The sequence below is a fragment of the Pseudomonas sp. HS6 genome, assembly GCF_023375815.1.
Classification (GTDB): Bacteria; Pseudomonadota; Gammaproteobacteria; order Pseudomonadales; family Pseudomonadaceae; genus Aquipseudomonas.
In genome coordinates this window covers 623,704-679,971 of the sequence record NZ_CP067412.1, presented here as the reverse complement: position 1 = coordinate 679,971, position 56,268 = coordinate 623,704, and the positions used below count along the sequence as shown (strand labels likewise).

General features: G+C 60.1%; 54 protein-coding genes (2 of these 54 cut by a window edge). 27 read left to right on the top strand and 27 right to left on the bottom strand.

Annotated elements, in window-relative coordinates; genetic code table 11:
* From JJN09_RS03275 to JJN09_RS03250, 6 genes are all read right to left on the bottom strand, one after another.
* Window positions 1-668, bottom strand: partial view of an ABC transporter permease subunit gene (locus JJN09_RS03275; protein WP_096818896.1) — the 5' portion only. It extends 343 nt beyond the left edge of the window; the window shows 668 of its 1,011 coding nt (coding positions 1-668); it begins with the start codon at window positions 666-668; its stop codon lies beyond the left edge, outside the window.
* A 73-nt stretch (window positions 669-741) separates the two neighbouring features.
* Window positions 742-2,337: an ABC transporter substrate-binding protein gene (locus JJN09_RS03270; protein WP_249485619.1), complete on the bottom strand. Its 1,596-nt coding sequence runs from the start codon at window positions 2,335-2,337 to the stop codon at window positions 742-744.
* A 78-nt stretch (window positions 2,338-2,415) separates the two neighbouring features.
* Entirely contained in the window at window positions 2,416-3,828 is a 1,413-nt protein-coding gene (locus JJN09_RS03265; RefSeq protein WP_249485617.1) for an OprD family porin, read from the bottom strand.
* A gap of 178 nt (window positions 3,829-4,006) precedes the next feature.
* Window positions 4,007-5,605, bottom strand: a complete 1,599-nt coding sequence (locus JJN09_RS03260; RefSeq protein WP_249485615.1) for an ABC transporter substrate-binding protein — start codon at window positions 5,603-5,605, stop codon at window positions 4,007-4,009.
* A gap of 294 nt (window positions 5,606-5,899) precedes the next feature.
* Window positions 5,900-7,522, bottom strand: coding sequence for an ABC transporter substrate-binding protein (locus tag JJN09_RS03255; protein ID WP_249485613.1), 1,623 nt, complete (start codon window positions 7,520-7,522; stop codon window positions 5,900-5,902).
* Between the two features lie 260 nt (window positions 7,523-7,782).
* Entirely contained in the window at window positions 7,783-9,384 is a 1,602-nt protein-coding gene (locus JJN09_RS03250; RefSeq protein ID WP_249485612.1) for an ABC transporter substrate-binding protein, read from the bottom strand.
* A gap of 437 nt (window positions 9,385-9,821) precedes the next feature.
* On the opposite strand from JJN09_RS03250, the gene JJN09_RS03245 reads away from it, so the two are divergent.
* Both JJN09_RS03245 and JJN09_RS03240 read left to right on the top strand, forming a co-directional pair.
* The gene (locus JJN09_RS03245) at window positions 9,822-10,046 is read left to right on the top strand and encodes a hypothetical protein (protein ID WP_249485610.1); all 225 of its coding nucleotides are present in this window, start codon (window positions 9,822-9,824) and stop codon (window positions 10,044-10,046) included.
* Between the two features lie 390 nt (window positions 10,047-10,436).
* Window positions 10,437-10,781, top strand: coding sequence for a DUF6124 family protein (locus tag JJN09_RS03240; protein WP_249485608.1), 345 nt, complete (start codon window positions 10,437-10,439; stop codon window positions 10,779-10,781).
* 72 nt (window positions 10,782-10,853) lie between these two features.
* Here JJN09_RS03240 and JJN09_RS03235 read toward each other — a convergent pair whose 3' ends face one another.
* Complete coding sequence (locus JJN09_RS03235) at window positions 10,854-11,570, bottom strand: SIMPL domain-containing protein (RefSeq protein ID WP_249485606.1); 717 nt, start codon at window positions 11,568-11,570, stop codon at window positions 10,854-10,856.
* Window positions 11,571-11,886: 316 nt separating this feature from the next.
* On the opposite strand from JJN09_RS03235, the gene JJN09_RS03230 reads away from it, so the two are divergent.
* The 4 genes from JJN09_RS03230 (at window position 11,887) to JJN09_RS03215 (ending at window position 16,378) form a co-directional block, all read left to right on the top strand.
* Window positions 11,887-13,149 carry an ATP-binding protein gene (locus JJN09_RS03230; RefSeq protein WP_249485604.1) on the top strand — a complete coding sequence of 421 codons (1,263 nt, stop codon included), beginning with the start codon at window positions 11,887-11,889 and terminating at the stop codon, window positions 13,147-13,149.
* Window positions 13,142-13,702, top strand: a complete 561-nt coding sequence (locus JJN09_RS03225) for a response regulator transcription factor (protein ID WP_003221630.1) — start codon at window positions 13,142-13,144, stop codon at window positions 13,700-13,702. Before JJN09_RS03230 ends, JJN09_RS03225 begins: the two co-directional genes overlap by 8 nt.
* 96 nt (window positions 13,703-13,798) lie before the next feature.
* Window positions 13,799-15,526 carry an ABC transporter ATP-binding protein/permease gene (locus JJN09_RS03220; RefSeq protein WP_249485602.1) on the top strand — a complete coding sequence of 576 codons (1,728 nt, stop codon included), beginning with the start codon at window positions 13,799-13,801 and terminating at the stop codon, window positions 15,524-15,526.
* 105 nt (window positions 15,527-15,631) lie between these two features.
* The gene (locus JJN09_RS03215) at window positions 15,632-16,378 is read left to right on the top strand and encodes a FadR/GntR family transcriptional regulator (protein ID WP_249485600.1); all 747 of its coding nucleotides are present in this window, start codon (window positions 15,632-15,634) and stop codon (window positions 16,376-16,378) included.
* A 4-nt stretch (window positions 16,379-16,382) separates the two neighbouring features.
* On the opposite strand, the gene JJN09_RS03210 is transcribed toward JJN09_RS03215, so the two are convergent.
* The 3 genes from JJN09_RS03210 to JJN09_RS03200 all read right to left on the bottom strand — a co-directional run bounded on the left by JJN09_RS03210 (window position 16,383) and on the right by JJN09_RS03200 (window position 18,361).
* On the bottom strand, window positions 16,383-16,757 hold the full coding sequence (locus JJN09_RS03210) for a hypothetical protein (RefSeq protein ID WP_249485598.1): 375 nt from the start codon (window positions 16,755-16,757) through the stop codon (window positions 16,383-16,385).
* A 102-nt stretch (window positions 16,758-16,859) separates the two neighbouring features.
* Window positions 16,860-17,051 carry a hypothetical protein gene (locus JJN09_RS03205; RefSeq protein WP_249485596.1) on the bottom strand — a complete coding sequence of 64 codons (192 nt, stop codon included), beginning with the start codon at window positions 17,049-17,051 and terminating at the stop codon, window positions 16,860-16,862.
* A gap of 11 nt (window positions 17,052-17,062) precedes the next feature.
* The gene (locus JJN09_RS03200) at window positions 17,063-18,361 is read right to left on the bottom strand and encodes a phospholipase (protein ID WP_249485595.1); all 1,299 of its coding nucleotides are present in this window, start codon (window positions 18,359-18,361) and stop codon (window positions 17,063-17,065) included.
* A 237-nt stretch (window positions 18,362-18,598) separates the two neighbouring features.
* On the opposite strand from JJN09_RS03200, the gene kdgD reads away from it, so the two are divergent.
* From kdgD to JJN09_RS03175, 5 genes are all read left to right on the top strand, one after another.
* The gene (gene kdgD, locus JJN09_RS03195) at window positions 18,599-19,510 is read left to right on the top strand and encodes a 5-dehydro-4-deoxyglucarate dehydratase (RefSeq protein ID WP_007953624.1); all 912 of its coding nucleotides are present in this window, start codon (window positions 18,599-18,601) and stop codon (window positions 19,508-19,510) included.
* Between the two features lie 61 nt (window positions 19,511-19,571).
* Complete coding sequence (locus tag JJN09_RS03190) at window positions 19,572-21,011, top strand: aldehyde dehydrogenase family protein (RefSeq protein ID WP_249485593.1); 1,440 nt, start codon at window positions 19,572-19,574, stop codon at window positions 21,009-21,011.
* A 169-nt stretch (window positions 21,012-21,180) separates the two neighbouring features.
* Window positions 21,181-22,545, top strand: coding sequence for an MFS transporter (locus JJN09_RS03185; protein WP_249485592.1), 1,365 nt, complete (start codon window positions 21,181-21,183; stop codon window positions 22,543-22,545).
* A gap of 11 nt (window positions 22,546-22,556) precedes the next feature.
* Complete coding sequence (gene garD, locus JJN09_RS03180; RefSeq protein ID WP_249485588.1) at window positions 22,557-24,110, top strand: galactarate dehydratase; 1,554 nt, start codon at window positions 22,557-22,559, stop codon at window positions 24,108-24,110.
* Between the two features lie 405 nt (window positions 24,111-24,515).
* The gene (locus JJN09_RS03175; RefSeq protein WP_096818922.1) at window positions 24,516-25,457 is read left to right on the top strand and encodes an AEC family transporter; all 942 of its coding nucleotides are present in this window, start codon (window positions 24,516-24,518) and stop codon (window positions 25,455-25,457) included.
* 10 nt (window positions 25,458-25,467) lie between these two features.
* Here the strand turns inward: JJN09_RS03175 and JJN09_RS03170 are convergent, their stop codons facing one another.
* The 6 genes from JJN09_RS03170 to gatC form a co-directional block, all read right to left on the bottom strand.
* Window positions 25,468-25,848 carry a carboxymuconolactone decarboxylase family protein gene (locus tag JJN09_RS03170; protein WP_085685699.1) on the bottom strand — a complete coding sequence of 127 codons (381 nt, stop codon included), beginning with the start codon at window positions 25,846-25,848 and terminating at the stop codon, window positions 25,468-25,470.
* A complete protein-coding gene (locus JJN09_RS03165; protein WP_249485586.1) occupies window positions 25,845-26,906 on the bottom strand; it encodes a calcium/sodium antiporter in 1,062 nt (353 codons plus the stop codon). Before JJN09_RS03165 ends, JJN09_RS03170 begins: the two co-directional genes overlap by 4 nt.
* A 46-nt stretch (window positions 26,907-26,952) precedes the next feature.
* Window positions 26,953-27,327, bottom strand: a complete 375-nt coding sequence (locus tag JJN09_RS03160) for a septal ring lytic transglycosylase RlpA family protein (protein WP_249485584.1) — start codon at window positions 27,325-27,327, stop codon at window positions 26,953-26,955.
* A gap of 163 nt (window positions 27,328-27,490) precedes the next feature.
* Complete coding sequence (gene gatB / locus JJN09_RS03155) at window positions 27,491-28,936, bottom strand: Asp-tRNA(Asn)/Glu-tRNA(Gln) amidotransferase subunit GatB (RefSeq protein WP_192559781.1); 1,446 nt, start codon at window positions 28,934-28,936, stop codon at window positions 27,491-27,493.
* 10 nt (window positions 28,937-28,946) lie between these two features.
* Window positions 28,947-30,398, bottom strand: a complete 1,452-nt coding sequence (gene gatA, locus JJN09_RS03150) for an Asp-tRNA(Asn)/Glu-tRNA(Gln) amidotransferase subunit GatA (RefSeq protein WP_249485582.1) — start codon at window positions 30,396-30,398, stop codon at window positions 28,947-28,949.
* Between the two features lie 16 nt (window positions 30,399-30,414).
* Window positions 30,415-30,702, bottom strand: coding sequence for an Asp-tRNA(Asn)/Glu-tRNA(Gln) amidotransferase subunit GatC (gene gatC / locus JJN09_RS03145; RefSeq protein WP_096818932.1), 288 nt, complete (start codon window positions 30,700-30,702; stop codon window positions 30,415-30,417).
* Between the two features lie 211 nt (window positions 30,703-30,913).
* Here gatC and mreB point away from each other — a divergent pair, with 211 nt between their 5' ends.
* The 8 genes from mreB to tldD all read left to right on the top strand — a co-directional run bounded on the left by mreB (window position 30,914) and on the right by tldD (window position 42,145).
* Window positions 30,914-31,951 carry a rod shape-determining protein MreB gene (gene mreB / locus JJN09_RS03140; protein WP_002555108.1) on the top strand — a complete coding sequence of 346 codons (1,038 nt, stop codon included), beginning with the start codon at window positions 30,914-30,916 and terminating at the stop codon, window positions 31,949-31,951.
* A gap of 141 nt (window positions 31,952-32,092) precedes the next feature.
* Entirely contained in the window at window positions 32,093-33,232 is a 1,140-nt protein-coding gene (mreC, locus tag JJN09_RS03135) for a rod shape-determining protein MreC (protein WP_302852073.1), read from the top strand.
* Window positions 33,232-33,723 (top strand): rod shape-determining protein MreD, encoded by a 492-nt coding sequence (mreD, locus tag JJN09_RS03130; RefSeq protein WP_085711798.1) that lies wholly within the window; start codon window positions 33,232-33,234, stop codon window positions 33,721-33,723. The genes mreC and mreD overlap by 1 nt, the downstream gene beginning before the upstream one ends.
* Window positions 33,724-33,786: 63 nt before the next feature.
* Window positions 33,787-34,383 carry a nucleoside triphosphate pyrophosphatase gene (locus JJN09_RS03125; RefSeq protein WP_249485578.1) on the top strand — a complete coding sequence of 199 codons (597 nt, stop codon included), beginning with the start codon at window positions 33,787-33,789 and terminating at the stop codon, window positions 34,381-34,383.
* 58 nt (window positions 34,384-34,441) lie between these two features.
* On the top strand, window positions 34,442-35,899 hold the full coding sequence (gene rng, locus JJN09_RS03120; RefSeq protein ID WP_065260839.1) for a ribonuclease G: 1,458 nt from the start codon (window positions 34,442-34,444) through the stop codon (window positions 35,897-35,899).
* 75 nt (window positions 35,900-35,974) lie between these two features.
* Window positions 35,975-39,778 (top strand): YhdP family protein, encoded by a 3,804-nt coding sequence (locus tag JJN09_RS03115; RefSeq protein ID WP_249485576.1) that lies wholly within the window; start codon window positions 35,975-35,977, stop codon window positions 39,776-39,778.
* 58 nt (window positions 39,779-39,836) lie between these two features.
* Window positions 39,837-40,697: a carbon-nitrogen hydrolase family protein gene (locus JJN09_RS03110; RefSeq protein WP_249485575.1), complete on the top strand. Its 861-nt coding sequence runs from the start codon at window positions 39,837-39,839 to the stop codon at window positions 40,695-40,697.
* A gap of 5 nt (window positions 40,698-40,702) precedes the next feature.
* Entirely contained in the window at window positions 40,703-42,145 is a 1,443-nt protein-coding gene (gene tldD / locus JJN09_RS03105) for a metalloprotease TldD (protein WP_085711794.1), read from the top strand.
* Window positions 42,146-42,196: 51 nt separating this feature from the next.
* Here the strand turns inward: tldD and yjgA are convergent, their stop codons facing one another.
* Window positions 42,197-42,721 (bottom strand): ribosome biogenesis factor YjgA, encoded by a 525-nt coding sequence (gene yjgA, locus JJN09_RS03100; RefSeq protein ID WP_249485573.1) that lies wholly within the window; start codon window positions 42,719-42,721, stop codon window positions 42,197-42,199.
* 102 nt (window positions 42,722-42,823) lie between these two features.
* On the opposite strand from yjgA, the gene pmbA reads away from it, so the two are divergent.
* The 6 genes from pmbA to JJN09_RS03070 all read left to right on the top strand — a co-directional run bounded on the left by pmbA (window position 42,824) and on the right by JJN09_RS03070 (window position 48,107).
* Complete coding sequence (pmbA, locus tag JJN09_RS03095; protein WP_249485571.1) at window positions 42,824-44,176, top strand: metalloprotease PmbA; 1,353 nt, start codon at window positions 42,824-42,826, stop codon at window positions 44,174-44,176.
* A 161-nt stretch (window positions 44,177-44,337) separates the two neighbouring features.
* Window positions 44,338-44,745, top strand: a complete 408-nt coding sequence (locus tag JJN09_RS03090) for a FagA protein (RefSeq protein WP_249485569.1) — start codon at window positions 44,338-44,340, stop codon at window positions 44,743-44,745.
* The gene (locus JJN09_RS03085) at window positions 44,726-46,102 is read left to right on the top strand and encodes a lyase family protein (protein ID WP_249485567.1); all 1,377 of its coding nucleotides are present in this window, start codon (window positions 44,726-44,728) and stop codon (window positions 46,100-46,102) included. Before JJN09_RS03090 ends, JJN09_RS03085 begins: the two co-directional genes overlap by 20 nt.
* 27 nt (window positions 46,103-46,129) lie before the next feature.
* Complete coding sequence (locus tag JJN09_RS03080) at window positions 46,130-46,570, top strand: hypothetical protein (protein WP_085711789.1); 441 nt, start codon at window positions 46,130-46,132, stop codon at window positions 46,568-46,570.
* A gap of 1 nt (window position 46,571) precedes the next feature.
* Entirely contained in the window at window positions 46,572-47,183 is a 612-nt protein-coding gene (locus JJN09_RS03075) for a superoxide dismutase (protein WP_249490884.1), read from the top strand.
* A 30-nt stretch (window positions 47,184-47,213) separates the two neighbouring features.
* Complete coding sequence (locus tag JJN09_RS03070; RefSeq protein WP_249485565.1) at window positions 47,214-48,107, top strand: ZIP family metal transporter; 894 nt, start codon at window positions 47,214-47,216, stop codon at window positions 48,105-48,107.
* A gap of 40 nt (window positions 48,108-48,147) precedes the next feature.
* Here the strand turns inward: JJN09_RS03070 and JJN09_RS03065 are convergent, their stop codons facing one another.
* The 10 genes from JJN09_RS03065 to JJN09_RS03020 all read right to left on the bottom strand — a co-directional run bounded on the left by JJN09_RS03065 (window position 48,148) and on the right by JJN09_RS03020 (window position 55,174).
* Window positions 48,148-48,423: an HPr family phosphocarrier protein gene (locus JJN09_RS03065; protein ID WP_096818959.1), complete on the bottom strand. Its 276-nt coding sequence runs from the start codon at window positions 48,421-48,423 to the stop codon at window positions 48,148-48,150.
* A 15-nt stretch (window positions 48,424-48,438) separates the two neighbouring features.
* Window positions 48,439-49,296, bottom strand: a complete 858-nt coding sequence (rapZ, locus tag JJN09_RS03060; RefSeq protein WP_096818961.1) for an RNase adapter RapZ — start codon at window positions 49,294-49,296, stop codon at window positions 48,439-48,441.
* Window positions 49,297-49,298: 2 nt separating this feature from the next.
* Entirely contained in the window at window positions 49,299-49,763 is a 465-nt protein-coding gene (gene ptsN / locus JJN09_RS03055; protein WP_169428869.1) for a PTS IIA-like nitrogen regulatory protein PtsN, read from the bottom strand.
* 11 nt (window positions 49,764-49,774) lie between these two features.
* Window positions 49,775-50,083, bottom strand: coding sequence for a ribosome-associated translation inhibitor RaiA (gene raiA, locus JJN09_RS03050; RefSeq protein WP_007953578.1), 309 nt, complete (start codon window positions 50,081-50,083; stop codon window positions 49,775-49,777).
* A gap of 73 nt (window positions 50,084-50,156) precedes the next feature.
* Complete coding sequence (locus tag JJN09_RS03045; RefSeq protein WP_249485563.1) at window positions 50,157-51,650, bottom strand: RNA polymerase factor sigma-54; 1,494 nt, start codon at window positions 51,648-51,650, stop codon at window positions 50,157-50,159.
* A 186-nt stretch (window positions 51,651-51,836) separates the two neighbouring features.
* Window positions 51,837-52,562, bottom strand: a complete 726-nt coding sequence (gene lptB / locus JJN09_RS03040) for an LPS export ABC transporter ATP-binding protein (RefSeq protein WP_007953572.1) — start codon at window positions 52,560-52,562, stop codon at window positions 51,837-51,839.
* A complete protein-coding gene (lptA, locus tag JJN09_RS03035) occupies window positions 52,562-53,107 on the bottom strand; it encodes a lipopolysaccharide transport periplasmic protein LptA (RefSeq protein ID WP_249485561.1) in 546 nt (181 codons plus the stop codon). The genes lptB and lptA overlap by 1 nt, the downstream gene beginning before the upstream one ends.
* A complete protein-coding gene (gene lptC / locus JJN09_RS03030; protein WP_249485560.1) occupies window positions 53,094-53,666 on the bottom strand; it encodes an LPS export ABC transporter periplasmic protein LptC in 573 nt (190 codons plus the stop codon). Before lptC ends, lptA begins: the two co-directional genes overlap by 14 nt.
* An 8-nt stretch (window positions 53,667-53,674) precedes the next feature.
* Window positions 53,675-54,199, bottom strand: a complete 525-nt coding sequence (locus JJN09_RS03025; protein WP_011332476.1) for an HAD family hydrolase — start codon at window positions 54,197-54,199, stop codon at window positions 53,675-53,677.
* Window positions 54,200-55,174 (bottom strand): KpsF/GutQ family sugar-phosphate isomerase, encoded by a 975-nt coding sequence (locus JJN09_RS03020; RefSeq protein ID WP_085729618.1) that lies wholly within the window; start codon window positions 55,172-55,174, stop codon window positions 54,200-54,202.
* Between the two features lie 275 nt (window positions 55,175-55,449).
* Here JJN09_RS03020 and JJN09_RS03015 point away from each other — a divergent pair, with 275 nt between their 5' ends.
* Window positions 55,450-56,259: an ATP-binding cassette domain-containing protein gene (locus tag JJN09_RS03015; protein ID WP_249485558.1), complete on the top strand. Its 810-nt coding sequence runs from the start codon at window positions 55,450-55,452 to the stop codon at window positions 56,257-56,259.
* On the top strand, window positions 56,259-56,268 hold the start of the coding sequence (gene mlaE, locus JJN09_RS03010) for a lipid asymmetry maintenance ABC transporter permease subunit MlaE (protein WP_249485556.1). 788 nt of this gene lie beyond the right edge of the window; only the first 10 of its 798 coding nucleotides appear in the window; it begins with the start codon at window positions 56,259-56,261; the stop codon falls past the right edge of the window. Before JJN09_RS03015 ends, mlaE begins: the two co-directional genes overlap by 1 nt.

Here is a 56,268-nt window from a genome sequence, read left to right as displayed (position 1 = left end):
GAACGGGTCATCCGGGCGATTACCGCCAGCGGAATGGTGCCCAGCACGATGGCGGGCAGGATCAGGTGATGCAGATAATCGAGCAGGGCGCCCGGCTCATCGCTGAGCCATGTATCGATCAGCATGAAGTGGGTCTTGCGCTCGACGTCGATGAGCAGGTCGTTCTGTCCGGAAACCGGCGTCCAGCCCAGGCTGACCGAGAAAAACATGATGAGAATCAGGCCCCACCAGAAGATGGGCATCGAATATCCCGTGAGGGATATGCCCATCACCCCATGATCGAACAGAGACCCCCGCTTGAGTGCGGCAATGACGCCGGCCAGCAGCCCGAAGACGCCGGCGAACAGCAGGGCAGCCATCGAGAGTTCGAACGTGGCCGGGAACAGTTGAGTGAATTCGGTCCAGACGCTTTCACGGGTACGCAGGGATTCGCCGAGGTCGCCGTGGGCCAGCTTGCCGATGTAATCCAGGTACTGGGCATACAGGGGCTTGTTCAGACCGAGGCGTTCCATTGCCTGAGCGTGCATTTCGGGATCGACCCGACGTTCGCCCATCATCACTTCCACGGGATCGCCGGGGATCATGCGAATCAATGCGAAAGTCAGCAACGTGATGCCGAAAAACGTGGGGATCAACAACCCCAGTCGGCGGGCAATAAAACTTAACATCTTGTGTGGTACCTCATCGGCCGGTTAGGCGTGCCCGGCGACCCTGGGGTCAGGGAGGCCGGGAGTTTCTTATCTACTTCACCTGGGTGGTGGCGAAGTTATTGGTTGTGAGAGGGCTGATGTGATAACCCTCTACGTTGTTGCGCATTGCTGTGAACATCCGGGTGTGGGCCATGCTGATCCATGGCTGGTCCTGATTGAAGATGGCCTGGGCCTCTTCGTACAGTTTGGCGCGTTCGGCCGGATCTACTTTAGCCCGTGCTTCGTCGAGCAGGGTCTGGAATTTCTCGTTGCACCAGCGAGCGTAGTTTTCGCCGTTCTTGGCAGCTTCGCAACTGAGCATAGGCGTCAGGAAGTTATCCGGGTCGCCGTTGTCGCCCGCCCATCCGGCCGAAACCATGTCGTGTTCGCCGGCTTTGGCGCGTTTGAGCATCTCGCCCCATTCCATCACGCGGATGTCGATCTTGATCCCGACTTTCGCCAGGTCGGCCTGCATCATTTGCGCGCCCAGCATCGGGTTCGGGTTGGTCGGGCCGCCGCCGTTGCGGGTGAACAGGGTGAATGTGGTGCCTTCCGGTACGCCGGCTTCCTTGAGCAAGGCGCGGGCCTTGTCGAGGTCACGTGGCGGGTTCTTCAGGTCGTGGTTGTAGCCGAGCAAGGTGTCAGGGTACGGGTTGACCGCGACGGTCGCGTTGCCTTTGCCGAACAGCGCATTGACGTACGCTTCCTTGTCGAAGGCGATATCGATGGCTTTGCGCACACGGACATCGCTGATGTATTTGTGCTGGGTGTTCATGGCGATGTACGAAACGGTCATCGCGTTCAGCTCATCAACCTTCAGGTTGCTGTCTTTCTTGATGCTCGGGATGTCATCCGGTTTCGGATACAGCGCGACCTGGCACTCATTGGCCTTGAGCTTCTGCAGGCGCACGTTGTTGTCGGTGGCGATGGCCAGGATCAACGCGTCGGCTGGCGGTTTGCCACGGAAGTATTCCGGGTTGGCCTTGAAGCGCACCTGCGCATCCTTGGCGTAACGCTGGAAGATGAACGGGCCGGTGCCGACAGGCTTGTTGTTCAGGTCGCCGGTCTTGTTGGCCTTGAGCAATTGGTCGGCGTATTCGGCAGGATAGATCGCAGTGAACGGCATCGCGACGTCGGCGAGGAACGGCGCTTCGCGGCGGGTCAGAGTGAACTTGACCGTGTGGTCGTCGATTTTCTCGACGTTCTTCAGCAGTTCCTTGAAGCCCATGCTTTCAAAGTACGGGAAGCCCACGCTCGACAGCTTGTGCCACGGGTGATTCGGGTCCAGCTGACGCTGGAAGCTCCAGAGCACGTCGTCGGCATTCATGTCGCGAGTCGGCTTGAAGTATTCGGTGGTGTGGAACTTGACGCCTTTGCGCAGGTGGAACGTGTACGTCAGGCCGTCTTCGCTGATTTCCCAGGAATCTGCCAGCGCCGGGACAATTTCAGTAGTGCCGGGCTTGAAGTCCACCAGACGGTTGAAGATGGTTTCGGCCACCGCGTCGGCAGTGACTGCAGTCGTGTACTGGACCATATCGAAGCCTTCCGGGCTGGCTTCGGTGCAGACCACCAAGGGTTTGGCCGAGACGCCGATGGCGGCGCTCAACAAGGCGGCAGCGATGGCCGCACGTAGGGGAAGCATTTTCATCAAGAACCCTCTGCAATCGGTTGAAGACAAAAAGCCGAACGGCCGACTCGTCACTGAGTCAGCCGTCGGCGTGCGTTTTTACAGGATGTTGAACGGAACGGTGGTCACGAGACGGAACTCGTTGATGCTGCCGTCAGCCTGGTTTTCGCTGGCGCGGTGAGCGGTGTAGGTACCACGGATGGTGGTGGCCTTGAGTGGGCCGCTCTGTACGGCGTAGGTTGCACCGATGCCGTATTCGTAGTGGTGCTCGCCGTCCATGCTGCGTACGTCATACGCGGTGCCGGTGTAGTGAGTACCGTCGATGCCCCAGCCGCGAGCCTGATAGATGTTGAACTTCAGGCCCGGCACGCCGTATTCGGCCATGTTCAGACCGTAAGCGACCTGGAAGGATTTCTCGTTCGGGCCGTTGAAGTCGGACAGCAGGGAGTTGGCCAGGTAGATGCCGTTGGTTTCGTGCAGGTAGTCGAAGTACTCGTTACCGTTAATTTCCTGGTACGAGAAGGTCAGGCTGTGTGCCTGGTGGGTCAGACCGAACGACAGGGAGTAGGTGTCGTTGTCGATGTTGCCCATCTCTTTTTTGCCGGTATCGACAGTTTTGTAGTAGTTCAGGCCGGTGGTCAGGCTCACGACGTTGCTGTCACCCAGCTCGTGGGTGGCGCCAAAGTAGTACTGGTTCCAGAAGTCTTCAACCTTGGACGCGTACAGGCTGGTCTTCAGGCTTTTCAGCGGCTGGTAGTTCAGGCCGACGATGCTCACGCGATCGGTCTCGGCGCCGTTGGCGCTGTACTCGGTGCGGAACTTCGAAAGGCTTTCTTCGGTACGCGGCGATACGCGGTCGAAGCTGCCGGCGTCGAACGACAGGTTGTTCAGTTCTTCGCTGTGCAGGCTGACACCTTCAAAGCTCGAAGGCAGCGCACGGTTGCCGATGGTGTCGACGATTGGCGTGCTGAAGTTCTGGCGACCGGCGGTCAGCGTGGTGTTGGAAACGCGGAACTTGACGTTGGCCAGGCCCAGTTTGCTCCATTGACCTTCAGCGTCACCGCCTTCTTTGGTCAGCGTACGGTTGTTGCCTGCGCCTGGACGCGAACCCGGTGCGCCACCATTGTTGGAGGCCAGATCCTTGCGATCGCGCTCCAGCGCCACGGCGTTGTACGCGGCCACTTCAGTACTGACACCGACGGTGCCCTGAGTGAAGCCGGAGGTGTAGTTGACGATGGTGCCCTGCACCCAGTTGATACGACGATCGGTCGGGGTCGCGACACCGTCTTTGCGGTAGGTGAACTTGCCGCCACGTTTCAGTTGCTCGTTGGCGTACCAGTTACGGGTCGTGCCGCTGATCTTGGAGCCTTCGAGGAAGCCGGTGGCTTCAGCCTGGGCGCTCTGCTCGTTGACGGTAACCGGGGTGAACGCCTGGCTCTGTTCCTCGGCATAAGCCGTGGCGGTGATGCTGCTGATGGCCAGGGCCAGTATCGCGGTGCTGCTCAGTTTCATGGGTGAAGCTCCTTTACTTTCTTTTTATGCCGGCTTTTTTGGGTTGGCCGGTTTTTGGTTTTAGAACTCATTCACACATCGCAAACGTTTGCAAAAGGCCTGATTGGCGAATTTCGGCAAAGCGCTTGCGTGAGGAGGTAGACAGCCTCCTCAGCGTTGCGGCTAGTCGGTTTTTTGTTTAATCGATGCTGACACCCGAAAACACGTTGCGACCGAAGGGGCTGACCTTGAATCCTTCGATCCTGGTGCTTAACGGCTGGTTGACCGTCGAGTGGGCCACAGGCGTGATCGGCACTTGCTGCTTGAGCAACTGCTGGGCCTGTTTGTAGAGCACGGTGCGTTGGTCGCGGTCAGTGACGACCTTGGCCTCTTTGACCAGCTTGTCGTAAGCCGGGTCGCACCACATGGAGTAGTTGTTGCCGCCAATGGCGTCGCAGCTGTACAGCGTGCCGAGCCAGTTGTCCGGATCCCCATTGTCACCGGTCCAGCCGATCAGGCTGATGTCGTGTTCGCCATTTTTGGTGCGCTTTATGTACTCGCCCCATTCGTAGCTGACGATCTTCACTTTCAGACCGATCTTGGCCCAGTCAGCCTGGAGCATTTCGGCCATCAGTTTGGCGTTCGGGTTGTACGGGCGCTGCACCGGCATGGCCCACAGGGTGATCTCGGTGCCTTCCTTGACGCCGGCAGCCTTGAGCAATTCCTTGGCTTTTTCCGGGTTATAGGCGGCGTCCTTGATCGTGGTGTCGTAGGACCATTGGGTCGGCGGCATGGCGTTGACCGCCAGTTGACCGGCACCCTGGTAAACAGCGTTGAGAATCCCTTGTTTATTCACCGCCATGTCCAGCGCCTGACGCACCTCGAGCTGGTCGAACGGTTTGTGGCGCACGTTGTAGGCGATGTAACCGAGGTTGAAGCCCGGCTTTTCGATCAGTTGCAGTTTCGGGTCGTTCTTCAATGCCGGCACATCGGCCGGACGCGGGTGCAGGGTGACCTGGCACTCGCCAGCCTTGAGCTTCTGCACGCGGACCGAAGCATCGGTATTGATCGCGAAAATCAGGTTCTTCAGTTTCACCCGGCTCTGATCCCAGTAATGCGGGTTGCCGGTGTAGCGGATGTTCGAGTCTTTCTGGTAGCTCTTGAACACGAACGGACCAGTGCCGATCGGCTTCTGGTTGATGTCGCTCGGCTTGCCTTCGGCCAGCAGTTTGTCGGCGTATTCGGCAGACAGGATGGCGGCGAAGCTCATGGCGATGTTCTGGATGAACGCGGCGTCGACGCTGTTGAGCGTGAACTGCACGGTCAGCGGCCCGGTCTTCTCGACCTTGGCGATGTTCTTGTTCAGGCTCATCCCGTTGAAATACGGGAACTCGGTCGGATAAGCCTTACGGAATGGGTGTTGTGGGTCGAGCATGCGGTTAAACGTGAACAGCACGTCGTCGGCGTTGAAATCGCGGGTAGGTTTGAAGTACGCCGTTGTATGAAATTTCACCCCTTCACGCAGGTGAAAGGTGTACTTGAGGCCATCCTCGGAAATATCCCAGCTCGTTGCCAGGCCCGGTACGACATTGGTCGCGCCCTTTTCGAATTCGGCCAGACGGTTGTACAGCGGTTCGGCGGCGTCGTTATCGGTCGCGGTCGTGTACTGCGCGGTATCGAAACCGGCTGGGCTGCCTTCGGAGCAGAACACCAGACTGTCGCTGGCGGCAAAACTCGCGGACGTGGCGGCCAACAGGCCGGCGCCCAGCAATGCGGAAAAAACCAAGGTGTGGCGCATGACGCTCCCTCTTATCTCAGTGTTTTTCAATGCGCCGCGATCCCTTCCAGGGAAGTTGTGGCTGCATTGAACTCAAACCAACAGCAAACCGATAGCCCACACAGTCACTGGTCAGAACCTGACGGTAGGGGCCGCAGGTCTGGCAGTAAATGCGCTGAGTCCTAAAGACTCGTAGGAAAAGGCAACACGTCCTAAACCAACCTGGTAAGACCTGGTGGAAATGGATGTAGGCAGATTCCTAACTATTCGGCAGAAAAAAACAGCGGCGACGCTGAAAACGTCGCCGCCGGTTTTTTACTTGACGCTGACGCCGTAGAAGGAGTTCAAGCCGAACGGGCTGATCTTGAAGTCCTGCACGTTGGCGCGCATGGGTTGATACACCGTCGAGTGAGCGATAGGTGTCATAGGGACTGCATCTTTGAGGACGTGCTGCGCCTCTTTGTAGAGTTCGGTGCGCTTGGCTTGGTCTGTGGTGCGCTTGGCTTCTTTCACGAGGCCGTCGAATTTCTTGTCGCACCATTTGGAGAAGTTGTTGCCGCTCAGCGAGTCGCAACCAAACAACACGTTGAGCCAGTTGTCCGGATCACCATTGTCACCGCTCCAGCCAATGATCATGGCCTGGTTCTCGCCACCTTTGGAACGCTTGATGTACTCGCCCCACTCGTAGCTGGTGATCTTCACGTTCAGACCGATCTTCTTCCAGTCGGACTGGAGCATTTCGGCCATCAGTTTGGCGTTCGGGTTGTATGGACGCTGAACCGGCATCGCCCACAGGACGATCTCAGTACCTTCCTTGACGCCGGCTTCCTTGAGCAGCTCTTTGGCTTTCTCAGGATCGTACTTGGCGTCCTTGACGGTGGTGTCGTAGGACCATTGGGTCGGTGGCATGGCGTTGACGGCCAGTTGGCCTGCACCCTGGTAGACCGACTTGATGATTTCCGGCTTGTTCACCGCCATGTCCAGCGCCTGACGTACACGCAGGTCAGCCAGCGGGTTGGCGTCGTTGCTGCCCTTGACCTTGTCCATCACGTTGTAGGCGATGTAGCCCAGGTTGAAACCAGCCTGGTCAGGCATTTTCAGGGTCTTGTCTTCTTTCAGCGCTTGCAGGTCGGCTGGACGCGGGAACAGAGTGACCTGGCACTCGTTCTTCTTCAGCTTCTGGATACGTACCGACGGGTCGGTGGTGATGGCGAAGATCAGGTTGTCGATCTTCACGTCTTCAGGCTTCCAGTAGTCCTTGTTCCCGGTGTAACGGATGTTGGAGTCTTTCTGGTAGCTCTTGAACACGAACGGGCCAGTGCCGACAGGCTTCTGGTTGATGTCGGCAGCCTTGCCTTCCTTCAGCAGCTGGGCTGCGTACTCGGCGGACTGAACCGAAGCGAAGCTCATGGCCATGTTCTGGATGAACGCGGCGTCGACTTCTTTCAGCGTGAACTTGACGGTGTGGTCGTCGACTTTATCGATCTTGGTGATGTTGGTATCCATCCCCATGTCGGTGAAGTACGGGAATTCGGTCGGGTACGCCTTACGGAACGGGTCATCCTTGTTAATCATGCGATTGAAGGTGAACAGTACGTCGTCGGCGTTGAACTCACGAGTCGGCTTGAAATACGGGGTGGTGTGGAACTTGACGCCTTCACGCAGGTGGAAGGTGTAAGTCAGACCATCGGTCGAAATGTCCCAGCTGGTCGCCAGCCCAGGAATCACGGCGGTGCCGCCACGCTCGAACTGGGTCAGACGGTTGAACATGGTTTCGGCTGAGGCGTCGAAGTCGGTTCCGGTGGTGTATTGGCCTGGGTCGAAACCGGCCGGGCTGCCTTCGGAGCAGAACACCAGGTTAGTCGCAGCGGAAGCGAAAGGTGCGGAGGCTAACAAGCCTGCGCCGACTAAAAACGGAATGACCGCGTGTTTAAGCATGTTGGCCTCATGATTTGTTGTCATTTTTTAATATTGAGGTACGACCTCGTGAGTCGTGCCTGCGGATACTTATGCAGGGCCCATACCCAATGCAAGATCCAGAGCGCCCGGCGGCATCAAACGGTGGCACGAACGTACCTTAATGTCGCATCTGTATAACTTCTGACGCATTTGACCGTTTGCGGTCGGTTTTTTCGGTGCAAATGAAGCCCCAAAACGGTGCATTGGTCACGATTTGCGCGCCGCCTTGGGGCTCGGTGTTACTTATTTATACCCACGCCATAGAAGGGGGTCAGACCGAACGGGCTGATCTTGAAGTCAGTCACTTCCTTGCGCAGCGGTTGGAACACCGTGGAGTTGGCGATCGGCGTGATCGGCACCTGCTGTTTAAGGATCAGTTGCGCCTGTTGATACAGTTTTATCCGTTGCGATTTATCGGTGGCCACCTTGGCCTGCTGCACCAGTTTGTCGTAGGCCGGATCGCACCACTTGGCGTAGTTGCTGCCTTTCACCGCCGCGCAGCTGTAAAGCACGCCCAGCCAGTTGTCCGGGTCGCCGTTGTCACCTGTCCAACCATAGATCATCGCGTCGTGTTCGCCATTCTTGGCGCGCTTGATGTACTCGCCCCATTCATAGCTGACGATGTTGGCCTTGATGCCGATTTTCTCCCAATCCTGCTGGATCATCTGCGCCGACATTCGCGCATTCGGGTTGGACGCGCGCTGCACGGTCATCGCCCAGAGGTTGATGGTTGTACCTGGCGCAACCCCGGCTTCCTTGAGTAGCGCTTTTGCTTTCACGGGATCGTACGGCGCGTCTTTGATATTCGGGTCATAGGACCATTGCGCGGGCGGCAAGGCGTTCTGCGCCAGTTGCCCGGCACTTTGGTAAACCGCTTTGATGATCGCCGGTTTGTCGATGGCCATGTCCAGCGCCTGGCGCACCTTGAGCTGATCCAGCGGTGGATGGGTGGTGTTGTAGGCGAGGAAGCCGAGGTTGAAACCGGCTTGCTTCAACACGCGCAGGTTAGGGTCTTTTTCCATCACTTCGATGTCGGCCGGGCGCGGGTAGCCGCTGACCTGGCATTCGCCGGTCTTGAGTTTTTGCAGGCGCACGGCGGCGTCCGGGGTGATCGAGAACACCAGGTTATCGATTTTGACGTCTTCGGGTTTCCAGTAGTCCTTGTTCGCCGCGTAGCGGATCTGCGAGTCCTTCTGGTAACGCTTGAACACGAACGGGCCGGTGCCGACCGGTTTCTGGTTGAGGTCGGCGGCGTGGCCTTCCTTCAGCAGTTGAGTTGCGTATTCGGCCGATTGCACCGAGGCGAAGCTCATCGCGAGGTTTTGCACGAACGCGGCGTCGACGTTGTTCAGGTTGAAGCGCACGGTGTTTTCGTCGAGTTTTTCCACGGATTTGATCGTGGTGTTCAGGTTCATGTCGGTGAAGTACGGGGACTCGGCGGGGTAGGCCTTGCGAAAGGTGTTCTCCGGGTCGAGCAGGCGCTGGAAGGTGAACAGGACGTCGTCGGCGTTGAAGGTGCGGGTCGGGGTGAAGTAATCCGTGGTGTGGAATTTCACGTTTTGGCGCAGGTTGAAGGTGTACTGGAGGCCGTCCGGGCTTACGTCCCAGTGGGTTGCCAGACCGGGTTCGACTTCGGTGCCGCCGCGTTTGAATTGGGTGAGGCGGTTGAAGACGGTTTCGGCGGAGGCGTCGAAGTCAGTGCCGCTGGTGTATTGGCTGGGGTCGAAGCCTGCGGGACTGGCTTCGGAGCAGTAGACCAAGGTCGTTGCTGCGTTTGCGATTGGGGTTATGGCGGTCAGGGCCAGGGTGATCAGGAGTGGTTTGAGGGTGAATCTTTGCATGTCTGGCCCGTGGGTCTGGAGGTGGTTGTTCCTTGAGGTTAGCGGGGATTTGGGGGTGTTCGGAAATATCGTTTTTTGAGGGGGTGCGTCTATCTCGGTATATCTCGCGGGTTTGGGCATATCCGTTTTTTCGGGTGTTGCGGCTTATGGTTCCGCCCTTACGGCGGGTCACTTTTTACAAACGCCTAAAAAGTAACCAAAAACGCTTGCTCCTACGTTCGGCCCGCTCGCTAAGGCTCGGGGTTCCTTCGCTCCGGGATTCATCCGGGGGGCATCGCCTACGGTTTGCTTCGCTGCACCTCCTCTCGATGTGTTTGGCTTCGCCAAACGGTCGCTGCGCTCCCACCCCCGGATAAATCCCTCCACTCAGCCTTCCGACGTCGCCCGTGGATCAAGATCAAAAGCTGCAGCCGAGCTAACGCTCATCCTGTTGAGTGGTGGAAGCAGAAGCAGAAGCAGAAGCGGGAGCGGGAGCGGGAGCTGATGCTGATGCTGATGCTGATGCTGATGCTGATGCTGATGCTGGTGTGGATGTGGAAGTGAATCTAGATCTGGAGGCAGAGGTAGAGGCAGAAGGCAGAAGGCAGAAGGCAGAAGTGAAATGGCGTGTGTTTCAAAACCCGAGTTCACCTCGGTATCTCACGTCGGCGTATTCCATTTAAACACCGCGGTCAGTTCCCTCTCCCTCCGGGAGAGGGCTAGGGTGAGGGCAGCTTTTGAAGCTGTTTAAATCTCAACAACAACACAGGATCCTTCCCACAAAGTTTTCAGGTTGTCCGTCGGAAGCACGATCCCTAGTCTCTGGTTGTCGCAGAAGACTCTGCGATCGGGAGGTGAGATTCCCGGTTACTGAATTTGGAAACCAGCGCAAGCCACCCCATAATCGCCACCAGTTCATGCTGTCGGCAGTTCTTTATGGCGGCTATGTACGGGCGGACTTCGGTCCGGCCGGGTTGGTTTCCTTACCGGTAATCTCACTCCGTACATAGTTGCCACCTCATTTCACGAGTGAGATCGGAAATGAGTGGCGCAAATTCATAAGGAAATGCTCCATGAACAAGCCAGTACCCGACCCACCCCTCGAAGAAGCCATGCGCGCCGAAGACCTCGCCCGCAACCGTGAAGCCATCAAACGCGCCCTCGATTTCTATCTCTGCCCCAACCTTTCCAAACCACGTCCGCCGAGCACGATGTACATGGTCACGCCCAACGTCGACACCGAAAGCCTGCTGGCCAATGCCTGCGAATCCCTGGCGTCGGCCAGTACCATCGCCAGCAATTTCGCCAATGAACTCACCGGCCCGCAGCGCAGTACGGCGCTGGGTATCCAGCAGATCATCATGCTGGCCGAGCTTGCAGTGAACCGCGCGTTGGACCGGGTTGATCCGCAAACCTGATAACCCAAATCCCGGGCACAAAAAAACCGGCATCATCACTGATCGCCGGTTTTTCATTCAGCCTTCACTCAATCACTGCATCAACACTTCAATCGAGCCATCGGCCGTCAGGCTGACCTGACTGGTGCCAGCCTCGACCTCAGGCGTCACCGGTGCTGCGTCCATGCCGGCCGCTTTCATCATCATCGGCGCGCGCATGTACGGTTGCGGGAAGCCGTTGCTGCTGAGGTTCAGGTTGACGATTTTGTAGCCCTTGCCACCCAGAGCGTCGGTCGCCAGTTGGGCGCGGGCCTTGAAGGCGGTAACGGCTTCTTTCAGCAGTTTGTCTTCGCTGGCCTTGCGGGTCGGGTCGGCGATGGCGAAGTCCATGCCGCCCATTTTCAGGTCGGTCAGCAGTTCGCCGGTGAGTTTGGACAGGGCGGCGAAGTCGGCGCTTTCCAGGCGCAGTTCGGCGCGTTCGCGCCAGCCGGTGATTTTCTGGCCCTTGGTGTCGTAGATCGGGTAGCTGTTGCGGCTGCCCTGGCGCAGGGTGATGTCTTTGACTTGCTTGGCCTGGGCCAGGGCCTTGTTCATGGTGGTGCTGACGTCGGCGGCGAGTTTGGCAGGGTCAGTGTTTTGTTCTTCGGTGTAGAGGGTCACGATCATCAGGTCGCGGGCCACTTCCTGGCTGACTTCGGCGCGCAGGGAAATCTGGTTGTAGTGCAGCTCATCGGCGGCCAGGGCCGGAAGGCTGGCGACGCTGCCGACGGTCAGGGCGAGAAGGGCGGCGCTGCGGCGAAATGTGTGCATGAAAGCTCCTTGATGAGGGCGCAGGTGATGGTTCGGGGGCCTGCGTGAAACCATCAGACTCTAGCTTTTATGATCCGGTTCGCCCAGTTACAACTTCTATACAGATAGCCGGTGGCTGCTGCGCAGCCAATCGCGAGCAAGCTCGCTCCCACATTTGGGACGCGTTCCCCTGTGGGAGCGAGCTTGCTCGCGAAGGGGTCCTTATAGCCGCCGCGAAGCTTTTTGCCATGTGGTCGTTTGCCGCACTTTCGCCTCTCAAGCCTGCGGCTTGGTTATACTCCGTGCGATCCGCCTGGAGCGCTCATCAGGAGAGCTCATGCTCGCCCCCGTACAACTGACTTCCGCCACTCGCCAGAACCTCTGGCGGCTGACTTTCATCCGCACCCTGGTGCTCGCCGCGCAGGCCGGTTCCGTGGGCCTGGCCTACTGGCTGGAGCTGTTGCCGTTGCCGTGGGTGCAACTGGTGATGACCCTCGGCTGTTCGATTCTGCTCTGTGTGTTCACCGCCGTGCGCCTGCGCACTTCGTGGCCGGTCACCGAGCTCGAATATGCGCTGCAACTGGCCTGCGACCTGTTTATCCACAGTGCCTTGCTGTATTTCTCCGGTGGTTCGACCAACCCGTTCGTTTCGTATTATCTGGTGCCGCTGACCATTGCCGCAGTGACGCTGCCATGGCGTTATTCGGTGGTGCTGTCCGGCATCGCGCTGGCCTTGTACACCCTGATGCTGACGCATTTCTATCCGCTGGAAACCCTTCCGGTCGCCCGGGAAAACCTGCAGATTTACGGCATGTGGCTGAGCTTCGCGCTGGCGGCAGCGGTCATTACCTTCTTCGCCGCGCGGATGGCTGAAGAGCTGCGCCGGCAGGAAGAGTTACGGGCGATCCGTCGTGAAGAAGGCCTGCGTGATCAGCAATTGCTGGCCGTGGCGACTCAGGCCGCCGGTGCCGCCCATGAACTGGGCACACCGCTGGCGACCATGAGCGTGTTGCTCAACGAAATGCAACAGGATCATCACGATCCAATGCTTCAGGAAGACCTGAAGGTGCTGAAGGATCAGGTGAAACTCTGCAAAGAGACCCTGCAACAATTGGTGCGCGCGGCCGAAGCCAATCGCCGTATGGCCGTGGAGATGCAGGATGTCACCGAATGGCTCGACGAAGCGCTCAACCGCTGGCACCTGATGCGTCCCGAGGCCAGTTACCGCTTCCAGCGTCTGGGCCAGGGCCAGTTGCCGCGTGTGGCACCGCCGCCGGATCTGACCCAGGCCTTGTTGAATCTGCTGAACAACGCCGCCGATGCCTGCCCGGAAAACCTTCAGGTGACGTTGGACTGGACCGCCGAAGACCTGACCATCAGCATTCGTGATCATGGCGCCGGTGTGCCGTTGGCCATCGCCGAGCAGATCGGCAAACCGTTTTTTACCACCAAGGGCAAAGGTTTCGGCCTGGGCCTGTTTTTGAGCAAGGCCAGCGTGACACGCGCCGGCGGCTCAGTGAAACTCTATAGTCATGAGGAAGGCGGCACGCTCACCGAGCTGCGCCTGCCCCACGGCGCCCGAGGAGAGCAACATGAGTGACGAAATCCAAGTCGAAGGCGAAGAACTGCCGCATTTGCTGCTGGTCGATGACGACGCGACCTTTACCCGGGTAATGGCCCGTGCCATGGCCCGCCGTGGTTTCCGCGTCAGCACCGCCGGTTCCGCTGAGGAAGGCCTGACCATCGCCCAGGCCGATCTGCCGGACTATGCCGCACTGGACCTGAAAATGGACGGCGATTCCGGTCTGGTCTTGCTGCCGAAACTGCTGGAGCTGGACCCGGAAATGCGCGTGGTGATCCTCACCGGTTACTCGAGCATTGCTACTGCGGTCGAAGCGATCAAGCGCGGCGCCTGCAACTATCTGTGCAAACCGGCCGATGCCGACGACGTGCTGGCAGCGCTGCTGTCCGAACACGCCGACCTCGACAGCCTGGTGCCGGAAAACCCGATGTCGGTGGATCGCCTGCAATGGGAGCACATCCAGCGCGTGCTGACCGAGCACGAAGGCAACATCTCCGCCACTGCCCGCGCCCTGGGCATGCACCGCCGTACCCTGCAGCGCAAACTGCAAAAGCGCCCGGTTCGTCGCTGAACCTGCGCTGAACGGCCATCGCCAGCCCTCGCGATAAAGCGCACCGATCAACTATGATCGGTGCGTGTCTGTTCTTTTCTTTATCGAGCCTTATCCATGAATCAGAACGCTGAATATTCCGCGGTCAACGATAGTGTGCGCGGGGAGTTTTTTCGCAAGGTGTGGGCGATCATCACGCCTTACTGGCGCAGTGAAGAGAAGGTCAAAGCCTGGACGTTGCTGATTGCCGTGATCGCGCTTTCGTTGCTCAGTGTCGGCATCTCGGTGTGGTTCAACACCTGGTACAAAGATTTTTACAACGCGCTGCAAAAGAAAGATGAGGTCGCGTTCTGGCGGCTGATTCTGTACTTCTGCGCTATCGCGGCAGTGGCGATTATCGGTGCGGTGTATCGGCTGTATCTGACTCAGATGCTGACGATTCGCTGGCGGGCATGGCTCACCGAAAAGCATTTCTCCCGTTGGCTTGCCGACAAGAACTATTACCAGCTGGAGCAGGGCGGTTACACCGATAACCCGGATCAGCGGATTTCCGAAGACCTCAACAACTTCACCTCCAACACCTTGAGTCTGGGGATTGGATTGTTGCGCAACGTCGTCAGTCTGGTGTCGTTCTCGATCATTCTCTGGGGCGTGTCAGGCAGTATCGAAGTGTTCGGCTACACGATTCCCGGCTACATGTTCTGGTGTGTGCTGGTTTATGCGGTAGTGGGCAGTTGGTTGACGCATCTGATTGGTCGTCGCTTGATCGGTCTGAACAACCAACAACAACGTTTCGAAGCCGATCTGCGTTTCTCCATGGTTCGAATTCGTGAAAACGCCGAAAGCATTGCGCTGTACAACGGCGAACCGAATGAGAATCGCCGTTTGAGCAGCCGTTTCGGGATGGTCTGGCACAACTTCTGGGACATCATGAAAGTGTCCAAGCGCCTGACCTTCTTCACGTCCGGTTACAGCCAGGCGGCGATAATCTTCCCGTTCATGGTGGCCGCACCGCGCTACTTTGCGGGCAAGATCGAACTCGGAGAACTGATGCAGATCAGCTCGGCCTTCGGCAATGTTCAGGAAAGTTTCAGCTGGTTCATCAGCGCCTACCAGGACTTGGCGTCGTGGCGCGCCACGTGTGATCGTCTGTTGAGCTTCCGTCAGGCCATGACCGATAACGAAGAACGTGCACCGGCCATCGATGTGCAGAATCAGGGCAGCGAATTGCGCGTGCACAACCTCGGGCTGGATCTGGCTGACGGTCGTCACCTGCTGACCAGCGCTGACATGACCGTGGAGCCGGGCGAGCGCGTGATGCTCAGCGGTCGCTCAGGCAGCGGTAAGTCCACCCTGCTGCGAGCGATGGGGCATTTGTGGCCAGCGGGTCACGGCAATATTCGTCTGCCGGCATCGCGTTATCTGTTCCTCCCGCAAAAGCCGTATCTGCCGATTGGCACCCTGCGTGAAGCCTTGAGTTATCCACAATCGGGCGATACCTATTCGCCAGAGCGTTATGCGCAAGTGCTGGAAACCTGCCGTCTGCCGCATCTGGTGGCGCGACTGGACGAAGCCAATCACTGGCAGCGCATGCTCTCGCCGGGTGAACAGCAACGACTGGCCTTCGCCCGTGCGCTGCTCTATGCACCGCATTGGCTGTACATGGACGAAGCGACTTCGGCGATGGACGAAGAAGACGAGGCCACGCTGTATCAGGCGCTGATCGATCAGCTGCCGGGCCTGAGCATCGTCAGCGTCGGCCATCGCAGCAGCCTCAAGCGCTTCCATCCACGGCATGTGCGGATCGACAGCGGGCATCTGGTCGAGCAGACCGTCACAGCCTGATGCGTACTGAATCTGTGGGAGCCTGCTCCCACAGAGGACGGTGATCGTACAACTCCCTTGGGCTATGATGCCTCTCTAGCCGAATTTTCGAGATAAACGCAGACCATGCAAAACCCGATCGACACCCCGCGCCTCCCTCGCAAGCGCCGCAGCCTGGCACAGGAACTGGTGACGGTGCTGACCGAGCAGATCCGCGACGGTCTGCTCAAGCGTGGCGACAAGTTACCCACCGAGTCGGCGATCATGGAAGCCAATGGTGTCAGCCGTACCGTGGTGCGCGAGGCGATTTCCCGGCTGCAGGCCGCAGGGCAGGTGGAAACCCGTCACGGCATCGGCACCTTCGTGCTCGACACGCCAAGCCCGAGCGGTTTCCGGATCGACCCGGCGACCGTGGTCACCCTGCGTGACGTGCTGGCGATTCTCGAATTCCGTATCAGCCTCGAAGTAGAATCGGCCGGTCTCGCCGCACAACGTCGCAGCGCCGAACAACTGGCCGCCATGCGTGCCGCTCTGGATGCGCTGAACGAAAGCGTGGCCCACGCCAGCGATGCGGTGGCGTCGGATTTCCAATTCCACCTGCAAATCGCGCTGTCCACGGGCAACCGCTACTTCACTGACATCATGACCCACCTGGGCACCAGCATCATTCCGCGCACGCGGCTGAACTCGGCACGCCTGGCCCATGACGATCAGCAGCACTACATGAATCGCCTGAGCCGCGAGCACGAGGAAATCTACGAGGCTATCGCCCGCCAGGATTCCGATGCCGCCCGCGCGGCCATGCGCCTGCACCTGACCAACAGCCGCGAACGGCTGCGTCAGGCGCATGAAGAGGCGCAGGCGCAGGGTTGAGGAATCAGGCTTCGACGTAGAGCTTCAGCGGCTCCGAGCACGGTTCCAGACTGGACTCATCAGCGAACTTGTAGCGCAGTTCAACAGTGCTGTTCAGGTACTTTTCCAGCTCGAATCGGGGAATGCTCAGTTCGATTCCCGTCAGGCCGACCATATCGTCGAGTGCGTCGTCCCAGACACCGGTCGGTTCCGACAGGCCCAGCCATTCAGGCTCTTCCGGATCGTCACCGAGGATCGGATACACATCCCAGTTCGGCGGGGTGTTCTGTCCGTCGGGTACGCGGATGATCAGGTCGTCACTCAGGGTCGACAGCCGCAGGATGATCGAGTCGCTGGCGTGATCGGGGAATTGTGGAAGGTGTGCAGCGGCAAACGTCATGATTCGTTCTCCTTGAAAGATCTGCCGCGATCCTTCGCGGCAGTCGTCGCACTTTACCCGGCGAATCGGTGAGGCGCGCCGGGGCAATCTTGTCCGGGCATTTCAGCTCTGGGGCAGTATCGAACGATCCACCCTGACCGCCAGTTTGCCCGGGCCGGGCCTGACGTCGAATGTCGCCTGACCCTGGGCATCTACCGACGCGCGGGCGATGGCTACGCCGTTGACCAGCAATTGCAGCGGCGCGCCTTTCAACGATTGGCCCGAGGCCAGTTCAACTTTCAATTTAATCGTCATCGAATCGCTCCTTAATGGGTGTTGCCGGTTGGGTGATAGTCCTTGAGCAGCAGGTAAGTGCTCCAGCCCCACCAGTCGTCGACGGTGGCGGTGTCGTTGAGGTTGTTGACGTCCTTGCGCCGCAGGACTTTGTTGCCCTGAACGCGGAAAAGCGGGGAAAAGTTGTTCGTCAGATTCATCACGAAAGTCAGATCCGGTAACCGTTGCAGCGCGTTGAAGGTGGTCGGCACGTTGCCGCTGGAATACGCGGCATACACTTCGTCCGCCGAATCCTGCACCGCGTGATTCACCTGATTGCGATTGTCGGTGTCGGCTGCCTCGAAGTAGCGCTTGTCACCGAAAGCCCGCCATTGCTCTCCATGTCCGTTGCGCACCTTGAGTCCGAATTTGCTGTCTTCGTCATGCATGAAGCGAGTGATCAACGAGCCCAGATCGCTCGGCGTCACTGCGGCAGCCATGGCCTTGCGTGGCACTCGCAAATGCCCGGAAGAGAACAGATCGGTGAGGTAGTGATCGGCGAACGCGTTCATCGCGTAAGCCCGTTCCAGCTGTAGCTCGTCCTGACTGGCGTGGGCGGCTGCGGCGGTTTGCAGGGCCATGGTGTGCCCGGCGATGTAGGCCTGGCGGGCCCATTCGCCGAAATGGTCGGCATTGTTCGCCGCCAGTTTCAGGTAGCGACCGAGCGGGAACAGCGCCGAGACGAAACTGCCGCCGCCAGTGATCTTGTTCCACTCTTCCGACAACGTATCTCCCAAAGCGTCATAAGCCTCATGGGGTTGCTTGCCGTCCTTGATCGCCTGTTTAACCGCGTCGATCTCCTTTTGCATGATCGCGAGAATCTGTGGCGCCTCGGCCCGGGAGGCGGGCAGCGTTGCGAGGGTGTCGAACGCCGCCGAAAAGCGTTGCAGGCGATCCGCCGGGGTGGCGCCTTCGTTGATTGGCCGGTCGACGACTCCGTAGAAGTCACCACCCAACGCCAGCACCTGGCCGTAGGTCAGCGCCAACCCGTTCGGCAGATGCAGCGGCACATTTTGCGCGAGCACTGGCTCGGCATTTTCAACGAAGCGCAGTCGGGTGTTGTCGCCGATAGCCGCGTGTTCCGCGCCTTCGAAGCGCAACTGCGGTTTGCCTTTCAAGGCTTGAGCGGGCGGGGCGGTCACGGCTTCGACATCGCTGTGCGAGTCGGCGATGTGCAGCAACAGATGCGGATTCTCGGCACTGAAAGCGATGCCGCCGGGGGTGAAAAGATCATCGAATCGGGCGATGACCGGTGTGGGTTTTTCAAGGCATTTTGGTTGTAGACCGGACATTTCTTTCTCCTTGATATGTCGTCGGTAGATTTTTATTTAACTGTATGCATATACAGTTAAAACGAGCCTAGTCGAGAAATCTCCTACGTCAAAAAGAAATCTTGTCCGACAAAAAATGCCCTCCAGCGATGAAATGCAGTTGACGGTTATCTTTTAAGTTGTACGATGACCTACAACTTCGGCGAAGGCTGAACGGTCCACTCACACAAAAAACGTTGCTACCAGGGTGTTCGAATAATGAATCCACAAGAACTGAAGTCCATCCTCTCCGCCGGCCTGCTGTCGTTCCCGGTCACCGATTTCAATGCCCAAGGCGATTTCAACCGCGCGGGCTACATCAAACGCCTGGAATGGCTGGCCCCGTACGGTGCTTCGGCCCTGTTCGCCGCCGGTGGCACCGGTGAATTCTTCTCCCTGGCTGCCAGCGAATATTCGGAAATCATCAAGACTGCCGTCGACACCTGCGCCAGCAGCGTGCCGATCCTCGCCGGTGTTGGCGGTTCGACCCGTCAAGCCATCGAATACGCTCAGGAAGCCGAGCGTCTGGGCGCCAAAGGTCTTTTGCTGCTGCCGCACTACCTGACCGAAGCCAGCCAGGACGGCGTTGCCGCCCACGTTGAAGCGGTGTGCAAATCGGTGAACATCGGCGTGGTGGTGTACAACCGCAACGTCTGCCGCCTGACCGCGCCTCTGCTGGAGCGCTTGGCCGAGCGCTGCCCGAACCTGATCGGTTACAAGGACGGTCTGGGTGATATCGAACTGATGGTGTCGATCCGTCGTCGCCTCGGCGATCGCTTCAGCTACCTCGGTGGTTTGCCGACCGCAGAAGTCTACGCCGCTGCCTACAAGGCCCTGGGCGTGCCGGTCTACTCGTCGGCGGTGTTCAACTTCATCCCGAAAACTGCGATGGATTTCTACCACGCGATTGCCCGCGAAGATCACGCCACCGTTGGCAAGATCATTGACGACTTCTTCCTGCCGTACCTGGACATCCGCAACCGCAAGGCCGGTTACGCCGTGAGCATCGTCAAGGCAGGCGCCAAGATCGCCGGCTATGACGCAGGCCCGGTGCGGGCGCCGCTGACCGACCTGACCCGCGAAGAGTACGAAATGCTCGCCGCGCTGATCGACAAGCAAGGTGCGCAGTAACCCAACTCTATAAATAAGGCCGCTGAGCAATCAGCGGCCTTTTGCGTCAGGAGAATGATTCGTGACCAAGCGCTATGACAACTACATCAACGGTGAGTGGATCACCGGCAACGATTACTCGGTGAACATCAACCCGTCCGAGCTGAGCGACACCATCGGCGACTACGCCAAGGCTGATCTGGCTCAGGTCAACGCCGCCATCGACGCCGCGCGCGCCGCGTTCCCGGCGTGGTCGACCTCGGGCATTCAGGCCCGCCACGACTCGCTGGACAAAGTCGGCACTGAAATCCTCGCCCGCCGCGAAGAGCTCGGCACCTTGCTGGCCCGGGAAGAGGGCAAGACCCTGCCGGAAGCCATCGGCGAAGTGACCCGCGCCGGCAACATCTTCAAGTTCTTCGCCGGCGAGTGCCTGCGTTTGTCGGGCGACTATGTGCCGTCGGTGCGCCCGGGCGTCAACGTTGAAGTCACCCGCGAAGCCCTCGGCGTGGTCGGCCTGATCACCCCGTGGAATTTCCCGATTGCGATTCCGTCGTGGAAAATCGCCCCGGCCCTGGCCTACGGCAACTGCGTGGTGTTGAAACCGGCGGATCTGGTGCCGGGTTGCGCCTGGGCGCTGGCCGAAATCATCTCCCGTGCAGGCTTCCCGGCTGGCGTGTTCAACCTGGTGATGGGCAGCGGTCGCGTGGTCGGTGAAGCACTGGTCAACAGCCCGAAAGTCGACGGCATCAGCTTCACCGGCTCCGTCGGTGTGGGCCGCCAGATCGCGGTCAATTGCGTGTCGCGTCAGGCCAAGGTGCAACTGGAGATGGGCGGCAAGAACCCGCAGATCATTCTCGACGACGCCGACCTCAAACAGGCGGTCGAGTTGTCGGTGCAGAGCGCGTTCTACTCCACTGGCCAACGTTGCACCGCGTCGAGCCGACTGATCGTCACTGCCGGGATTCACGACAAATTCGTCGAAGCCATGGCCGAGCGCATGAAGTCGATCAAGGTCGGTCACGCGTTGAAAGCGGGCACTGACATTGGTCCGGTGGTTTCACAAGCGCAGCTTGAGCAGGACCTGAAATACATCGACATCGGCCAGTCCGAAGGTGCCCGTGTGGTCAGCGGCGGCGGTCTGGTGACCTGCGATACCGAGGGTTACTTCCTCGCGCCAACGCTGTTTGCCGACAGCGAAGCGTCGATGCGCATCAGCCGCGAAGAGATCTTCGGCCCGGTGGCCAACATCGTCCGCGTGGCCGATTACGACGCTGCACTGGCCATGGCCAACGACACCGAATTCGGTCTGTCGGCGGGCATCGCCACCACGTCGCTGAAGTACGCCAACCACTTCAAGCGTCATTCCCAGGCCGGGATGGTGATGGTCAACCTGCCGACCGCCGGTGTCGATTACCACGTTCCGTTCGGGGGCCGTAAGGGTTCATCCTATGGCTCACGTGAGCAAGGCCGCTATGCGCAAGAGTTCTACACCGTGGTGAAAACCGCCTACATCGGTTCCTGATCCACGCAGTACCTGTGGGAGCTGGCTTGTCGGGTCGCCGCATCGCAGCGATAGCATCACCGCGGAGTGACTGATACAACGAGTCGCCTGCATCGCTGGCAAGCCAGCTCCCACAAAGACCAAAGAAGATTCACCCGCGCATAAAAATAATCAGTGGGAGTACATCTACATGCAATCGTCCAAGCCGACTCACGTCCGCTATCTGATTCTGCTCATGCTGTTCCTGGTGACCACGATCAACTACGCCGACCGCGCCACCATCGCGATCGCCGGTTCCAGTTTGCAAAAAGACCTCGGCATCGACGCGGTCACCCTCGGCTACATCTTCTCTGCATTCGGTTGGGCCTACGTGGCCGGGCAAATCCCCGGTGGCTGGTTGCTCGATCGCTTCGGCTCGAAAAAAGTCTATGCCCTGAGCATCTTCACCTGGTCGCTGTTCACCGTGCTGCAAGGCTTCGTCGGTGAGTTCGGCATGTCCACGGCCATCGTCGCGCTGTTCATGTTGCGCTTCCTGGTGGGCCTGGCCGAGGCGCCATCGTTCCCCGGCAACGCACGCATCGTCGCGGCCTGGTTCCCGACTGCCGAACGCGGCACCGCCTCGGCGATCTTCAACTCGGCGCAATATTTCGCCACTGTGCTGTTCGCGCCACTGATGGGCTGGATCGTCTACACCTTCGGCTGGGAGCACGTGTTCATTGTCATGGGCCTGTTCGGCATCGTGTTCTCGCTGATTTGGCTGAAGGTTATCCACAGCCCGCGCCAGCACCCGATGGCCAACGAAGCGGAAGTGAAGTTCATCGCCGACAACGGCGGCATGGTCGACATGGACCAGAAGCAAGGCAAAAAGGCTGACGGCCCGAAATGGGACTACATCCGCCAGTTGCTGACCAATCGCATGATGCTCGGCGTTTACCTGGGCCAGTACTGCATCAACGGCATTACCTATTTCTTCCTGACCTGGTTCCCGGTGTACCTGGTGCAGGAGCGCGGCATGACTATTCTCAAGGCCGGTTTCATTGCCTCGTTGCCGGCGATCTGCGGCTTTATCGGCGGCGTCCTCGGCGGCGTGATTTCCGATTACCTGCTGCGCAAGGGCCACTCGCTGACCTTCGCCCGCAAGGCGCCGATCATCGCCGGTCTGCTGGTCTCCAGCAGCATCGTCGCCTGCAACTATGTTGAAGTGGAATGGATGGTGGTGGGCTTCATGGCTCTGGCCTTCTTCGGCAAAGGCGTGGGTGCGCTGGGTTGGGCGGTGGTCTCCGACACTTCGCCGAAACAGATCGCCGGTCTCAGTGGCGGCCTGTTCAACACCTTCGGCAACATCGCGTCGATCACCACCCCGATCGTCATTGGCTACATCATCAGCTCCACCGGTTCGTTCAAATGGGCGCTGGTGTTCGTCGGCGCCAACGCGCTGGTGGCGGTATTCAGCTATCTGGTGATCGTCGGCCCGATCAAACGTGTGGTACTCAAAGAGCCGCCAACCAATGGCGGTTCCGAAGCCACCGGTAAATTGTCTCAAGCGCATTCCTGAGGAGCGGCGTCATGCAGTTGATTGAACATTCCGACTCGCCGCGCTACATCCGCTTGCACGAGCGGGACAACGTAGTGGTTGTGGTGAATGACCAGGGCGTTCCGGCCGGCACCGAATTTGCCGATGGCCTGGTGACGGTGGATTTCGTGCCGCAGAGCCACAAGGTCACCCTGGTGGACATTCCCGAGGGCGGCCAGGTGATTCGCTACGGCCAGATCATCGGTTATGCGTTGCAGCCGATTCTCCGTGGCAGTTGGGTCAAGGAAGATCAACTGCGCATGCCGACCGCGCCACCGCTGGACAGCCTGCCGCTGTCCACCGATGTACCGGACGCCCAGGCGCCGCTGGAAGGCTTCACGTTCGAGGGTTATCGCAATGCCGACGGCACCGTCGGCACGCGCAACATCCTCGGGATCACCACCACCGTGCAGTGCGTCACCGGGGTGCTGGATCACGCGGTGAAACGGATCAAGGATGAGCTGTTGCCGAAGTATCCGCACGTCGATGACGTGGTGGCGCTGACCCACAGTTACGGTTGCGGCGTGGCCATCACGGCCACCGACGCCTATATCCCGATCCGCACCGTGCGCAATCTGGCGCGTAACCCGAACCTGGGGGGCGAGGCGCTGGTGATCAGTCTGGGCTGCGAGAAATTGCAGGCCGGGCAGGTGATGCACGAGGACGACGCATCGGTGGATCTGAGCGAGCCGTGGCTGTATCGCTTGCAGGATTCCAGTCACGGTTTCACCGAGATGATCGAGCAGATCATGGAGCTGGCCGAAACCCGTCTGAAGAAACTCGACCAGCGCCGCCGCGAAACCGTGCCGGCGTCCGAGCTGATCCTCGGCATGCAGTGTGGCGGCAGTGATGCGTTTTCCGGGATCACCGCCAACCCGGCGCTTGGATATGCCTCGGACTTGCTGCTGAGGGCGGGGGCGACGGTGATGTTTTCCGAAGTCACCGAAGTGCGTGATGCGATTTACCTGCTGACCTCACGGGCCCAGACCAAAACCGTTGCCGAGGAACTGGTGCGCGAGATGGACTGGTACGACCGTTACCTGGCCAAGGGCGAAGCGGATCGCAGTGCCAACACCACGCCGGGCAACAAGAAGGGCGGGCTTTCGAACATTGTCGAGAAGTCGCTGGGCTCGATCGTCAAATCCGGCAGCAGTGCGATCAATGGCGTGCTCGGTCCGGGGGAGCGCTTCAAGCAGAAGGGTTTGATTTTCTGTGCGACGCCGGCGAGTGATTTTGTCTGCGGCACGTTGCAACTGGCGGCGGGGATGAATCTGCATGTGTTCACTACCGGGCGTGGTACTCCGTATGGTCTGGCCATGGCACCGGTGGTGAAGGTTTCGACCCGTACGGAGCTGGCGCAGCGTTGGCCGGACCTGATCGATATTGATGCCGGACGGATTGCTACTGGGCGGGCGAGCATCGAGGAGTTGGGGTGGGAGTTGTTCCACTACTATCTGGCTGTGGCGAGCGGCAAGCAGCAGACGTGGGCGGAGAAACACAAGCTGCACAACGACATTACGTTGTTCAATCCGGCGCCGATTACTTGATGATCTCGGGCAGATCAAAAGCCCCCTCACCCCAGCCCTCTCCCGGAGGGAGAGGGAGCTGACCGAGTTGTCTTGCGTCAAACACCGACCTGAAATACCGAGTTGATTATGGATTCAGCAATGTCATTTCAGGTCGGCGGATATTTTGAATATTCCCCGATCGGTTCCCTCTCTCGGGGGGAGAGGGGGCCGACCGAGTTGTCTTGCGTCAAACATCGACCTGCAAGACCGAGTTGATTATGGATTCGGCAATGTCATTCCAGGTCGGCGGACCTCTTGAATATCCCCCATTCGGCTCCCTCTCCCTCCGGGAGAGGGCTGGGGTGAGGGGCTTTTGAGGGGCAAGCAGCCCAAAGTGGCTTATCATTAGCCCCCTAACGACGCTCACCTCCAAGGCTCCCCGGCATGCTGGCAATCTTCCTTGAAACCCTGAACATCACCGCGCCGGTGTTTGCCATGCTGTTTCTCGGTGTGCTGCTCAAGCGCATCGACTGGATCAACGACAACTTCATCCACACGGCGTCGTCGCTGGTGTTCAACGTCACCATGCCGGCGCTGCTGTTTCTCGGCATCTTGCATGCTGATTTGCACGCTGCGCTGCAACCGGCGCTGCTGATCTATTTCGCCCTCGCCACCCTGGCCAGTTTTGCCCTGGCCTGGGGCTGGGCGATTTTTCGCTGCCCGCGTGAAGATCGCGGCATCTACACCCAGGGTGCGTTTCGCGGCAACAACGGGGTGATCGGTCTGGCGCTGGCGGCGAGCATGTACGGCGACTACGGGATTTCCCTCGGGGCGATTCTCGCGGCGCTGGTGATCCTCTTCTACAACACTCTCTCGACCATCGTGTTGGCGGTGTACAGCCCGGTGATTAAGTCCGATCCGTGGAGCATCTGCAAAAGCGTCATCAGCAATCCGCTGATCATCAGCGTGATCGCGGCGGCGCCGTTTGCCTGGTTCAAGATCGGTCTGCCGGGATGGCTGGAGACGTCAGGCCAGTATCTGGCGCAAACCACGCTGCCACTGGCGCTGATCTGCATTGGCGGCACGCTGTCGCTGGCGGCGCTGCGCAAGAGCGGCAGCCTGGCGCTGAGCTCCAGTCTGGTGAAGATGATCGGTCTGCCGGTGCTCGCGACCTTGGGTGCGTGGCTGTGGGGCTTTCGTGGGGCGGAGCTGGGGATTCTGTTTCTGTACTTCGGCAGCCCGACGGCGGCCGCGAGTTTTGTCATGGCCCGTGCAGCCCAGGGCAATCATGAACTGGCGGCGGCGATCATTGTGTTGACCACGTTGATGGCGGCAATCACCACCAACGTCGGGATCTTCTTCTTGCAGTGGGGCGGGTGGATCTGAGAGCTGGCGGTTACTCAGGCTTCTGGTAACTGTCGATCACTTCCTGCGCCGCGCGAAACGCATCGATCGCCGCCGGCACGCCGGCATATACCGCGCAATGCAACAGCGCTTCACGGATCTCATCGACCGTGCAGCCATTGTTCAGCGCACCGCGCACATGGCCCTTCAACTCTTGCGGGCACTTCAACGCGGTCAGCGCGGCGAGGGTAATCAGGCTGCGGGTTTTCAGCGGCAAACCTTCGCGATTCCACACGCCGCCCCAGGCGTGTTCGTTGACGAAATCCTGCAACGGTTGAGTGAATTCGGTGGCGTTGCCCAAAGCGCGATCAACGAATGCATCGCCCATTACCTGGCGGCGGATTTCGACCCCGGATTTCTTCGATTCGGTCATGGCACATCCCTCTTGTGGTGTTGGCGGCGCCAGGCGCGCACGGACGTGAAAAACAGAAACGTCAGCAGCGCCGGCAGGACATAAAACAGCATCAACCGTTCGAGCTTGCCGGCCAGCGGCATGCCGGTGGTGAACGACACCACGTGCAGCCCGTATGCCAGGTACAAGCCGAGCAGCAACAGACCTTCGGCCCGGGTCACGCGGTAGCCGGAATAGAACACCGGCAGGCACAGCGCCGCGACGCCGAGCATCACCGGCAGGTCGAAATCCAGTGCATTCGGCGACACCGACAGTGGCGTCGGGGCGATCAACGCCGTGATGCCGAGGACCCCGAGCAGGTTGAACAGGTTGGCGCCGATCACGTTGCCCACGGCAATGTCCCGCTGACCGCGCAACGCGGCGATCAATGAAGTGGCGAGCTCCGGCAGTGAGGTGCCGACCGCGACTACGGTCAGGCCGATGACGCGCTCGGAGAACCCGAGATCGGTGGCCACCGCTACCGCTGCGCCCAGCAGCAAATGTCCGGCGAACACCAGCATCGCCAGACCGGCGACGATCATCAGCAGGCTGGTGAACCAGGGAGCCGGCTGAGTCTGAGGATGATCGGAATGCGGCCGGGCCGAGTGCCGCGACTGACGCAGCAGCAAACCGAGATACAGTCCCAGAGCGGCCAACAGCAGGACGCCGTCGAATCGGCCAATCTCTTCATTCCAGGCCAGCACGAACACCAGCAGGCTGGCGCCGATCATCAGCGGAATGTCGAGGCGCACCAATTGCCGAGAGACCCGCAGCGGGATGATCAGCGCCGACAGGCCGAGGGTCACAAGGATGTTGAAAATGCTGCTGCCGATCACGCTGCCGACGGCGATGTCGGGGTTGTGCGTCAGGGTCGCTTGCAGACTGACCGCCATTTGCGGGGCGCTGCTGCCGAGTGCGACGATGGTCAGGCCGATGATCAGCGGCCGCACATGCAGGCGCGCGGCCAGGCGCACGGCGGCGCGCACCATCAGTTCGGCACCGGCGATCAGCAGGAACAGCCCGCAGAGCAGTTCGATCACGTTGATCAGCGGTAAATCGGTCAGTCCGAAAATGGGCAGTGCTCCATCAGTCGTCGAGGGCCTGCACGCGAACCCGTGCCGTGCCGCTGCCCAGCATGCCGAGACGTTCGGCGGCTTCGCGTGAAACATCGATGATGCGCCCACGGGTATGCGGCCCGCGGTCGTTGATACGCACCACGCAGGATTTGTCGTTTTTCAGGTTGGTGACCTTGACCCGAGTGCCGAAGGGCAACTGGCGATGGGCGGCGGTCAGGGAATTCTGGTTGAACGCTTCGCCGCTGGCGGTGCGTTTACCGTGGTGTTTGGCTCCGTAATAGGAGGCGACGCCGGTCTGGTCGTAACCGTGCGGGTCGATGACATCGTTGCTGGCGCAACCGGCCAACAGAGAGAGCAGGGCGCAGGCGCCGAGCAAGCGTTTCATTTGAAAGCTCCCAAATAACAATGTGGGAGCGACGGTTCGGCGCTCCGACTTGCTCGCGATGGCGATCTGGCAGGCACCTTTGCGGTGTCTGAAAATGCGCTATCGCGAGCAAGCTCGCTCCCACAGGGAATGGAGCCAGGCTTTGGTTCTGGCTCCATTGTGGTCAGCCTTCGAGCTTGCTTTTCAGCAGTTCGTTCACTTGCTGCGGGTTGGCCTTGCCTTTGGAGGCTTTCATGGCCTGACCGACGAAGAAACCGAACATCTTGCCGCGCTTGGCTTCGTCTGCCGCACGGTATTGCTCGACCTGCTCGGCGTTGGCCGCGAGCATTTCGTCCAGCACCGCCGAGATTGCGCCGGTGTCGGTGACTTGCTTCAGGCCGCGCTTCTCGATGATCTCGTCTGCGCTGCCTTCACCGTTGGCCATCGCTTCGAACACCACCTTGGCGATCTTGCCGGAGATGGTGTTGTCCTTGATGCGCTGCAACATGCCGCCCAATTGCTCGGCCGAAACCGGCGAATCTTCGATATCCAGGTTCTGCTTGTTGAGCAGGCTGCCCAACTCGACCATTACCCAGTTCGCCGCCAGTTTGGCGTCGCCGCCAATGCTTGCGACTTTCTCGAAGTAGTCCGCTTGCTCACGGCTGGTGGCCAGCACGTTGGCGTCGTAGGCCGACAGACCGAACGCACTCTGGAAGCGCTCGCGCTTCTGCGGTGGCAGTTCCGGCAGGGTGCCGCGCACGTCGTTGAGGAACGAGTCCTCGATGACCACCGGCAGCAGATCCGGATCGGGGAAGTAACGGTAGTCGTTGGCTTCCTCTTTGCTGCGCATCGGACGGGTTTCGTCCTTGTTCGGATCGTACAGACGGGTCTGCTGGATCACTTTGCCGCCGTCTTCGATCAGGTCGATCTGACGCTGGATCTCGGAGTTGATCGCCTTCTCGATGAAACGGAACGAGTTGACGTTCTTGATCTCGCAGCGCGTGCCGAACTCAACCTGGCCTTTCGGACGGATCGACACGTTGCAGTCGCAACGCAGCGAGCCTTCGGCCATGTTGCCGTCGCAGATGCCCAGGTAGCGCACCAGCGCGTGGATCGCCTTGACGTAGGCCACGGCTTCCTTGGCACTGCGCATGTCCGGCTCGGACACGATTTCCAGCAGCGGCGTGCCGGCACGGTTCAGGTCGATGCCGGTGGCACCGCTGAATTCTTCGTGCAGGCTCTTGCCGGCGTCTTCTTCCAGGTGCGCGCGGGTGATGCCGACGCGTTTGACCGTGCCGTCTTCCAGGGCGATGTCCAGGTGGCCCTTGCCGACGATCGGCAATTCCATCTGGCTGATCTGGTAGCCCTTCGGCAGGTCCGGGTAGAAGTAGTTCTTGCGGGCGAACACGTTGTGCTGACCGATCTCGGCGTCAATCGCCAGACCGAACATTACCGCCATGCGCACCGCTTCCTGGTTCAGCACCGGCAGCACGCCGGGCATACCCAGGTCGATCAGGCTGGCCTGAGTGTTCGGCTCGGAACCGAAGGTGGTGGAACTACCGGAAAAGATTTTCGACCGGGTGGTGAGCTGGGTGTGAATCTCCAGCCCGATCACGACTTCCCATTGCATGTGTGTCTCCTCAGAAGCCGGTTGGGGTGCGGGTGTGCCAGTCAGTGTGTAACTGATACTGGTGGGCAACGTTCAACAGGCGACCTTCCTGGAAATACGGAGCGAGCAGTTGCACGCCGACCGGCAGGCCGTCGACGAAACCGGCCGGCATCGACAGGCCCGGCAGGCCCGCGAGGTTGGCGGTGATGGTGTAGACGTCTTCCAGATAGGCAGCGACCGGATCGCTGTTCTTGGCGCCGAGTTTCCAGGCCGGGTTTGGCGTGGTCGGGCCGAGGATGACGTCGACTTCATTAAAGGCCGTCATGAAGTCGTTCTTCACCAGGCGACGGATCTTCTGCGCTTTCAGGTAGTAGGCGTCGTAGTAACCGGCGGACAGCGCGTAGGCACCGACCATTATCCGGCGTTGCACTTCAGGCCCGAAACCTTCGCCACGGGAGCGCTTGTACAGGTCTTCCAGGTTTTTCGGGTCTGCGCAGCGGTGGCCGAAGCGCACGCCGTCGAAGCGCGACAGGTTGGAGGACGCTTCTGCCGGAGCGATCACGTAGTACGCCGGAATGGCGTGCTGCATGTTCGGCAGGCTGATTTCCTTGATCACGGCACCGAGCTTCTGCAGCTCTTTGATGCTGTTCTGGATCAGCTCGGCGATGCGCGGGTCGAGACCGGCGCCGAAGTATTCCTTCGGCACGCCGATGCGCAGGCCTTGCAGCGAGCCATTCAGACCAGCGGCGTAGTCCGGCACTGGCTCATCGATGCTGGTGGAGTCGTTCGGATCGAAGCCAGCCATACCTTGCAACAAAATCGCGCAGTCTTCGGCGGTGCGAGCCAGAGGGCCGCCCTGATCGAGGCTGGAGGCGTAAGCGATCATGCCCCAACGCGAAACACGACCGTAGGTCGGTTTCAGGCCGGTGAGGTTGGTGAACGCGGCCGGCTGACGGATCGAACCGCCAGTGTCGGTAGCGGTAGCCGCAGGCAACAGACGAGCGGCAACGGCCGCCGCCGAACCACCGGACGAGCCGCCCGGTACGTGTTCCAGGTTCCACGGGTTTTTCACCGCGCCGTACCAGCTCGACTCGTTGGCCGAGCCCATGGCGAATTCGTCCATGTTGGTCTTGCCCAGAGTCACGGTGCCGGCGGCGGCCAGTTTGGCAACCACAGTGGCGTCGTACGGAGCCTTGAAGTTGTCGAGCATCTTCGAGCCGCAGCTGGTGCGGATGCCCTGGGTGCAGAACAGGTCTTTGTGGGCGATCGGCGCACCGAGCAGCGCGCCGCTCTCACCGTTGGCCCGGCGCACGTCGGCGGCTTTCGCCTGCTCGAGGGCCAGCTCTTCGGTGAGGCTGATGAAACTGTTGAGCTGCGGGTCGAGCTGGGTAATGCGCGCCAGCAGGACTTTGGTCAGCTCTTCGGAAGAAAACTTTTTATCGGCGAGACCGCGGGCGATCTCGGCCAGAGTCATTTGATGCATTGCAGGCTCTTTCCCTTTAGTCGATGACTTTCGGAACCAGATACAGGCCGTTTTCGACCGCTGGTGCGATGGACTGATAAGCCTCGCGATTATTCGTCTCGGTCACGACGTCGGCGCGCAGGCGCTGACTGGCTTCCAGCGGGTGGGCCAGCGGCTCGATACCATCGGTATTGACCGCCTGCATTTCGTCGACCAGCCCGAGAATGCTGTTGAGGGCCGAAGTGATTTGTGGAAGATCGGCATCATTAAGGCCAAGGCTGGCCAGATGAGCGATTTTTTCCACGTCGGAGCGTTCTAGCGCCATCGGGTTTCTCCAGTGGAAAACAGGACGGACGGCGTCCGTGTGTTAGATTGTCGGAACACTACCGCACTTCTACGGTCATAAGGCCGCGATTGTGGGGCTTGGTGCACAGAAAAGCGGCCAATTTAACATATTGGCGCCTTGCCCAAAATCCCTGTCGTTGTTAGAGTTTGCCGCACTTTTTTACCCACGCGTTGCCTAGGGTCCCTTTCCCATGTTCAAGAAACTGCGTGGCATGTTTTCCAGCGATCTTTCCATTGACCTGGGCACTGCCAACACCCTTATTTACGTGCGCGAGCGCGGTATCGTCCTGAATGAGCCATCGGTTGTGGCCATTCGGACACACGGTAACCAGAAAAGTGTCGTTGCTGTCGGCACCGAGGCCAAGCGCATGCTCGGCCGTACGCCGGGCAACATTGCTGCCATTCGTCCGATGAAGGACGGCGTGATCGCCGACTTCAGCGTCTGCGAAAAGATGCTGCAATACTTTATCAACAAGGTTCACGAAAACAGCTTCCTGCAGCCTAGCCCTCGTGTGCTGATCTGCGTTCCATGCAAATCCACCCAGGTTGAGCGTCGTGCCATCCGTGAATCGGCCCTCGGTGCCGGTGCGCGTGAAGTGTTCCTGATCGAAGAGCCAATGGCTGCTGCGATCGGTGCCGGCCTGCCGGTTGAAGAAGCACGCGGTTCGATGGTCGTGGATATCGGTGGTGGTACTACCGAAATCGCGCTGATCTCCCTGAACGGTGTGGTCTATGCCGAATCCGTCCGTGTTGGCGGCGACCGCTTCGACGAAGCGATCATCACCTACGTGCGCCGCAACTACGGCAGCCTGATCGGCGAATCCACTGCCGAGCGCATCAAGCAGGAAATCGGTACGGCCTACCCGGGCGGCGAAGTTCGCGAAGTCGACGTTCGCGGTCGCAACCTGGCCGAAGGCGTTCCACGCGCATTCACCCTGAACTCCAATGAAGTGCTGGAAGCTCTGCAAGAGTCCCTGGCAACCATCGTTCAGGCCGTGAAAAGCGCCCTGGAGCAATCGCCGCCGGAACTGGCTTCCGACATCGCCGAGCGTGGCCTGGTGCTGACCGGTGGTGGCGCGCTGCTGCGTGACCTCGACAAGCTGCTGGCCCAGGAAACCGGTCTGCCGGTGATCGTTGCCGAAGATCCGCTGACCTGTGTGGCTCGCGGCGGTGGCCGTGCACTGGAAATGATGGACAAGCACACCATGGACCTGCTCTCCAGCGAATAAGTCGCCGGGTGCAATTCGTGGGTGAGCGCGCAGGCGGCACTTTGCAGTGCTGCCTGTTGGCGTTTATCTTCTGTCAGTCTTCATCCAGGCCGGTTTGATGCCGTATGAATAAACAGAACATTTGCCTGGGAGGAGCGGCCTATTAAACCGCTTTTCGCCAAGGGCCCCTCACTGGGCGTGCGCTTGTTGGTGCTGGCCGTGCTGTCGGTCGCGCTGATGGTGGTCGATGCCCGTTTCAGCCTGCTCAAGCCTGCCCGCAGCCAGATGTCGCTGGTGCTGATGGACGCTTACTGGATCACCGACCTGCCCGGCAGGCTGTGGGAAGGTGTCGCCAGTCAGTTCGGCAGCCGCACCGAGCTTGTCGCCGAAAACGAAAAACTCAAGACCGAGAACCTGCTGTTGCAGGGCCGCATGCAGAAGCTTGCCGCCCTCACCGAGCAGAACGTCCGTCTGCGCGAGTTACTCAATTCCTCCGCGCTGGTCAACGAGAAGGTCGAAGTGGCCGAACTGATCGGCATGGACCCGAATCCCTTCACCCATCGCATCATCATCAATAAAGGTGAGCGCGACGGCGTGGTGCTCGGTCAGCCGGTGCTCGATGCACGCGGCTTGATGGGGCAAGTGGTCGAACTGATGCCGTACACCTCCCGTGTCTTGCTGCTGACCGACTCGACCCACAGCATTCCTGTGCAGGTGAACCGGAACGGTCTGCGGGCGATTGCCAGCGGCACCGGCAACCCTGAGCGCCTGGAACTGCGCCATGTGGCCGACACCGCCGATGTCAAGGAAGGCGATCTGCTGGTCAGCTCTGGTCTGGGCCAGCGCTTCCCGGCCGGATACCCGGTAGCGACGGTCAAGGAAGTGATCCATGATTCCGGCCAGCCGTTCGCCATTGTCCGCGCCGTACCGACTGCCGCGTTGAATCGCAGCCGCTATCTGCTGCTGGTGTTCAGCGACAACCGTACAGCTGAAGAGCGTGCCAACGATGCGGCGCAGGCTCAGGAAAACCTTGATGCATTTGGTGGTGGCCCGATCATTCCAGCCACGGTACCGAAAACGGTGAATACACCGGCTCAGGCTCAAGCGCCTGCTGCGGCCAGCACACCTGCCGCTGCACCCGCTGCTGCTACGCCGGCCAAACCCGCCGCGAGCAAGCCGCCAGCGAAACCACCCGCAGCGACCCCGGCAGCCACCAAGCCGCCTGCCGCACAGCCTGCCAATGCACGGCCGGCCACCAAATCGCCTGTCACTGCGCCGGCCACCACTGGGGGACGAGAATAATGGTCGGTGTCAAAGCCTCCCGAAATGGCTGGATCGTCTGGCTGACATTTCTGATCGGCATGCTGCTCAGCGTGTCGCCGCTGCCGCAATTCATGGAAATCCTGCGCCCGCTCTGGCTGGCCCTGCTCCTGGCATTCTGGGCGTTGGCCCTGCCGCAGAAGGTCGGCATGGTCACCGCATTTTGCCTCGGGCTTGCTGAAGACGTGTTGTACGGCACGCTGCTTGGGCAGAACGCGTTGATCCTGACGTTGATCACGTTCCTGGTGCTGTCGTTGCAGCAACGCCTGCGAATGTTCCCGATGTGGCAACAGTGTCTGGTGATCCTGGTGATCTTCGGTCTCGCGCAGCTTGTGCAATTGTGGCTCAGCGCCCTGACCGGCAACCGCCAACCGACACTGGCGCTGGTCTTGCCGGCACTGGTCAGCGCCTTGCTCTGGCCGTGGGTCAGCTTCGCTTTGCGTGGATTGCGCCGACGCTACAAAATCAACTGATTCGGTCAGGCATGGGCCCGTACCGGTGCCATGAGGCAGGGCACTCAACAGGGAGATGTTTGGATGAAGCCGCTTTACCTCGCCTCTGGATCGCCGCGTCGGCGTGAGCTGCTCACGCAGATCGGCGTTCCGTTCACCGCCATCAGCGCGGATATCGATGAAACTCCTTTAGCCAATGAATCGCCATCGGCCTATGTAGAGCGCCTGGCGCGCGGCAAGGCCGAGGCCGGGCGGCGCTCTGTCGTCTGCGACACGCCATTTTGCGTGCTGGGCGCCGACACTGCCGTGGTGCTGGACGGCAAAATTCTCGGCAAACCGGTGGACGAAGCCGATGCATGCGCCATGCTGATGATGTTGTCCGGCAAGGAGCACGAAGTGCTGACCGCCATCGCCGTGCTTGACGGTGAGCGCTGCGAGTCGCGAGTGGTGCGCAGTCTGGTACGGTTCCGGGCGATCAGTCGCGAAGAAGCCGCCGCCTACTGGGCCAGCGGCGAACCTCGGGACAAGGCCGGCGGTTACGGCATTCAGGGACTTGGCGCGGTGTTTGTCGCTGGTCTCAACGGCAGCTATTCGGCTGTGGTGGGATTGCCGGTGTGCGAAAGCGCAGAACTGCTCGGCCGTTTCGGCATACCCTGTTGGCAAAACCTGAGTGCGCAGTAAGCGTCGAACGGATCAAGATGCGGCCATTATCGTGAACATGCCTGAACGAGACCCTGCCATGAGTGAAGAGATTCTGATCAACATCACGCCGATGGAATCGCGCGTGGCGGTGGTCGAAAATGGTGTGCTGCAAGAAGTGCACGTCGAGCGCACGCAAAAACGCGGGATCGTCGGCAACATCTATAAAGGCAAGGTGGTGCGCGTGCTACCGGGCATGCAGGCGGCATTCGTCGACATCGGCCTGGACCGTGCGGCGTTCATCCACGCCTCGGAAATTTCCCTTCGCGAAGGCCCGGCGGTGGAAAGCATCAGCGCGCTGGTGCATGAAGGCCAGAGCCTGGTGGTGCAAGTCACCAAGGACCCGATCGGTTCCAAAGGGGCGCGTCTGACCACTCAGCTGTCGATCCCTTCGCGTTACCTGGTGTATATGCCGCGCACCGCCCACGTCGGCATTTCCCTGAAAATCGAAGACGAAGCCGAGCGCGAACGCCTGAAGCAGGTGGTCAGCGATTGTGTGGCCAAAGAAGGCATCAAGGAGGCCGGCGGCTTCATCCTGCGTACCGCCGCCGAAGGCGCCGGGGCCGATGAAATCCTCATGGACATCCGCTACCTGCGACGCCTGTGGGATCAGATCAACGAACAGATCAAGACCATCGGCGCGCCGAGCGTGATCTACGAAGACCTCGGTCTGGCTCTGCGCACCTTGCGCGACCTGGTCAGCCCGAAAATCGAGAAGATCCGCATCGATTCCCGGGAAACCTTCCAAAAAACCACGCAGTTCGTCGCCGAATTGATGCCGGAAATCGCCGATCGTCTGGAACACTATCCGGGCGAACGGCCGATTTTTGACCTGTACGGCGTCGAAGACGAAATCCAGAAAGCCCTTGAACGCAAAGTGCCGCTGAAGTCCGGCGGTTATCTGGTGGTGGATCCGGCGGAGGCCATGACCACCATCGACGTCAACACCGGCGCGTTCGTCGGGCATCGCAACCTCGAAGAAACCATCTTCAAGACCAACCTCGAAGCTGCCACCGCGATTGCCCGGCAGATGCGCCTGCGCAATCTGGGCGGGATCATCATCATCGATTTCATCGACATGGAAGATGAAGAGCACCAGCGCCAGGTACTGCGTACCCTGGAGAAACAGCTGGAGCGCGATCACGCCAAGACCAACATCATCGGCATCACCGAGCTGGGTTTGGTGCAGATGACCCGCAAGCGAACCCGCGAAAGTCTGGAGCAGGTGCTGTGCGAGCCATGCAGCAGCTGTCAGGGGCGCGGCAAGCTGAAGACGCCGGAAACCATTTGCTACGAGATTTTCCGCGAGATCCTGCGCGAGGCCCGGGCCTATCAGGCCGAGGGTTATCGTGTGTTGGCGAACCAGAAAGTCGTCGACCGTCTGCTCGATGAAGAGTCCGGTAACGTCGCCGAGCTTGAAGGGTTTATCGGGCGCACCATACGCTTCCAGGTGGAAACCATGTATTCCCAGGAACAATATGACGTGGTGCTGCTCTGATCCCCTGCGTCACCCTTTTCCTGAAACGGCTGGCCTCAGCTTTTTGCAGTATTTTTGCCATGGGAGCCAACTGACATGGACCGTCTGACACGCATTTTGGCCGCACTGACCCGCTGGGGTCTGGGCCTGTGCGCGTTGGTTCTGGTGTTGATGGCGTTGTACGTCAGCCTCGGCCGGGAACTCACGCCACTGGTGGCCGAATACCGTACCGACATCGAAGACAAGGCCGGCGCGGCCTTGGGCATGCCGCTGCAGATCGGTGAGCTGGAAGGCAACTGGAGCGGATTTGCGCCGATCCTGCTGGCTCACGACGTGATGATCGGCGACGGCGCCAATGCGCTGCGCCTGGATCGGGTGCGCGCGGTGCCGGATCTGTGGGCCAGTCTGCTGGCTCGCGAAGTGCGTATCGCTCATCTTGAACTCAACGGCTTGAAGATCAGCCTCAAGGAAGGTGAAGACGGCCAATGGGCGCTCGAAGGATTGCCGGTGCAGAAGGATCAGCCCATGGATCCCGAGCAACTGTTCAACCGCATGCAAATGGTCCAGCAACTGTCGGTGCTCGACAGTCAGGTGACCTTGCAGCCGCTGGATCAGGCGCCGCTGACCCTTACTTATGTCGGGCTCAATCTCAAGACCGGTCTCAATCGTCAGCGCCTCGATGCGCGGCTGACCCTGCCCGACGGGCAGCCCGTTGCACTCAGCCTGCGTACGCGGATTCGCGCCAGCCAGTTGCAGGACAGTGCGGTTGAAGGCTACATCAGCCTACCGCAAAGCGACTGGGCAAAATGGCTGCCCGAGCGCCTGACCCAGCAATGGAATTTCTCCGAGATCAAGGCCGGTGGTGAGCTGTGGGTCAACTGGAGCGAGGGCACGCTGCAAAGCGCCGCCATTCGTCTCAACGCCCCACAACTCACCGGTGCCTACGCCGAGCGCAAACCGATCCAGATCAACAATCTGGCGCTCAACGGCTACTTCCAGCGCGGTCCCCAGGGGGCCACTGTCACGCTTGATTCGCTGGCGATGAATTTTCGCGAGACCCGTTGGGAAACTCACGTTCAGATCAAGCAAACCGCCGCCACCGACAAGGTCGATGAACTCTGGCACTTGCAGGCGGATCGGCTCGACCTGACGCCGATCACGCCCTTGCTCAATGCCCTCGGCCCGCTGCCCCAAGGCTTCGCCACCGTGGTCGAGCACCTGAAAGTGACCGGCGGTCTGCGTAACGTGCTGCTGGATTTCCGCCCGAACGCCACGGACGACAGCAAATTCGGTTTCGCCGCCAACCTTGACCAGGTCGGCTTCGACGCCTATCACGGCGCACCCGCAGCGCGGAATGTCAGCGGCAGTCTGACCGGCAACCTCGGCGGCGGTGAGTTGCGCATGGACAGCAAAGACTTTGTCCTGCATCTCGATCCGATTTTCGCCAAACCATGGCAATACATTCAGGCCAACGCCCGGTTGACCTGGAAGCTCGATAAAGAAGGTTTCACCCTGATCGCGCCGTACCTGAAGGTGCTCGGCGAAGAAGGCAAGATTGCCGGCGACTTCCTGATCCGACTGCATTTCGACCATACCCAGGAAGACTACATGGACCTGCGGGTCGGGCTGGTGGACGGCGACGGTCGCTACACCGCCAAGTACCTGCCGGAAGTCCTGAGCCCGGCCCTCGACGAATGGCTGCGCACGGCGATTCTCAAAGGCGCAGTGGATCAAGGCTTCTTCCAGTACCAGGGTTCGTTGAACAAGAATGCCGGAGAGGCGGATCGCAGCATCAGCCTGTTCTTCAAGGTGCACGATGCCGAACTGGCCTTCCAGCCTGGCTGGCCGCACGTGAGCAAGGTCAGCGGTGATGTGTTCATCGAGGACAGCGGTGTGCGGATCGTCGCCAGCAAAGGCCAGTTGCTCGACACTCAGGTGAACGATGTCTTCGTTAATATCCCCCATGTGCCAAGTGGCGAGCACAGCCACTTGTTGCTCGATGGCGGGTTTGCCGGCGGGTTGGGCGATGGCTTGAAGATTCTTCAGGAAGCGCCGATCGGCACCGCCGATACCTTCGCTGGCTGGGAAGGCGAGGGCGATCTGCAAGGCAAGCTCAAACTCGATGTGCCATTGGCCAAGGGCGATCAGCCGAAAATCCTCGTGGACTTCAAAACCGCCAATGCGCGATTGAAGCTGGCCGAGCCGAAGTTGGAATTGAGCCAGCTCAAGGGTGATTTCCGTTTTGACAGCGCCAAGGGTTTGAGCGGGCAGAACATCAGCGCCCGGGCCTTCGACAAACCGGTCACCGCACAGATTTTCGCCGATGGCGGCCCCGGCAAGCTCAAGACCCGGGTGGCGGCGTCGGGGCAGGTCGAAGTCAAGAAGCTCACCGACTGGCTCGGTGTGACTCAGCCGTTGCCGGTGTCCGGAACCATCCCTTACCAGCTGCAAGTGAATCTGGACGGGGCCGACAGCCAATTGATGGTCAGCTCCAATCTGAAGGGCGTGGCGGTGGATTTGCCCGCACCGTTCGGCATGACGGCCGATGTCGGGCGTGACACGGTGTTCCGCATGACCCTGCAAGGGCAGGAGCGGCGTTACTGGGTCAATTACGATCAACTGGCCAACTTCACCTTCGCCGCGCCACCGAACAATTTCGCCGATGGCCGTGGCGAGTTGTTCCTCGGTACCGGTGAAGCCGTTTTGCCAGGCAACAAAGGCCTGCGCATACGCGGTGTGCTGTCGGAGCTGGACGTCAAGCCTTGGCAGGATCTGGTGGACAAGTACGCGGGTCAGGATCCGGGCGGCAGCGCCAAGCAGCTGCTCAGCAGCGCGGACTTCAAGATCGGCAAACTCACCGCCTTCGGCACCACGCTTGATCAGGCTGCGGTGCAGCTGGATCGCAAGCCCGGCACCTGGACTCTGGCCCTCGACAGCCAACAGGCCAAAGGTACGGTTGGTATTCCCGACGCCAAGGCCGCGCCGATTGTGGTGAACCTGCAATACGTCCGCTTGCCGGCACCGGACCCGACGGTGCAGGCCGACGAAAACGCGCCCGATCCGTTGGCCTCGGTCGATCCGACCAAGATCCCGGCGCTGGACATCACCATCAATCAGCTGTTCCAGGGCCAGGATCTGGTCGGTGGCTGGTCGCTGAAAGTCCGGCCGACCGCCAAAGGCATCGCCCTGAACAATCTGGACATGGGCCTCAAGGGCATTCTGTTGCAGGGCAGCGGTGGTTGGGAGGGAACACCAGGGGCCACCAGCAGTTGGTACAAGGGCCGGATTGGCGGCAAGAATCTCGCGGACGTGCTCAAGGGCTGGGGCTTTGCGCCTAGCGTGACCAGCGAAGAATTCCATATGGATGTCGATGGCCGCTGGCCGGGCTCGCCGGCGTGGCTGGCGACCAAGCGCTTCTCCGGCACGCTCGATGCGTCGCTGAACAAGGGTCAGTTCGTCGAAGTAGAGGGCGGTGCTCAGGCGCTGCGGGTGTTCGGTCTGCTCAACTTCAATTCCATCGGCCGGCGCTTGCGCCTCGACTTCTCCGACCTGTTCGGCAAAGGTTTGAGTTATGACCGGGTCAAGGGATTGCTGGTGGCGAACAACGGCGTTTATGTGACGCAGGAGCCGATCAAACTGACTGGGCCGTCGAGCAACCTTGAACTCAACGGCACGCTTGATCTGGTCGGTGATCAGGTCGACGCCCGGCTGCTGGTGACCTTGCCGGTGACCAACAACCTGCCGATCGCCGCGTTGATCGTCGGCGCACCAGCCGTTGGCGGCGCGCTGTTCCTGATCGACAAGCTGATCGGTGATCGCGTGGCACGGTTCGCCAGCGTCAAATACACCGTCAAAGGCCCGTGGAAAGAGCCGAAAATTACCTTCGACAAGCCTTTTTGATCAGCCAGGCCACAAACCGATGGAGTAGCATGGCTGCCTACCTCTTGCGGAGTTCGCCATGTCTTTAGCGGTGATTCAAATGGTCAGCCAGAGCGACGTGCTGGCCAATCTGCGCGATGCCCGACGTTTGCTCGAACAAGCGGCCAACGCGGGCGCGAAGCTGGCGGTGCTGCCGGAAAACTTCGCTGCCATGGGGCGTCGCGACATCGCTGATATCGGCCGTGCCGAAGCGCTTGGCGAAGGACCGATCCTGCCGTGGTTGAAACAGACCGCCCGCGACCTCAAGTTATGGATTGTGGCCGGCACCTTGCCGTTGCCGCCGGCAGGACAGCCCGCGGCGAAGTCCCATGCCTGCTCGTTGTTGGTGGACGATCAGGGCGAAATCGTTGCGCGTTATGACAAGTTGCATCTGTTTGATGTGGATGTTGCGGACAATCGCGGCCGTTACCGCGAATCCGATGACTATGCTTATGGCAGTGGCGTGGTGGTTGCAGACACGCCAGTCGGCCGAATCGGCCTGACGGTGTGTTACGACCTGCGCTTCCCGGAGCTGTACAGCGAGTTGCGGGCGGCCGGGGCTGAACTGATTACTGCACCGTCGGCCTTCACCGCGGTGACCGGTGCGGCGCACTGGGACGTATTGATCCGTGCACGGGCGATTGAAACCCAGTGCTACGTGCTGGCAGCAGCCCAGGGCGGGACGCATCCGGGGCCGCGGGAAACCTTTGGCCATGCGGCGATTGTTGATCCGTGGGGCCGCGTGCTGGCGCAGCACGAGCAGGGCGAAGCCGTGTTGCTGGCCGAGCGCGACAGTAACGAACAGGCGTCCATACGGGCGCGAATGCCGGTGACGGGTCATCGGCGGTTTTTTTCGCAGGGCGCGCAGCGACCTGCTTCAGAACACGAATTTAAGGCGTAAAACCTATGAGCGAGTTGTTGTCCTCAGTCAGTGATCACTTGTTGGCGCCCGGCGGCGTGACGATCGAGAGCCTGCAAGGCGTGCTCGGTGATCTGGCGGGTCCAGGCATCGATGCGGCCGACCTGTATTTCCAGGGGCAGATTTCCGAGTCCTGGTCGCTGGAAGACGGCATCGTCAAGGAAGGCAGTTTCAACCTCGACCAAGGGGTTGGCGTGCGTGCGCAGTCCGGTGAGAAAACCGGTTTTGCCTACAGCAACGCGATCACCCTCGAAGCCCTCGGCGCGGCGGCCCGTGCGGCCCGTTCGATCTCCCGAGCTGGGCAGAACGGCACCGTGCAGGCGTTCAGCACGCAGGACGTCGCCCAGTTGTACGCGCCGGACAACCCGCTGGAAGTCCTGAGCCGCGCTGAAAAAGTTGAACTGCTCAAACGCATTGACGTTGCGACCCGTGCCCTCGACCCGCGTATCCAGCAGGTCAGCGTGAGCATGGCCGGGGTCTGGGAGCGGATTCTCGTGGCCTCGACCGACGGTGGCCTGGCTGCCGACGTGCGCCCGCTGGTGCGATTCAACGTCAGTGTGATCGTCGAGCAGAACGGTCGTCGTGAACGTGGCGGCCATGGCGGCGGCGGTCGTACCGACTACCGTTATTTCCTCGCCGAAGACCGCGCCATGGGCTATGCCCGTGAAGCGTTGCGTCAGGCGCTGGTGAATCTGGAAGCGATTCCGGCACCGGCCGGCACTTTGCCGGTTGTTCTGGGCTCGGGCTGGTCCGGCGTGTTGCTGCACGAAGCGGTCGGCCACGGTCTGGAAGGCGACTTCAACCGCAAGGGCAGCTCGGCCTACAGCGGGCGCATGGGTGAAATGGTTGCGTCGAAACTTTGCACCATCGTCGATGATGGCACGTTGGCCGGTCGTCGCGGTTCCCTGAGCGTCGACGACGAAGGCACCCCGACCGAGTGCACCACGCTGATCGAAAACGGCGTACTCAAGGGCTACATGCAGGACAAGCTCAATGCGCGCCTGATGGGCGTGGCCCGTACCGGCAACGGTCGCCGCGAATCCTACGCGCACCTGCCGATGCCGCGGATGACCAACACCTACATGCTCGGCGGCCAGAGCGATCCGGCGGAAATCATCGCGTCGGTGAAGAAGGGCATCTACTGCGCCAACCTTGGTGGCGGTCAGGTCGACATCACCAGCGGCAAGTTCGTGTTCTCCACCAGCGAGGCTTACCTGATCGAGGACGGCAAGATCACCGCACCGGTCAAAGGCGCGACGTTGATCGGCAACGGTCCGGAAGCCATGAGCCGGGTGTCGATGGTCGGTAACGATCTGGCGTTGGACAGCGGTGTGGGGACGTGTGGCAAGGACGGGCAATCGGTGCCGGTGGGCGTGGGCCAGCCGACGCTGAAAATCGATGCGATCACCGTGGGTGGCACGGGCGCTTAAGAAGGGATGGAGCTTCGGGTGGCGCGCAGGGCGGCCACCCGGTGGCGAATATCAACGCAGACCGCGTTGAGTCTCGTCCAGCTCACGGATGTACTTGAAGATCTTGCGGCTCGAGGCAGGAGGTTTGTTTTGCGCAACCTCGTGCTGAGCCTGACGGATCAGGGAACGCAGTTGCTGGCGGTCGGCGTCCGGGTACTCGACGACGAATTTTTCCAGCACGGCATCGTCACCGGCGATCAGGCGGTCACGCCAGCGTTCGAGGTTGTGGAAACGCTCGTTGTACTGACGGGTAGAGGCATCGAGTTGATCGAGCAGGGTAAGAATCGCGTCAGTGTCCTGATCACGCATCAGTTTGCCGATGAACTGCAAGTGCCGTTTACGCGCGATGTTCGCGGTGTGCTTGGGCGCATCGGCCAGGGCCCGGCGCAAAGCGTCGGTCAATGGCAGTTTCGCCTGCAAGTCGGGCTTGAGCGTTGTAAGGCGCTCGCCAAGGTCAACCAGAGCATGCAGCTCGCGTTTGACCTGGGATTTGCTTTTTTCTCCCGTATCGAGGGAGTCGTCGTAAGAATCAACCATGGTGGCAGTCCGCAAAGAAACGCCGCCATGATAACCAGTCGGGGGCCGCTTGTCCGGCCCGGTCGCTCGAAGGCCCCAGCCGAAAGCAGAATTTGAGTGGAGATGAGCATGAGTGCAGTTGAAAGCGTCGGCCCACAGGCATTGCCGGCACTGCAGGAACAGGTCGAGCAGATCATCGCCGAAGCCAAGCGTCAGGGTGCCAGTGCCTGTGAAGTAGCGGTGTCGCTGGAGCAGGGCTTGTCGACCTCGGTGCGTCAACGTGAAGTCGAAACGGTCGAATTCAACCGTGATCAGGGCTTCGGCATCACGCTGTATGTCGGCCAGCGCAAGGGCTCTGCCAGCACGTCCGCCACCGGGCCGGATGCGATTCGTGAGACGGTTGCTGCGGCGCTGGCGATTGCCAAGCACACTTCGGAAGACGAAGCCTCGGGGCTGGCCGATGCCGCGCTGATGGCCAGGGATATTCAGGATTTCGATCTGTTCCACCAATGGGACATCACCCCGGAACAAGCCATCGAGAAGGCATTGCTCTGTGAAGCCGCTGCGTTCGACGCCGATGCGCGGATCAAGAATGCTGATGGCACCACCCTCAGCACCCATCAGGGCTGCCGAGTGTATGGCAACAGTCACGGCTTCATCGGCGGTTACGCCTCGACTCGACACAGCCTGAGCTGCGTGATGATCGCCGAGGCCGATGGCCAGATGCAGCGTGATTACTGGTACGACGTGAACCGCCAGGGCAGTTTGCTGGCCGACCCGGTGAGCATTGGCCAGCGTGCGGCACAACGAGCGGCGAGCCGTCTGGGTGCGCGCCCGGTGCCGACCTGCGAAGTGCCGGTGCTGTTTTCTGCAGAGCTGGCCGGTGGATTGTTCGGCAGTTTCCTGGGGGCAATTTCGGGGGGCAGTCTGTACCGCAAATCGTCCTTCCTTGAAGGGACACTGGGGCAGAAGCTGTTTCCTGAATGGCTGACCATCGACGAGCGTCCGCACCTGATGCGTGCCATGGGCAGTGCGTCGTACGACGGTGACGGTCTGGCGACCTATGCAAAACCGTTCGTCGAAAAAGGCGAGCTGGTGTCGTACATCCTCGGCACTTATTCCGGTCGCAAGCTGGGCATGCCTAGCACCGCCAACGCGGGCGGTGTGCATAACCTGTTCGTCACCCATGGCGATGAAGACCAGGCTGCATTGCTGCGGCGCATGGGGCGTGGGTTGCTGGTCACCGAACTGATGGGCCATGGCTTGAACATGGTCACCGGCGATTACTCGCGCGGTGCGGCGGGTTTTTGGGTCGAAAACGGTGAAATCCAGTTCGCGGTGCAGGAAGTGACCATCGCCGGCAACATGCGTGACATGTTCAAGCAGATCGTCGCGGTCGGTAACGATCTGGAGCTGCGCAGCAACATTCGCACCGGTTCGGTGTTAATCGAGAAGATGACCGTCGCGGGCAGTTAAGCCCAGGCAGGCACACAAGAGGCGCGCCATCCGATTGGGTGGCGCGCCTTTTTTTGTGTTCGCAAATTTTTGGGACTGATCAGGCCAGCTAAAAAGCTGCTCTTGTTTTGGTTCTCATTATCATCTAATAATAAATCTCATTATCGAATGAGCCCAGGATCATGAGTTCTGCCTTGCACGAGCAGCCGTACCTCGAAAGCTGGCGCTGGATGAGTCGCCAGATCCGTTGCGCCATGGATCCCGACGAGCCGCGTCTGATCGAACACTACCTGGCCGAAGGCCGGTATCTGGCCTGCTGCACGGCGACCTCGCCCTGGACCGTCGCTGAAACCTCTTTCCGTCTGCTGCTCGACACGGCCTCCGACATCGCATTGCCGTGGCATTGGCGCAGTCTCTGTCTCGACCAAGCTTGGCGCCCATTGCGTGAAATGGAGCGCCTGTCGCTGTGCAAATGCCGGCTCAAACGCTGGCAAAGCTACACCTGGCAGCTCGCCACCTGCGAGTTGCAACCCTCGATTCCTCTCATTGAATTAGTCCAAGGATTTACCGATGACCAAGACACGTATTGAGCGCGACAGCATGGGCGAATTGCAGGTGCCGGTGGACGCTCTCTACGGCGCGCAGACCCAGCGCGCAGTGGATAACTTCCCGATCAGCGGCAAACCGATGCCGACCCAGTTCATTCGCGCTCTGATCCTGGCCAAAGCGGCCGCCGCTCGCGCGAACGTCGAACTCAACCAGATCAGCGCAGCGCAAGGCAAAGCCATCAGCGACGCGGCCCAAGGTCTGCTTGAGGGTGACTTCATGCAGCATTTCCCGGTGGATATCTTCCAGACCGGCTCTGGCACCAGCTCCAACATGAACGCCAACGAAGTGATCGCCACGCTGGCCAGCCGCCTGCTCGACGAGCCGGTGAATGCCAACGATCACGTCAACTGTGGTCAGAGCAGCAACGACATCATCCCGACCACCATCCACGTCAGCGCGGCGTTGGCCCTGCACGAACAATTGCTGCCGGCGCTGTTGCATCTGGTGCAAGTCATCGAACGCAAGGCCGAGCAGGTTCATCACCACGTCAAAACCGGCCGCACCCACTTGATGGACGCCATGCCGGTGCGCATGAGTCAGGTGCTCAACGGTTGGGCGCAGCAGCTCAAGGCCAACATCGGTCACCTGCAGGACTTGCTGCCAAGCCTGCAATCCTTGGCTCAGGGTGGCACGGCGGTCGGCACCGGGATCAATGCGCATCCGGAATTCGCTGCGCGTTTCAGCCGTCAACTTAGCCAACTGACCAATGTGCAATTCACCCCGGGCAAGGATCTGTTCGCCCTGATTGGCTCGCAGGACACCGCCGTGGCCGTGTCGGGTCAACTCAAGGCTACCGCGGTATCGCTGATGAAAATCGCCAACGACCTGCGCTGGATGAACTCCGGCCCGCTCGCCGGCCTCGGTGAAATCGAGCTGGAAGGTCTGCAGCCTGGCTCGTCGATCATGCCGGGCAAGGTCAATCCGGTGATTCCGGAAGCCACCGCCATGGTTGCCGCGCAAGTGATCGGCAATGACTCGGTAATCACCATCGCCGGGCAGTCGGGCAATTTCGAACTGAACGTGATGCTGCCGATCATCGCCCAGAACCTGTTGAGCAGCATTGAGTTGCTGGCCAACTCCAGCCGTCTGCTGGGTGACAAGGCGATTGCCAGCTTCAAGGTCAACGAGACGCGCCTCAAGGAAGCGCTGTCACGCAACCCGATTCTGGTCACCGCACTCAACCCGATTATCGGTTACCAGAAAGCCGCCGAAATCGCCAAGCAGGCCTACAAACAGGGCCGTCCGGTGATTGACGTCGCGCTGGAACACACCGACCTGTCGCGCAGCCAGCTGGAAGAGTTGCTCAATCCCGAGAAACTCACCGCCGGCGGCGTGTAAACACTGCAACCGCTTTGGAGACTCATCATGGAGCACTGGAAACGCACGATCGAACGGGCCAATCGCTGCTTCATGCTGGGCGAGCTGATCGACGCCCGTGAGGCCTATCTGCAAGCGCTGGCTCTGGCTCAAGTGCTGTTCGAGCGCTGGGCCGATGCCGACGAAGCGGTGGCGGCCTGCGTCATTTCCCATCACAACCTGGCCGATCTGCATCTGCGCCTGAATCAGCCGGAGGAGAGCGCCGAATATCTGTGCGCGATCCACCAGCGCCTGTTGCAGACCATGCAGGACGAGCGTCTGCGCCCGGCCCTGCGCGAAGCAGCGCTGCGCCAGAGCAGCAAGACCTATGTCGAGCTGCTCAATTTCATCAGCGAACACGGCGAATACCCGCGCACGCAGCGCTTGCTACACCCGGATACCGGCAATGCGCGTCGCGTGCCTGCCCAACATCACCATGGAGTCCACTGAAATGGCTTTTACCCTGCCAGCCTTGCCTTACGCCTACGACGCACTGGAACCGCACATCGATGCGCAGACCATGGAGATTCACTACACCAAGCATCACCAGACCTACATCAACAACCTGAACGCCGCCGTCGAGGGCACGGAGTACGCCGAATGGCCGGTGGAAAAACTGGTGGCCAGCGTCCAGCAACTGCCGGAAAAACTGCGTGCGGCGGTGATCAATCAGGGCGGCGGGCATGCCAACCACTCGCTGTTTTGGGAAGTGATGGTGCCCGGCGGTGGCGGCAAGCCGGACGGCGCGCTGGCCAGGGCGATCGATGAGCAGTTGGGCGGTCTCGACAGCTTCAAGGACGCTTTCACCAAAGCCGCGCTGACGCGTTTCGGCAGCGGCTGGGCCTGGCTCAGCGTGACCCCGGACAAGAAACTGGTGGTGGAAAGCAGCGGCAACCAGGACAGCCCGCTGATGGACGGCAATACGCCGATCCTCGGACTCGACGTGTGGGAGCACGCCTATTACCTGCGTTATCAGAACCGTCGCCCGGAATACATCAGCGCGTTCTACAACGTGATCAATTGGCCTGAAGTCGCTGCGCGTTATCAGGCTGCACTGGTTTAAGTCTCCTATAAAAACAATCCAAGGCTGACTATGGGCACTGAAACACTGGCGATCGGAAGTGGGCGTATGTTTCGTTACGCGTTCGGGTCGCTGCTGCTGTTAGCGGGCATGACCTTGCTGGTGGCTCACGGGCTCGAATGGCTGAACCTGGAGCCGAAACTGTCTCGGGCATTGCAGGGCGGTGCGATCTGCGCTCTCGGGACGGCGCTTGGTGCCGTTCCGGTGCTGGTTATCCGCAACATGCCTCAGGCGCTGGGCGATACGCTGTTGGGGTTCGGCGCAGGGGTGATGCTGGCGGCGACCGCGTTTTCGTTGATCGTGCCGGGGATTGCCGCCGCCGAGAGCCTTGGCCTGAGCCCTTGGGGCGCCAGTGGTCTGATCTGTTTCGGCATCATGCTCGGTGCTTTCGGTCTGTATCTGGTGGATCGCAAGGTGTCCGGCGCTTCACCGGAAATGCTGATCGGCACCGCCGAGCACCCAGTGATTCCCCCGCGGATCTGGCTGTTCGTGTTTGCCATCATTGCCCATAACATTCCGGAAGGGATGGCCGTCGGCGTCTCCGCTGGCGGCGGCATGCCGGACGCTGACAGCCTGGCGATGGGCATCGCCTTGCAGGATGTGCCGGAAGGGTTGGTGATTGCGCTGGTGTTGGCTGGGGCGGGGATGTCGCGGGTCAAGGCGTTTCTGATCGGGGCGGCATCGGGGCTGGTCGAACCGGTGTTTGCACTGCTGTGTGCGTGGCTGGTCAGCCTGGCGGAGTTACTGTTGCCCCTCGGATTGGCGTTGGCGGCCGGGGCGATGTTGCTGGTGGTGACCCACGAAGTGATCCCGGAATCGCGACGCAATGGTCACGACAAACTGGCGAGCCTGGGATTGTTGATCGGGTTCTGCCTGATGATGGTGATGGACACGGCGTTGGGATGAGAGGGGTGAGGGAGGCTTGCTCCCTCGCCACTAAAGGCTTTCAACCGCCTTCGTCGAAGTAGTTGTTGATCAGTGCCACCAAGGCATCCAGGGCTTCCTGTTCCTGATGCCCTTCGGTGCTCAGAAAAATTTTGGTGCCCTTGCCGGCGGCGAGCATCATCATCGCCATGATGCTTTTGCCATCTACCGTGGTTTCCGGGGTGCGACCCACTCTGATCGTGCAGTCGGGATACTGACCCGCCACGCCAACGAACTTTGCCGACGCCCGGGCATGCAGGCCCAGCTTGTTGATGATTTCGATTTCCAGAGCAGGCATCGCGGTGTGAATCCTTTAGCTGAGGTCGCGGTGGCGAACCTGGACGTTCTTCAGGGTTTTCTGCAGGGCCTGACCCAGGCGTTCAGTCAGGTAGACGGAACGGTGATGCCCGCCGGTGCAGCCAATGGCAATGGTGACGTAGGCGCGATTGCTTGCAGCGAAGCGCGGCAGCCATTTGAACAGATACGCATAGATGTCCTGGAACATCTCTTCGACTTCCGGTTGTGCCGCCAGGTACTCGGCTACCGGCTCATCGAGCCCGGATTGTGCTCGTAGTTCCGGTTTCCAGTACGGGTTGGGCAGGCAGCGTACATCGAACACCAGATCCGCATCCACCGGCATGCCGCGTTTGAAACCGAACGACTCCACCAGAAACGCAGTGCCTGGCTCCGGCTGGTTCAGCAGCCGCAGCTTGATGGTGTCGCGCAACTGGTACAGGTTCAGATTGGTGGTGTTGACCTTCAGGTCGGCCAGATCGGCGATCGGCCCCAGCAGGGCAGTTTCATCATTGATGGCTTCGGCCAGCGAACGATTTGCGCTGCTAAGAGGGTGGCGACGACGGGTTTCCGAGAAGCGCTTGAGCAGGGTTTCTTCATCGGCATCCAGATACAGGACGTCGCACTGGATGTGCCGGCTGCGGACCTCCTCAAGCAACTCCGGAAAGCGCGATAGATGGCTTGGCAGATTGCGCGCATCGATCGATACCGCGACCAGTGGCTGAGACAGTTCCGTATGAATCAGTGCGCGTTCCGCCAGTTCCGGCAGCAGGCCGGCAGGCAAATTGTCGATGCAGTAGTAGCCGTTGTCCTCGAGGACATCCAGGGCGGTACTTTTACCCGAGCCGGAGCGGCCACTGACAATGATCAAGCGCATGTTTAGTGCCCGTTTTGCTCGTCCAGGACAACCTGATACAAGGCTTCGTTGGTGGTAGCGCGACGCAGTTTTTCGCGTACTTCCTTGCGGTCGAGCATGCTGGCGATCTGGCGCAGCAGTTCCAGGTGCGCATCGGTGGCGGCTTCGGGGACCAGCAGCACAAACAGCAGGTCGACCGGTGCACCATCGATGGCGTCGAAATCGATGGGCGCTTCAAGGTGCATCAAGGCGCTGATGGGCGACTCACAGCCCTTGAGGCGGCAGTGGGGAATGGCGATGCCGTTGCCAAAACCGGTCGAGCCGAGTTTTTCACGGGCAATCAGCGCCTCGAAGACATCTTGCATCTCCAGATCCGGTACTTCCCGGGCGATCAGGTTGGCAATTTGTTCGAGGGCTTTCTTTTTGCTGCCGCCCGGCACGTTCACGAGGGAACGGCCGGGGGTCAGGATGCTTTCAAGTCGGATCATGGGGGTGGGGGTTATCGACCGGTAGCGCCCTGAAGCAGGCTCTGGGTCTTTTCCTTATGCTTTTTGAGTTGTTTATCAAGCTTGTCGGTCAGCGCGTCGATCGCAGCGTACATATCTGTATGTTCCGCGTTTGCGACGACCTCGTTACCGGGAATATGCAGCGTGGCTTCGATTTTCTGCTTCAGCTTCTCGACGCACATCGTGACTTGCACGTTGGTGATCTTGTCGAAATGGCCCTCAAGCCTCTTGAGCTTTTGCTCAACGTACTCACGGAGAGGTTGGGTAACTTCCAGTTGGTGTCCACTGATGTTGACTTGCATACAGCTTCTCCTTCGTTGCCAGTGCATAAAGCGGCAGGCCGAAGAGCCTGCCACTGGAACGCTGTAACGTGGCTTACATCAACCGCTTGCGTTCGCTCGAAGGCGCGATCCCGAGGGATTCGCGGTACTTGGCGACGGTGCGGCGAGCCACCTGAATGCCTTGTGCCTCCAGTAAACCAGCGATCTTGCTGTCACTCAACGGCTTTTTCTGATTTTCCGCGGCAACCAGTTTTTTGATGATCGCGCGAATCGCCGTGGACGAGCATTCACCGCCTTCGGAGGTGCTGACGTGGCTGGAGAAAAAGTATTTCAGTTCATAAATGCCCCGGGGGGTATGCATGAATTTCTGCGTGGTGACCCGGGAAATGGTCGACTCGTGCATGCCCACCGCTTCAGCGATGTCATGCAGTACCAGCGGCTTCATGGCTTCGTCGCCGTATTCAAGAAAGCCGCGTTGATGCTCGACGATCTGGGTGGCCACTTTCATCAGGGTTTCGTTGCGGCTCTGCAGGCTCTTGATGAACCAGCGGGCTTCCTGCAATTGATTGCGCATGAAGGTGTTGTCGGCGCTGGTGTCGGCGCGACGGACGAAACCGGCGTACTGAGCGTTGACTCGCAGGCGTGGCACCGATTCCTGGTTCAGCTCAACCAGCCAGCGTTCGTTGTCCTTGCGCACGATGACGTCAGGCACCACGTATTCGGCTTCGGTGGATTCGATTTGCGAGCCTGGGCGCGGGTTGAGGCTCTGTACCAGTTCGATGACCTGGCGCAGTTCATCTTCCTTGAGCTTCATGCGGCGCATCAGCTGGCTGTAGTCGCGGCTGCCAAGCAGGTCGATGTAATCGGTGACCAGACGCTTGGCCTCCGCGAGCCAAGGAGTCTTGGCCGATAGCTGGCGCAATTGCAGCAGCAGGCATTCGCCCAGGTTGCGTGCGCCAATGCCGGCAGGTTCGAATTGCTGGATGCGGTGCAGGACGGCTTCGATCTCGTCCAGCTCGATGTCGAGCTCCGGATCGAAGGCGTCGAGGATTTCTTCGAGGGTTTCGTCGAGGTAGCCCTGATTGTTGATGCAGTCGATCAGGGTGACGGCGATCAGGCGATCGGTGTCGGACATCGGCGCCAGGTTCAACTGCCACAGCAGGTGGCTTTGCAGGCTCTCGCCGGCGGAGGTACGGGTGGTGAAGTCCCACTCGTCGTCATCGCTGCTCGGCAGGCTACTGGCACTGGTCTGGTAGACGTCTTCCCAAGCAGTGTCCACCGGCAGTTCGTTGGGGATTCGCTCGTTCCATTCGCCTTCTTCAAGATTATCGACCGTCGGTGCGGTCTCCTGATAGGAGGGTTCCTGGATCTCGGTGTTGGGCTTCTGTTCGGCGTTGTCGGCCATGGGATCGGAGTTGTCGAAGTCGTCGCCGTCTTCCTGACGTTCGAGCATCGGATTGGATTCCAGAGCCTCCTGGATTTCCTGTTGCAGATCCAGGGTCGACAATTGGAGCAGGCGGATGGCCTGTTGCAGCTGCGGTGTCATCGTCAGCTGCTGGCCCATTCTCAAGACTAGCGATGGTTTCATGGCAGGGGCTTAACACCTTATTCGCCGGCGCTATGCGCCATCCACTACAGGGCGCCGGAGCGCCAAACTTAAGCAAATTATATGCCTGAAACTGTCGTGTTTGCCTAGAGCGCTGTAACAATAAAAGCGTATAAAAGTGCGCTTCAACGTTACAGCACCCGGACGGCTGGTCGAATGCTGTCGCGCTTACAGGCGGAACTCGTGACCCAGATACACTTCCTTCACCAGATCATTGGCGAGGATGGTCGCGGAGTCGCCTTCGGCGATCAGTTGGCCATCATTAACGATGTAGGCCGTTTCACAGATATCCAGCGTCTCGCGGACGTTGTGGTCGGTGATCAGTACACCGATGCCCTTGGCCTTGAGGTGGTGAATGATCTGCTTGATGTCGCCCACGGAAATCGGGTCGACACCGGCGAACGGTTCGTCGAGCAGGATGAATTTCGGTGCAGTGGCCAGTGCGCGGGCGATTTCCACTCGGCGACGTTCACCACCGGACAGGCTCATGCCGAGGTTGTCGCGGATGTGGCTGATGTGGAACTCCTGCAGCAGGCTTTCCAGCTCCTTGCGACGGCCGGCCTTGTCGAGCTCCTGACGGGTCTCGAGGATGGCCATGATGTTGTCGGCCACCGACAGTTTGCGGAAGATCGACGCTTCCTGGGGCAGATACCCGATACCGGCCTTGGCGCGGCCGTGCATTGGCTGATGGCTGACGTCCAGGTCGTCGATCAGCACGCGACCCTGATCGGCCTGTACCAGGCCGACGATCATGTAGAAGCAGGTGGTCTTGCCGGCGCCATTGGGGCCGAGCAGGCCGACGATCTGCCCGCTGTCGATCGACAGGCTGACATCGCGCACGACCTGGCGGCTTTTATAGGCCTTGGCCAGGTGCTGAGCTTTCAGAGTTGCCATTACTGGGTTTTCTCGTCGGTTTTCTTCTTCGGCTGGATCACCATGTCGATGCGCGGGCGCGCTTCGGTGACCTTGTTGCCGGTGGCGCGACCGGCGCTGGCCAGTTTTTTCACCGTGTCATAGACGATTTTCTCGCCTTGAGTGACGTTGTTGTCCTTGTCGATGACCTTGGCCTTGTCGATCAGTACAACGCGGTTTTGCTGCGCATGGTACTGAATGGTCACGCCGTAGCCTTGAACCGGCTTGGCGTCGCCCTGGGTCTGCAATTGCTCGAAGTAGGCCAGATTGCCCACCGAAGTCACGACGTCGATATCGCCGTTGGGCGCGCGGGTCATGGTCACGGTGTTGCCTTTAACGATCATCGAGCCTTGGGTGATGATCACATCGCCCTTGTAGGTCGCGACGCCATTCTTGTCATCGAGCTGAGCATCGTCAGCCTGGATGCGGATAGGTTGCTGACTATCGTTCGGCAGAGCCCAGGCGCTCACGCTTCCCAGTGCTGCGCCCAGACTGAGCAAAATAGGGAGGGTTTTAACGAGCCTCATACTGTCCTCTTACGTTCGATAGCAGGTGTATCCTGCTTTCCTTCAAATACGCTTTCATTCCCACGCCGGTCGATATGCCGCCAGCGCCGTCGATTCTAACGGGTTGCTCGGTCTGCGCATATTGCTGCTGCGGAAACACGGTCATGCGTGTGCTGGTGATCAGGGTGTCGCGGTTCTTTTCATCGGTGCGCTTGACGCGAACCGAGTCGATCAATTCGACTTCGGTGCCGCCGGAATTCACTTCACCGCGTTCGCTGGTCACGTGCCACGGGAAGTCGGTGCCGCGATACATGTTCAGGTCGGGCTTGGTGACCAGTGTAATGTCGGTCGCCTTGACGTGCTCGGCCTTGTCGGAAGTCATTTCGTACTGCACCTTGCCGTCTTCCAGGTACTGCAAGGTGTGGGTGTTGGTCGCATACCAGTCGATCGGGCTCTCTTCTGCCGAGACAGGCGGCTTGTCGAGGAAGCGTTCCGGGCTGATGTTCCAGTAGCCGACCGCGCCGAAGATGGCCGCGATGCAACCGAACAGCAGTATGTTGCGAAACTTTTTGCTAAACATGGTTTGACTCACAAATACGCGTTATTGGCGGCATCGAGGCTGCCCTGGGCGCGCAGGATCAGTTCGCAGAATTCACGGGCGGCACCCTCGCCACCACGGGCCTGAGTGACGCCATGGGCGTGCTCGCGCACAAAAGCGGCAGCGTTAGCCACCGCCATCCCCAGCCCTACCCGGCGAATCACCGGCAGGTCGGGCAGATCGTCGCCGAGATAGGCGACCTGTTCATAGCTTAGGCCCAGTTGCTCGAGAAGACCGTCGAGGACGACGAGTTTGTCTTCGCGACCCTGAAACAGGTGCGGGATGCCGAGGTTTTTCGCCCGGCGCTCGACCACCGGGGTCTTGCGACCACTGATGATGGCGGTCTGTACGCCGGCGTTCATCAACATCTTGATGCCCTGGCCGTCGAGCGTATTGAAGGTCTTGAACTCGCTGCCGTCTTCAAGGAAGTACAGGCGCCCGTCGGTTAGGACGCCGTCGACGTCGAAAACCGCCAGCTTGATGGCTTTGCCGCGTTGCAGCAGATCGGTGCTCATTTACATCACTCCTGCGCGCAGCAGGTCGGAGAGGTTGAAGGCGCCGATCGGGCGATCGTCCTCATCCACGACGACAAGCGCGTTGATTCGATGGTCTTCCATGATTTTCAGGGCCTCGGCGGCGAGCATTTCGGCGCGGGCGGTCTTGCCGTGCACGGTCATCACCTGGTCGATGGTGGCGCTGCGTATATCAATGCTGCGGTCCAGCGTGCGGCGCAGGTCACCGTCAGTGAAGATCCCGGCGAGTTTGCCGTCGGCTTCAAGAATGACGGTCATGCCCAGACCTTTGCGGGTCATTTCCATCAATGCGTCCTTGAGCAGGGTGCCGCGTTGTACCTGCGGCAACTCCTGACCGGCGTGCATGACGTTTTCCACTTTCAGCAGCAGGCGTCGGCCCAGTGCGCCACCCGGGTGGGAAAAGGCGAAATCTTCAGCGGTGAAGCCCCGTGCTTCCAGCAACGCCACGGCCAGGGCGTCGCCCATGACCAAAGCGGCAGTGGTCGAGGAGGTCGGTGCCAGGTTCAGCGGGCAGGCTTCGTGCTCGACGTGAACGTTAAGATTGACCTCGGCCGCTTTGGCCAGAGGCGATTGCGGGTTGCCGGTCACGCTGATCAGCTGGATGCCCAGGCGCTTGATCAGTGGCAGCAGGGTAACAATTTCGTTGGTGGAGCCTGAGTTCGACAGGGCCAGGATCACATCGTCACGGGTGATCATGCCCATATCGCCGTGGCTGGCCTCGGCCGGGTGCACGAAAAATGCCGGGGTGCCGGTGCTGGCCAGGGTCGCGGCAATCTTGTTGCCGATGTGCCCGGACTTGCCCATGCCGACGACGACTACACGGCCCTTGCTGGCCAGAATCATCTCGCAAGCGCGTACGAAATCGGCGTCGATATGGGGTAACAAGCCTTGTACGGCTTCCACTTCGAGGCGGATGGTGCGTTGTGCCGATTGAATCAGGTCGCTGGTTTGGCTCATGTCAGAAATCGTATAGCCCGATGAAAAGGCGGCGATTATAGCGGTTATGTTGAAAAGCCTCACGCAAGTTCGTCGTGCTTTGTCATTCCGCGTTACTAAAACCCTCTAATAGAAGCCCAAGGCCTGTCATATCGCTGAACGCAGCCGGGGAGAGGCCTTGGGCGCTTGGCCTTTGCAGTGATATAGTTCGCCGCCAGTTCGGCCTGCCCGGGATGTAGGGGCTTTCTCCAGAAAGCCAGGCGTCCGAGTGAGAGGCTGCATCGCAAGGAGTTTAGATGAGTGCCGATAACGCCTACGCGGTCGAGCTGAAGGGAGTCTCCTTCAAGCGCGGTGCGCGGAGCATTTTCAATAACGTCGATATCCGCATCCCGCGCGGCAAGGTCACCGGCATCATGGGGCCTTCCGGGTGTGGCAAGACCACGCTGTTGCGTTTGATGGGCGCCCAGTTGCGGCCTTCGCAGGGCGAGGTCTGGGTCAATGGCCAGAACCTGCCGAAGCTTTCGCGCAGCGATCTGTTCGATGCACGCAAGCACATGGGGGTGCTGTTTCAGAGCGGCGCGCTGTTCACCGATCTCGATGTGTTCGAGAACGTCGCCTTTCCCCTGCGCGTTCACACCGAATTACCGGAGGAGATGATCCGCGACATCGTCCTGCTCAAATTGCAGGCTGTGGGGCTGCGCGGCGCCATCGAATTGATGCCCGATGAGCTGTCCGGTGGCATGAAACGTCGCGTGGCGCTGGCCCGGGCGATTGCGCTTGATCCACAGATCCTCATGTACGACGAACCGTTCGTCGGCCAGGACCCGATTGCCATGGGCGTTCTGGTGCGCCTGATCCGCCTGCTCAACGACGCGCTGGGGATCACCAGCATCGTGGTTTCCCACGATCTGGCGGAAACCGCGAGCATCGCCGACTACATCTATGTCGTAGGTGATGGGCAGGTGTTGGGGCAGGGCACGCCGGACGAGTTGATGAACTCGGATGAGCCGCGTATCCGTCAGTTCATGACCGGCAACCCCGATGGCCCGGTTCCGTATCACTTTCCAGCGACGGATTACCGCGCAGATCTTCTGGGGAAGCGTTGATGCGCAGAA

Excerpts from the sequence above, each read along its gene's own strand:
- JJN09_RS03270 (WP_249485619.1), bottom strand. The coding sequence starts at position 2,337 with ATGAAAATGCTTCCCCTACGTGCGGCCATCGCTGCCGCCTTGTTGAGC.
- JJN09_RS03265 (WP_249485617.1), bottom strand. The coding sequence starts at position 3,828 with ATGAAACTGAGCAGCACCGCGATACTGGCCCTGGCCATCAGCAGCATC.
- JJN09_RS03260 (WP_249485615.1), bottom strand. The coding sequence starts at position 5,605 with ATGCGCCACACCTTGGTTTTTTCCGCATTGCTGGGCGCCGGCCTGTTG.
- JJN09_RS03255 (WP_249485613.1), bottom strand. The coding sequence starts at position 7,522 with ATGCTTAAACACGCGGTCATTCCGTTTTTAGTCGGCGCAGGCTTGTTA.
- JJN09_RS03250 (WP_249485612.1), bottom strand. The coding sequence starts at position 9,384 with ATGCAAAGATTCACCCTCAAACCACTCCTGATCACCCTGGCCCTGACC.
- JJN09_RS03240 (WP_249485608.1), top strand. The coding sequence starts at position 10,437 with ATGAACAAGCCAGTACCCGACCCACCCCTCGAAGAAGCCATGCGCGCC.
- JJN09_RS03235 (WP_249485606.1), bottom strand. The coding sequence starts at position 11,570 with ATGCACACATTTCGCCGCAGCGCCGCCCTTCTCGCCCTGACCGTCGGC.
- JJN09_RS03230 (WP_249485604.1), top strand. The coding sequence starts at position 11,887 with ATGCTCGCCCCCGTACAACTGACTTCCGCCACTCGCCAGAACCTCTGG.
- JJN09_RS03225 (WP_003221630.1), top strand. The coding sequence starts at position 13,142 with ATGAGTGACGAAATCCAAGTCGAAGGCGAAGAACTGCCGCATTTGCTG.
- JJN09_RS03220 (WP_249485602.1), top strand. The coding sequence starts at position 13,799 with ATGAATCAGAACGCTGAATATTCCGCGGTCAACGATAGTGTGCGCGGG.
- JJN09_RS03215 (WP_249485600.1), top strand. The coding sequence starts at position 15,632 with ATGCAAAACCCGATCGACACCCCGCGCCTCCCTCGCAAGCGCCGCAGC.
- JJN09_RS03210 (WP_249485598.1), bottom strand. The coding sequence starts at position 16,757 with ATGACGTTTGCCGCTGCACACCTTCCACAATTCCCCGATCACGCCAGC.
- JJN09_RS03205 (WP_249485596.1), bottom strand. The coding sequence starts at position 17,051 with ATGACGATTAAATTGAAAGTTGAACTGGCCTCGGGCCAATCGTTGAAA.
- JJN09_RS03200 (WP_249485595.1), bottom strand. The coding sequence starts at position 18,361 with ATGTCCGGTCTACAACCAAAATGCCTTGAAAAACCCACACCGGTCATC.
- kdgD (WP_007953624.1), top strand. The coding sequence starts at position 18,599 with ATGAATCCACAAGAACTGAAGTCCATCCTCTCCGCCGGCCTGCTGTCG.
- JJN09_RS03185 (WP_249485592.1), top strand. The coding sequence starts at position 21,181 with ATGCAATCGTCCAAGCCGACTCACGTCCGCTATCTGATTCTGCTCATG.
- garD (WP_249485588.1), top strand. The coding sequence starts at position 22,557 with ATGCAGTTGATTGAACATTCCGACTCGCCGCGCTACATCCGCTTGCAC.
- JJN09_RS03175 (WP_096818922.1), top strand. The coding sequence starts at position 24,516 with ATGCTGGCAATCTTCCTTGAAACCCTGAACATCACCGCGCCGGTGTTT.
- JJN09_RS03170 (WP_085685699.1), bottom strand. The coding sequence starts at position 25,848 with ATGACCGAATCGAAGAAATCCGGGGTCGAAATCCGCCGCCAGGTAATG.
- JJN09_RS03160 (WP_249485584.1), bottom strand. The coding sequence starts at position 27,327 with ATGAAACGCTTGCTCGGCGCCTGCGCCCTGCTCTCTCTGTTGGCCGGT.
- gatB (WP_192559781.1), bottom strand. The coding sequence starts at position 28,936 with ATGCAATGGGAAGTCGTGATCGGGCTGGAGATTCACACCCAGCTCACC.
- gatA (WP_249485582.1), bottom strand. The coding sequence starts at position 30,398 with ATGCATCAAATGACTCTGGCCGAGATCGCCCGCGGTCTCGCCGATAAA.
- gatC (WP_096818932.1), bottom strand. The coding sequence starts at position 30,702 with ATGGCGCTAGAACGCTCCGACGTGGAAAAAATCGCTCATCTGGCCAGC.
- mreB (WP_002555108.1), top strand. The coding sequence starts at position 30,914 with ATGTTCAAGAAACTGCGTGGCATGTTTTCCAGCGATCTTTCCATTGAC.
- mreD (WP_085711798.1), top strand. The coding sequence starts at position 33,232 with ATGGTCGGTGTCAAAGCCTCCCGAAATGGCTGGATCGTCTGGCTGACA.
- JJN09_RS03125 (WP_249485578.1), top strand. The coding sequence starts at position 33,787 with ATGAAGCCGCTTTACCTCGCCTCTGGATCGCCGCGTCGGCGTGAGCTG.
- rng (WP_065260839.1), top strand. The coding sequence starts at position 34,442 with ATGAGTGAAGAGATTCTGATCAACATCACGCCGATGGAATCGCGCGTG.
- JJN09_RS03115 (WP_249485576.1), top strand. The coding sequence starts at position 35,975 with ATGGACCGTCTGACACGCATTTTGGCCGCACTGACCCGCTGGGGTCTG.
- JJN09_RS03110 (WP_249485575.1), top strand. The coding sequence starts at position 39,837 with ATGTCTTTAGCGGTGATTCAAATGGTCAGCCAGAGCGACGTGCTGGCC.
- tldD (WP_085711794.1), top strand. The coding sequence starts at position 40,703 with ATGAGCGAGTTGTTGTCCTCAGTCAGTGATCACTTGTTGGCGCCCGGC.
- yjgA (WP_249485573.1), bottom strand. The coding sequence starts at position 42,721 with ATGGTTGATTCTTACGACGACTCCCTCGATACGGGAGAAAAAAGCAAA.
- pmbA (WP_249485571.1), top strand. The coding sequence starts at position 42,824 with ATGAGCATGAGTGCAGTTGAAAGCGTCGGCCCACAGGCATTGCCGGCA.
- JJN09_RS03090 (WP_249485569.1), top strand. The coding sequence starts at position 44,338 with ATGAGTTCTGCCTTGCACGAGCAGCCGTACCTCGAAAGCTGGCGCTGG.
- JJN09_RS03085 (WP_249485567.1), top strand. The coding sequence starts at position 44,726 with ATGACCAAGACACGTATTGAGCGCGACAGCATGGGCGAATTGCAGGTG.
- JJN09_RS03080 (WP_085711789.1), top strand. The coding sequence starts at position 46,130 with ATGGAGCACTGGAAACGCACGATCGAACGGGCCAATCGCTGCTTCATG.
- JJN09_RS03075 (WP_249490884.1), top strand. The coding sequence starts at position 46,572 with ATGGCTTTTACCCTGCCAGCCTTGCCTTACGCCTACGACGCACTGGAA.
- JJN09_RS03070 (WP_249485565.1), top strand. The coding sequence starts at position 47,214 with ATGGGCACTGAAACACTGGCGATCGGAAGTGGGCGTATGTTTCGTTAC.
- JJN09_RS03065 (WP_096818959.1), bottom strand. The coding sequence starts at position 48,423 with ATGCCTGCTCTGGAAATCGAAATCATCAACAAGCTGGGCCTGCATGCC.
- rapZ (WP_096818961.1), bottom strand. The coding sequence starts at position 49,296 with ATGCGCTTGATCATTGTCAGTGGCCGCTCCGGCTCGGGTAAAAGTACC.
- ptsN (WP_169428869.1), bottom strand. The coding sequence starts at position 49,763 with ATGATCCGACTTGAAAGCATCCTGACCCCCGGCCGTTCCCTCGTGAAC.
- raiA (WP_007953578.1), bottom strand. The coding sequence starts at position 50,083 with ATGCAAGTCAACATCAGTGGACACCAACTGGAAGTTACCCAACCTCTC.
- JJN09_RS03045 (WP_249485563.1), bottom strand. The coding sequence starts at position 51,650 with ATGAAACCATCGCTAGTCTTGAGAATGGGCCAGCAGCTGACGATGACA.
- lptB (WP_007953572.1), bottom strand. The coding sequence starts at position 52,562 with ATGGCAACTCTGAAAGCTCAGCACCTGGCCAAGGCCTATAAAAGCCGC.
- lptA (WP_249485561.1), bottom strand. The coding sequence starts at position 53,107 with ATGAGGCTCGTTAAAACCCTCCCTATTTTGCTCAGTCTGGGCGCAGCA.
- lptC (WP_249485560.1), bottom strand. The coding sequence starts at position 53,666 with ATGTTTAGCAAAAAGTTTCGCAACATACTGCTGTTCGGTTGCATCGCG.
- JJN09_RS03025 (WP_011332476.1), bottom strand. The coding sequence starts at position 54,199 with ATGAGCACCGATCTGCTGCAACGCGGCAAAGCCATCAAGCTGGCGGTT.
- JJN09_RS03020 (WP_085729618.1), bottom strand. The coding sequence starts at position 55,174 with ATGAGCCAAACCAGCGACCTGATTCAATCGGCACAACGCACCATCCGC.
- JJN09_RS03015 (WP_249485558.1), top strand. The coding sequence starts at position 55,450 with ATGAGTGCCGATAACGCCTACGCGGTCGAGCTGAAGGGAGTCTCCTTC.